This is a genomic window from Kineococcus halophytocola (assembly GCF_041276425.1).
Taxonomy (GTDB): domain Bacteria; phylum Actinomycetota; class Actinomycetes; order Actinomycetales; family Kineococcaceae; genus Kineococcus; species Kineococcus halophytocola.
In genome coordinates, this window is record NZ_JBGFTU010000004.1 from 1 (window position 1) to 57671 (window position 57671).

Here is a 57671-nt window from a genome sequence, read left to right on the forward strand (position 1 = left end):
CGTGGGGTAGGTGGGCTTGGGCGATGTCCCACTCGGCGTCGGTGAGGTCGGAGGGGTAGGGAGTCCTGGTGGGGACGCTCATGGTCCTACCGTGCACACATCACCCCCTTTGAGGACAACCTCTGAGCGCGGTGCCGGCCCGGGGCGCCGGGGGAGTCCAGCCGGCTGGGCCACCACACGCGGTGGCCCAGCAGCGCGAACAGCGCCGGGACGAGCACCGTGCGCACGAGCAGCGTGTCCAGCAGCACGCCGATGCCCACGACGACGCCGATCTGGGTCAGCACGATGAGCGGGAGCACGCCCAGGACGGCGAAGACGGCGGCCAGCAGGATGCCGGCGCTCGTGATGACCCCGCCGGTGACGGCCACGCCCACGCGGACGGCCTCGCGGGTGCCCAGGGCCGGGGTCTCCTCCCGGATCCTGGTGACGAGGAAGATGTTGTAGTCCACCCCGAGCGCGACGAGGAACAGCAGCGACAGCAGCGGCACCTGGGTGTCCAGGGCCGGGAAGCCGGCCAGCCGCGTGAACACCAGGTAGGCCGCCCCGAGCGCGGCGACGTAGGTGGCCAGCACCGTCGCCACCAGGAGCAGCGGCGCCACGATCGAGCGCAGCAGCACCACGAGGACGACCAGGACGACCAGGACGATGAGCGGGGCCACGACCGTCAGGTCGCGCACGGTCGCCGTCCGGACGTCGAGCGCCTCGGCCTCCGTCCCGCCGACGAGCGTGCCCGGGACGGCGGTGCCCACGGCCTCGCGCAGGGCCTCCACCGTGTCGCGGCTGGCGGCCGTGCCCGGGTCGGCGTCGAGGCGGGCGAGGAGTTCGGTCGTGCCGTCCGCCGCGCGGCCGACGGTGACCCCCTCGACGCCGCGCACGCCCTCGGCGGCGGCCTGCACGGCGGCGACGGCCGCGGAGTCGCCGCGGACGAGGACCTGCGCGGGCTCGGCGGCGGCGCCGGGGAAGTGCTCGGACAGGGTCTCCGAGCCGTCCACGGACTCGGCGCTGACGCGGAACTGCTCGGTCTGGGACAGCCCCAGGGAGGCCCCGCCCAGCCCGGCGGCCATGACCCCCAGCAGCACGACGGAGCCGACGACGACGCGGACCGGGCGGGCCAGGACGGCGCTCGCGATGCGCGACCAGAGGCCGGTGCGGGTGGTGTCGGTGGACCCGACCGTCGGCACGAACGGCCAGAACAGCCTCCGGCCGCAGACGACGAGGGCGCTGGGCAGGACGCCCAGGCCGAAGACGAAGGCGACGACGACCCCGATGGCCGCGTCCCGCCCGATCGTCCGGTCGCTGGGCAGGACGGCGGCCTGCAGCGTCAGCAGGGCCAGGACCACGGTGGTGGCGCTGGCGGCGATGGCCGGGCCCGCCCCGCGCAGGGCCGCGCGCATGGCGGCGCGCCGGTCCGGTGCGCGGCGCAGCTCCTCGCGGTAGCGGGCGATGAGCAGCAGGGCGTAGTCGGTCCCGGCGCCGAAGACCAGGACGCTGGTGATGCCGGTCGCCGAGGGGTCCACGGGGGTGTCGGTGAGGCGGCCGACGAGCTCCAGCAGCCGGGTCGTCACCTGGTCGGCGACGCCGACGACGGCCAGCGGGACGAGCCACAGGACGGGGGAGCGGTAGGTGAGCAGCAGCAGCAGCGCGACGACGCCGGCCGTGACGAGCAGCAGCCGGGTGTTGGCCCCGGAGAAGGAGTCGGCGATGTCGACGCTGAAGGCGGGGCCGCCGGTGACCTCGACCGTCAGCCCCGCGGGCAGGTCCCGACGGGCCCGCTCGCGCAGGTCGGCGACGGTCTGCGCGAGTTCCTCGCGGGGCACGTCGACGGCGACGGGCACGGTGACGAGGGCGGCCTCGCCGTCCTCGCTGGGGATCGGGCGGCCCAGGCGGGAGGCGGCGGCCAGGTCGGCGTCGGTGAGCCCGCCGTCGCGGGAGTGGACGACGAGCAGGGTTCCCCGGCCGTCGTCGGGCAGCCGGTCGGCGAGCTCGGCGGCCCGGACGGATTCGGCCGAGGCCGGGGGCCGGCCGGTCGCGGCCGAGGTCCCCTCGGGGGCCGACCCGGCCACCCCGTTGACGAGCCCGGCGAACGCGACGGCGGCCAGCAGCACGAGCCAGGCGGTGACGCGGCCGGTGAGGAAGCGCACGGGAACCTCTTTCACTTGATCTCTCAGTCACTGAGAAGTCTGGCGCGCGAGAGGTAGGATGGCAAACCGATGAGCATGTACCGACCCCGCGACACCCCCCGGGCCCGTCTGGAGCAGGACGTCGTCGACGAGCTGCGGGACCTGACCGCCACCTCCCAGCGCATCGCCGACGCCTTCGCCCACCGGCACGGCCTGCACCCCACCGACCTGCAGGCGCTCCTGCACGTCATGCGCCGCGAGATCGCCGACGACCCCCTGACCGCCGGGGAGCTGGCCGGTCTGCTCGACGTGACCACCGGCGCGGCCACCGGCGTCGTGGACCGGCTGGAGAGGAAGGGGCACCTGCGCCGGGACCGCAGCGAGACCGACCGCCGCAAGGTCCACCTGCGCTACGGCGAACCCGGCCAGGAGCTGGCGACGGCGTTCTTCGGGCCCCTGGGCCGGCGCAGCGACGCCGTCATGGGCGACTTCGACGACGCCGAGCTCGACGTCGTGCGCCGCTTCCTCGCCGGGATGCGCACGGCCTTCGAGGAGCACCACCGCGAGCTGTGAACCTCAGCGCGTGAGCTGCAGGGCGGCCGTCGCGCCCGTCACGCAGACCGTGGCGCCCACCAGTCCGAGCAGGGCGAACCGCGGCAGCGAGACCGCCACCCCGCGCGCCCGGCACCGGTCCAGCCACAGCAGCGTGGCCAGCGAGGCCCACGGGGTGACCAGGGGCCCGAGGTTGACCCCGACCAGCACGGCCAGCACCCGGTGCGCGCTGCCGGCCAGCGGCTCCACCGCCAGGTAGGCGGGCAGGTTGTCCGCGACGTTCGCCGTGAGCGCGGCCGTCCCGGCCAGCCGCAGGTGGTCGGTGAACCCCTCACCGGTCCCGGCCAGCGGGCGCAGCAGGCCCTCCAGACCGTGCGACTGGGCCGCCTCGACGACGAGGAACAGGCCGCTGACGAGGACCACCGTCCGCCAGGGCAGGAGCTGCACCGACAGCGCCCCCCGGCGACGGACGGCGAAGACCGCCACGAGCACGAGCGCCGCGACGGCCGCCGGGATCGCCGGCGCGATGCCGCTGACGAACGCCGGCGCCAGCAGCAGGCAGACCACGGCCGACGTCCCGAACAGCACCGGGTCGCGCCCCGGGGCGGGCGGGGGCGCGTCGTAGCGCCCGCGCAACCGCCGCCGGTAGGTCAGGCCCAGCACCAGCACCGCGCCCAGCAGGCCCGCCAGGAACGGCGCCCACGACAGCGACGTGAACCCGGCCGTCCCGCGCACCCCGAGGTCGCGCAGGGTGTCGAGGGCGATGAGGTTCGTCAGGTTCGAGACCGGCAGCAGCAGCGAGGCGGTGTTCGCCAGCCACACCGTCGTGACCGCGAACGGCAGCGGGTCCAGGCGCAGCTGCGCGGCCAGCGCCAGCACGACCGGGGTCAGCAGCACCGCCGTCGTGTCCAGCGACAGCACGACCGTGGCCAGCGTCCCCAGGACGACCACGAGCAGCCACAGCAGCCACGTCCGGCCCCGCCCCACCCGCGCCGCCAGCCGCGCCGCCGCGTCGAACATCCCGGCGGCGTCGGCCAGCTCGGCCACGACCGTCACCGCGAGCAGGAAGGCCAGCACCGGGCCCGCCCGCCCGGCGACCTCGGCGACGCCGTCCCGGCCCAGCAGGCCGGTGACCACGACGAGGACCCCCGCCGCCCCGCTGACCCACCACACCTCAGGCCGCCTCGACCTCGAGCGTCCACGACGCCCCGCGCCGCGCCGGTTCCAGCAGTCTCGCCTCGAAGCGCTCCGACACGGCGTCCAGCAGCGCGCCGGGGTCCTTCGGCGCCCGGCCCCCGCGGTCGAGCAGCGCGCGGGCGAGCAGGCCCCGCGTGCGCTTGGCGTGGTGGGAGACGACCTTCCCGCCGGCCACGACCCGCACGGTCACCGTGCGCCCGGCCGTGGCCGCGTCCGGCACCCACGCCGCCGCGTACGCCGCGGACCGGCAGTCCACGACGACCCCCGCCGGGTGCAGGATCCCGGTGAGGTGCCGGCGCCAGAACGCCGCCAGCGGCCCGACCCCCGGCAGCGAGGTGCCCATCGACAACCGGTACCCAGGCACGCGGTCACGCGGCTGCAGGACCCCCCACAACGCCGAGACGACCAGGACGCGCCGGGCGGCGCTCGCCGGCAGCGAGGGCAGGTCCAGCGCGTCGTGGAGGACGCCGGTGTAGACCTGCGCCGCCGTCGCGGCCGGGCGCGTGCGCAGCGTCGTGTTCGCGGCGACGACCCCGGCCAGGCTCGCCCCGGCCCCCAGCAGCTCCGTGGCGTCGGGACGTGCCGAGACCTCCACGAGCGCGTCGAGCACCTGCTCGCGCGCCGCCGCCAGCTCGGGGTGGGACAGCGCGTCGAGACGGACCGGGGCACCGCGGGCCGGCCCCGCCCACTTGGTCTCCGACGGGGGCAGCAGCACGAGCACGAGGGGGCAGCCTAGGGCCTGCGACAGGGCCTGCGCGGCGTCCCGCCGGTGCCCGATGCCCTAGGCTGGCGCCGGACGAGTCGGCCGGGCGGCCGCGTCGGCCGGGTTCGCCCGGTCGCCGAGGAAAGTCCGGACTCCACAGGGCAGGGTGGTGGCTAACAGCCACCCGGCGTGAGCCGCGGGACAGTGCCACAGAAAGGAAACCGCCTCCCCGAGGGATCGGGGCGGTAAGGGTGAAACGGTGGTGCAAGAGACCACCAGCGCGCTGGGTGACCAGCGCGGCTCGGCAAACCCCACCCGGAGCAAGACCAGACAGGCAGCGTTCGAGGGCGGCCCGCCCGAGCTGCCGGGTAGGTCGCTGGAGGCGTGCGGCGACGCACGTCCTAGAGGGATGGTCGCCACCGCCGGCAACGGCGGTACAGGATCCGGCTTACAGGCCGGCTCGTCCCCACCCCCGCACCCCCGGGGTGCTCACTCGTGGCAGAAGGTGTCCCGCACCGCCTCCACGGCGTCACGGCTCTGCTCGTCGGTGAGCTGGGGGCCGCCGTCGTCGGCGAACACGAGGCTCGCGTTGCTGGACAGCGCCGTGTCGTCGGCACCGCGGACGACGTAGGTGCACAGCTCGGTCGCCGCCAGCACCGTCCTGTCGCGGTTCTCGGCCAGGTCCGGGGCGATGGCGCCGAGCCGGCTGATGAGCTCGGACGTCTGGTCGGCGTCGGGGCTCGCGGTGACGACGGTGGGGGAGGGCTCGTCCGTGGCCGGCGCCCCCTGGGACGGTTCGGGCTGGGACTGCAGGGCCGTGGGCGCGTCAGCGGCCGCGGTGGCCGTGGGCGACTGGTCCGCCTGGGACTCGTCGTCGTCCTGGCCCGCGTTGTCCGAGCAGCCCGCGACGAGGACGAGGCAGGCGAGGGCGGTCCCGAGGGTGGCGGTGGTGCGACGCATGCACGTCCCCTTACCCGTTCTGCGCCGTCCGAACCGGAACCGTCACACGTCACCCGCGGGTGGGCGCACGTGGGCGTGCCAGAGCCGGGCCAGGCGCGGGTTGTCCGGGACGGGGTGCGCGGGGCACACGACGTCGTGCAGGACCCGGGCGCCGAGGGCGTCCTCCCCGTCTTCCCCGCCCTCCCCGTCCTGCGCGTCGTCCTGCGCGTCGGTGGCCGGGACGGCGCGCCCGTCGCGCACCCGCCAGCGGTCGGCGGCCGGGACGCTGCCGGCGAGCACGGGTTCCCTCGCCAGCCGCACGGGGTCGCCGTCGGCGCCGGGGTAGCGGTGCACGGGGTGCCCGCAGGAGGGGCAGTCCTCCTCGGCGTACGGCCGCTGCTCCGCGCGCCGCTGCAGGCGCCGCACGTGCTCCAGGACGGCGGAGGTCTGCTGGCCCAGCGTCGGGGGCAGGTCCCCGCCCTCGACGGGGACGGGCACGGGACGCACGGCCGGGCGCGGGGCGAACTTCTCCCGGCAGGCCGCGCACACGGCGACCTCGACCCCGAGGCGTTCGCTCACCACGACCTGCGCCTCGTCCCCGCTGGCTCCGCAGAAGGCGCAGACGTCCGGACCACCCACGGGGGTCAGTCTGCCGCGACCGGCCCGCCGGTCACCGCGGGGGCACGGGGAACCCCGGCGGCCTGCCCGGGGGAGCCCGCCCCGGCGGGCCCGGGCGGTCCCCCCGCAGGTCCCCGGGGCCCGGGCCGGGGAGGACGTCGTGGTCGTCTCCGGGGGCGGCAGCGGTCAGGCCCCGAACTCGGCGTACCCGCTCGCCTCGTCCTGCCCCACCGCCACGACCGGCTCGGCGGCGCGGGCCCGCGCCAGCTGCGTCGGCTCCGCCCGCCACGCCCACCGGCCGGCGCCGACGCCGTGGGCGTGCTCGACGGCGTCGACGAACGTCGCCGGGTCGCAGTCGTACGGGCCCGAGGCCCACAGCGGGTTCGCCTCCACGATCAGCCACCGCCGGTTCCCGCGGTCCCACGCCACGTCCAGCGCACACACCGGCGGGCAGTCCGCCCCCAGGGCCCGGACGGCTTGACGGGCGAACGCGGCCGCCTCCGGCGAGCGGTCCGAGCGCAGCGACCGGCTCCACGCCCGCCCCGCCACCCGGTAGGGGCTGCCGGTGAGCACCGCGCCCTCGCAGACGACGAACCGGTGCTCGTGGTCCAGGTCCAGCACCTGCCGGCAGCACTGCACCTGCAACCCCGGGTCGGCGCCCTCGGCCAGTGCGGCCCGGCGGAAGTCCGCCACGTCCCACACCCCGGCCGGTGTGCCGGGCAGCTTCAGCAGCGCCGGTTTGAGGAACACCGGCCCGGCCGGCACCTGCTCGTGGACCCGGTCCAGCGTGGTGGAGACCACCTGCCGCCCCAGCAGGCCGGGGTCGAGGCCGCTGAGCCAGTCCCAGGGCGGCGCGGCCAGCTCCGGCGCCAGCCCGGCCAGCTGCAGCCGGGCGGCGTAGGCGTCGGCCATCCAGAAGGTCAGGGACTCGAACTCGGCGGCCAGGGGCACCTGCCTGGTGTAGGACAGGAACAGGCGGCGGTCCCCGCGGCCGGGGGCCAGGCGCAGCGCGACGGTGGCGGCGCGCGCGATGACGCACAGGGCCCGGGACACCCCCGCCACGCTGCCGGAGCGCCGGGCCGGGCGTCCACCCGGTTCCCGGTCAGCCGGCGGGTCAGCCGGCGAGTCAGCCGACGAGGTCGGCCGCCAGCATCGCCGCGCCGATGATGCCGGCGTCGTTGCGCAGTTGCGCGGGGACGATCGGGGTCCGCAGGTCCAGGTGCGGGAGGAACTTCTCGTGCTTCTTGCTGACCCCGCCGCCGACGACGATGAGGTCGGGCCACAGCAGGTTCTCGACGTGGGAGTAGTAGCGCTGCAACCGCTTCGCCCACTGCGACCACGACAGGTCGTGCCGCTCGCGGGCCGAGTCGGCCGCCTTCTTCTCCGCGTCGTGCCCGTCGATCTCCAGGTGCCCGAACTCGGTGTTCGGCACGAGCCGGCCGTCGACGAACAGGGCGCTGCCGATCCCCGTGCCCAGGGTGGTGACGAGGACGACGCCGCGCACGCCCTTCCCGGCGCCGAAGACGACCTCGGCGTACCCGGCGGCGTCGGCGTCGTTGACGACGAGGACCTTGCGCCCCAGCGTCTCGCAGAACAGCGTCCCGGCGTCGGTCCCGATCCAGGACGTGTCGACGTTGGCCGCCGTCCGGGCGATGCCGTGCTGGATGACGGCCGGGAACGTGATGCCGACCGGGGTGTCCGCCGGGACGTCGAACCCGGCGATGACGTCGGCGACGACGGGGGCGACGGCGGCCGGGGTGGACGGCTGCGGGGTCTCCTGGCGGACGCGGTCGGCGGCGAAGGCGCCGCCGGCCAGGTCCACGGGGGCTCCCTTGATGCCGGAGCCGCCGATGTCGACCCCCAGCCCGGTCCGGAGCCCGGACCCCCGGACCACGGCGTCGCCGGGACGGGCCTGCGGGGCGCTGCTGGTCTGCTCGGTCTCGCTCACGAGCCCGGAGCCTAGGGCGAGCAGCGCCCGGCGGCCACGCGGCTCACCGGCCGTAGCCGCCCGCGGAGCCCCCGCTGTCCTTGGGCAGCACCACCCACAGCACGAGGTAGACGATGAACTGCGGCCCCGGCAGCAGGCACGAGAGGACGAACAGCAGGCGCACCACGGTGGCGGACACGCCGAAGCGGCGGGCGAGGCCGGCGCAGACGCCGGCGATGACCTTGCCGTGGGTGGGGCGGGACAGGACGGGGGTGCTCACGGGGGTCCTCCTCGGGGTCGGTGACGGCGGGTGCCGTACGAGGAGTCAACGCCCCGGGACCGTCCCGTGTCCCGCCCCCGCGGGGTGGTCTTCGCCGCCGCGGCCCCCCGGGACGACCTCGGGGCCGGGGCGGGGGTCAGGGGAGGGTCAGGATCTCCGCGCCGGTCTCGGTCACCACGATGGTGTGCTCGAACTGCGCGGTGCGCCGGCGGTCCTTGGTGAGGACCGTCCAGCCGTCCTCCCACATGTCCCACTCGTGGGTGCCCAGCGTCAGCATCGGCTCGATGGTGAAGACCATGCCGGGTTCCATGACCGTGGCGTGCTGGGGGGCCGCGTCGTAGTGCGGGACGACGAGGCCGGAGTGGAACGCCGGGCCGACGCCGTGACCGGTGAAGTCGCGCACGACGCCGTACCCGAAGCGCGCCGCGTACTTCTCGATGACCCGGCCGACGACGTTGATCGCCCGCCCCGGCATGACGGCCTTGATGCCCCGCAGCGTCGCCTCGCGGGTGCGCTCGACGAGCAGGCGCGACTCCTCGTCGACCTCCCCGCACAGGAACGTCGCGTTGTTGTCCCCGTGCATCCCGTCGAGGTAGGCGGTGACGTCGATGTTGACGATGTCGCCCTCGGCCAGCACGGTCGAGTCCGGGATGCCGTGGCAGATGACCTCGTTGAGGCTGCTGCACAGGGCCTTGGGGAACCCGCGGTAGCCCAGCGTGGAGGGGTAGGCGCCGTGGTCGCAGAGGAACTCGTGCCCGATGCGGTCCAGCTCGTCCGTCGTCGTGCCGGGCACGACGTGCTCGCCGACGAGGGCCAGGGCCTGCGCCGCCAGCCGCGAGGCGCGGCGGATCCGCTCCACGCCCTCGGGGTCGATGACGTGCGGGCCGGTGTACGGCGCGGGCGCGGGACGGTCGACGTACTCGGGGCGGGCGATGCTCGCCGGGACCGGCCGGCGCGGGGAGATCGTGCCGGGCTCCAGGGTGCCCAGCGGTGCGGTGGAGGTCCCGGTGCTCATGGGGGCCGAGTCTAGGTCCCGCCCGGACCGCACCGGCTCCGGTGCCGCACCGGCTCCGGTGCCGCCCCGGTGCCGGGGCGCGACGGGACGGGGGACGGGCCAGGATGCGTCCATGGCTGAGCAGTGGTTCTACGACACGAGCACCGGGCAGGTGCAGGAGCTGGAGCGCAAGGGGCAGCAGAAGGACCTGCTGGGCCCCTACGCCACGCGCGAGGAGGCCGAGCACGCCCTGGAGCGCGCGCGGGCCCGGACCGAGGAGAACGACCGGCGCGACCGGGAGGAGGCGGAGGAGGACTGGTGAGCGGGGGCGGGCGTCCGGGAGAACCCTGAGGGGCACGTCCGGGACCGCTCGGGCGTTCACCGGGGGACCGCGACGACCGGCGTACGGGGCGTGACCAGACTTCCACCGAGGGGTGGATGCCACCGGGGTCGGCGTCGACCAGGATCGGACGACCGCCCACGACCCCGCCGGGGTGGGCCGACCTAGGATCGGACCGGGCCCGGCGAGGCGCGGGTGGCACGCAGATCGAGGACGAGGGGAACCGCCTGATGTCGGAGTCGCTGGACCTGAGCAAGCCGCTGAACCCGCCCGCCGGGGCGAGCGGGCCCGCCACGACCTCGGACCTGCAGCTGACCCCGCCCGCGCCCGTGCCCGTCGTCGCCGAGGACTCCGCCGAGGGCATGATCCCGCTCGACGAGGCGACCCGGGCCGAGCTGGGCCGCAAGGCGCAGGCGTTCGTCGCCGACCTCGCCGCCCAGGACCCGCGCAGCCCCGCCTTCCACCAGAAGGTCGACGACATCACGCGCATGGGGGAGCAGGAGGTCCGCTCCTCGGCGCAGGTCTCCAACCGGATGCTGGAGCGGCCGCAGTCCAGCCTGGCCGGGGCCAAGGGGCAGAAGGCCTCGGGCCCGGGCGCCGACGCGCAGGTCAAGGTCGCCAACACCCTGCTGGAGCTGCGCCAGACCGTCACCGACCTCGACCCCGCGCGCGCCGACCTCAAGGGCGTGAAGAAGATCCTGGGGATCATCCCGTTCGGGAACAAGGTCCAGCGGTACTTCGAGCGCTACCAGGACGCCCAGTCCCAGCTCGACGCGATCATCAAGGCCCTGGCCAGCGGGCAGGACGAGCTGCGCAAGGACAACGCCTCCATCGAGTCCGAGAAGCAGAACCTGTGGACCACGATGGGCAAGCTCACCGAGTACGCGACGCTGGCCAAGGCGCTCGACGCCGCCACCGTCGCCAAGGTCGACGAGCTGCGCCCGTCCAACCCGCAGGCCGCCGACGCGCTCACCTCCGACGCGCTGTTCCCGATCCGCCAGCGCCACCAGGACCTGCTGACCCAGCTCGCGGTCAGCGTGCAGGGGTACCTCGCGCTGGACCTGGTGCGCAAGAACAACATCGAACTCATCAAGGGCGTCGACCGGGCGCAGACGACGACGGTCGCCGCCCTGCGGACGGCGGTCATCGTGGCGCAGGCCCTGGCCAACCAGAAGCTGGTGCTCGACCAGATCAACGCCCTGAACACGACGACGAACCAGATGATCCTGTCGACGTCGGAGATGCTCAAGCAGCAGACCGGCCAGATCCACGAGCAGGCCTCCACCGCGATGGTCGACGTCGGCACGCTGCAGAAGGCGTTCGACAACGTGTTCGCGACGATGGACGCCATCGACACCTTCAAGCAGCAGGCCGTCGTCAGCATGGCCAGCACCGTCGACGCCCTGGAGGGCCAGGTGCACCGGTCCCGGTCGTACCTGGAGCGGGCCCGCAACGGCGAGGAGGGTGCCGGCCCGGCCCTGGAAGGTCCCCGGTGAGTTCGGTGGCCCCGGCGCGCGGCGGCACGGACGGGCGCCCGTCCCGGGCCCTGCGCCGCGCCGTCGTCGAGGGACGCGTCGTGCGCCGCGGGCGGACGGGCGGGCGGCAGCGGGCCGTCGCCCCGCCCGAGGTCGTCTCGCGCCGGTTGCGCAGCCGGACGTGGCGGGCCGCGAACTCGTGGTGGCTGGCCATCCCGGCCGTCGGCCTGCAGTGGCTCGCGTTCCTCTACATGGGGCTGCGCGGCCGGCGCCCGCTGTGGGTCGTGTCCGCGCTCGGCTACTTCCTCGCGAACGGGGCGGCGTTCGCCCTCGTGTCGCAGGACGCGTTGCTGCTGAACGTGCTCGGCGTGCTGCTGCTCGCCGGCACCTGGGGTCTGGGGTTGGTGCACTCGGTCATGGCGAACTCGACGTGGTTGCGGATCAAGGCGGCCTTCACGGGGGAGGAGGTGCCCGCCGCCCCGGCCCCGGCGCCGGTCGAGCCGGCGGCCCCGGCCGACCCCGTCGTCGCGCTGCAGGACCGGTTGCAGGAGGTCGTGCGGACGGCCAACCGCAACGGCGGCCGGTTGCCCGACGGGGCGGTGCCCGCCGTGCGCGAGGTCGAGGACGTCCTGAAGCCGCTGCTCGCCCACGTGGCCAAGCGCGGCGCGGACGTTGAGGAGCTGCACAACCTCGAGGCCATCGTCACCGAGTACCTGCCCGGGGCGCTGGGGCACTACCTGGACCTGCCCGAGGAGTACGCCCTGACCAACCGCGGTCCGGGGGGCACGACACCGGCCGAGGAACTCGTGACGCAGCTGCGGCTGCTGGTCGACGGCGCGAAGGACCTGCAGCGCGCGGTCTACGACCAGGACGCGCGCAAGCTGGCCGTGCAGGGCCGGTTCCTGGACGCGAAGTTCCGTCGCAGCGACCTGGACCTGTAGGGGGAGGCAGCGGTGGGAGTCGAACTCGGCAAGGGCGACCGCGAGGCGCCGCGGGGCACGACCGGGCAGGCGCCCCAGCCCGCCCCGCAGGTGCGCACCGGCGCGACCCCGGCCCGCACGACGCCCCCACCGGCGCCGTACGAGAAGCGGGAGCCGTCCGTCCCCGAGCAGCAGGGGGAGAACTCCAGGGGCCTGAGCCCGCAGGCCATGGGTCTGTTCACCGCGGCCTGGACGGCGGGGTGGATCGTCGCCTTCACCCAGGACCTGACCGCGCTCGGGCTGATCATGCTCTTCATGCAGGGGGCCGTCTTCGCCTACGTGAAGACGAACGGCCTGCCGTGGGCCGGCGCGAACCGCGAGGCCCTGCGCGCCCGCCGCCTCGAACGGCACCGGCTGCGCGCCCAACGCCACCGTCCGCCGGCCGTCGAGACCCCCGCCGCGCCCGTGCTCCCCGACCCGGTGTCCACCGCCGAGCGCGCCCTGGCCGGCGCCGTCGTGCGGGCCGAGACCTCCGGTGGCCGGATGGACGCCGACGCCGTCGAGCTGGTGCGCGAGGTCGACCGCCTGCTGCGGCCGCTGCTCGCCCAGCTGCGCACGCGCGAGGCCGACCCGCAGGTCCGGCACGACCTGGAGACGCTGGCGGGTGAGCACCTGCCCCGCACCGTCGACGACTACCTCGTCCTGCCCGACGACTACGCCCACGAGCACCGGACCGCGGCGGGCACCACACCGGCCGACGAGCTGCGCAGCCAGCTGCTGCTCCTCGTCGAGGGCTGCCGGCAGCTGCGGGACGCCGTCCTGGCCCGCGACGTGGACCGCCAGCAGCAGCAGAGCCGGTTCCTGGAGGCGAAGTTCCGCCGCAGCGACCTGGACCTGTGAGCGCGTCGTGGGCGTCGAGCTGAGCGGGCCGGGCTCCTCGGGGGACCGCGCGCCGCGGTCCTCGCCCCCGGACCGGCCGGTGGTCGGGCAGATCGGGCCCGACGAGCTCGAACCCCGCCTCGGCGCCGACCTGCCGGTCCTGGGCTTCGTCCCCGACCCGGTCTTCCAGCTCGTGCGCTACGTCGGCCTGGGGGTCTGGATCGTCCTCTACACCGTGGCCTGGCCCGCGGGGTTCCTGGCCATGTGGGCCTGGATCGCCCTCAACGTCGCCTACGAGAACGAGGCCCGCCGTCGCCGGCGGCTGCGCCGGCACTACCGCCGTGCGCTGCGGGCGCGGCAGATCGTGCTGCGGTCCCCCGGGGTCGGGCCCGCCCCGCCACCGGCCGGATCCCCGCCGACCCCGCCGCAGGGGACGGCGGCCGGGGCGCTCGCGGCGACCGTCGCCCGCGCCGACGCCAGCGGCCGTCTCACGACCTCCGAGCGCGCCCTGGTCCACGAGGTCGCCGACCTGCTCGGCCCGCTGCTGCACCGGGTCGGCGAGCGCGGCGCCGACCCGCAGGTCCGGCACGACCTGCAGACCCTCGCCGGTGAGCACCTGCCGCGCACGGTCGGGGACTTCCTGTCGCTGCCCGAGGACGTCGCCCGCGAGCACCGCACCGGGGCCGGGACGACCCCGGCCGACGAGCTGCGCCACCAGCTGCACCTGCTGGTGGAGGGCTGCCGGCGGCTGCGCGAGGCGGTCCTGGCCGCCGACGTCGACCGGCAGCGCCAGCAGAGCCGCTTCCTGGAGGCGAAGTTCCGCGGCAGCGACCTGGACCTCCCGTGATCCGCACGGGGGCACCTGCGTGCGGTAGGAAGGGATCATGACGCTCGACGTCCAGCTCGTCGGCTCCACGACCCAGATGGCCGTGGTGACCCTGCGCCCCGGCCAGACCCTCTACTGCGAGGCCGGCAAGTTCCTCTTCTCCTCCGGCGACGTCGTCGTGGAGACGAAGCTGTCGGCCCCGACCGACCCGAACGGCAAGGACTCGGGCGGCGGCGGCTTCGGGGGCCTGCTGCGGGGTGCGGCCAACGCCGGCAAGCGGGTGCTGGCGGGGGAGTCCTTCGCCTTCCAGCACTTCCACACCCTCGGCGGGGACGGGCTGCTCGGCCTGGCCGGCGTCCTGCCCGGGGAGATGCGCCACCTGGAGCTGGACGGGGCGACGACGTGGTTCGCCGAGAAGGACGCCTTCGTGGCCGCCGAGGCCGGGGTCCACTTCGACATCGCCTTCTCCGGCCTCGGGCAGGGCCTCATGGGCGGGGAGGGCTTCATCCTGGAGAAGTTCACCGGCCGCGGGTCCCTGCTCATCGCCGGGGCCGGTGACTTCATCGACATCAACCCCGCCGACTACGGCGGCACCATCCGGGTCGACACCGGCTGCATCGTCGCCTGGGACGACCGGATCAGCTACGGCGTCGAGACGGTCGGCCGGCTCAACCGGCAGGGGATCATGAGCGCCGTCTTCGGCGGCGAGGGGCTGACCCTGGCCACGTTGCGCGGCAACGGGCGCGTGATCCTGCAGTCGGTGACCATCGAGGCCTTCGCCAAGGCCCTCGTGAAGAACAGCGCCAAGCCCGACCAGCAGGGCTTCGGCGCGCTCGGTGGCCTGTTCGGCGGATCGCGCGACTGAACGGGCACTTCCCGGGGCCGGACGTCGTTGGCCCACCGTCAGCACTACTCGCAGAAGGAGCGACACACCATGGGCGTCAGCCTCAGCAAGGGCGGAAACGTCTCCCTGTCCAAGGAAGCGCCGGGCATGACCAAGGCGGTCGTCGGGCTCGGCTGGGACGCGAACTCCTTCACGGGCTCGGAGTTCGACCTCGACGCGCAGGCCATCATGGTCGGCGCGAACGGCAAGGTGCCCAACGACGGCTACTTCGTCTTCTTCAACCAGCTGAAGTCCCCCGAGGGCTCGGTCGAGCACACCGGGGACAACCGCACCGGTGAGGGCGAGGGCGACGACGAGTCGATCAACGTCGACCTGGCGGCCGTCCCGGCCGAGATCGACAAGATCGTCTTCACCGTCGCGATCTACGACGCCGACACCCGCAAGCAGTCCTTCGGCCAGGTCCGCAACGCGTTCGTCCGCGTCGTCAACGCCGAGGGCGGCACCGAGGTCGCCCGCTACGACCTGTCCGAGGACGCCTCCACCGAGACCGCCATGGTCTTCGGGGAGCTCTACCGCAACGGCAGCGACTGGAAGTTCCGCGCCGTCGGCCAGGGCTACGCCAACGGCCTGCGCGGCATCGCCTCCGACTTCGGCGTCAGCGTCTGAGCCGCTCCTGACCCACCTGCGGCGGTGCCGCCCGGCCACGGGGCCGGGCGGTGCCGTCGGTGGGTCTGCTGCGCGCGACGGGGGCCTCGTGGGAAGCTCACGCGTCCGGCCCGCGCGGGCCCCGTCCGAACAGGAAGCTGACCGGTGATCCTCAAGACCTACGGGTGGTCCTTCGGTGTGACCGCCCTCGGCCTCGTCCTGGCCGTGCTCTACGACGGCTGGGCCGGCATCGGGCTCGTCGCGATCCTCGCGGTCCTGGAGATCAGCCTGTCCTTCGACAACGCCGTCGTGAACGCGACGGTGCTGCGCCGCATGAACGAGTTCTGGCAGAAGATCTTCCTGTCGGTCGGCATCATCATCGCCGTCTTCGGCATGCGCCTGGTCTTCCCGCTGCTGCTCGTGGGCATCACGGCCTCGCTGAGCCCGGTCGAGGCGGTCCGGCTGGCCCTGGAGAAGGGCGACCCGGAGGAGCCCGGCACCTACGGGTACCTGCTCAACGCCGCGCACCCGACGATCGCGGCCTTCGGCGGCATGTTCCTCATGATGCTGTTCCTCAACTTCGTCCTCGGGGAGAAGGAGCACCACTGGCTCGGGCCGGTCGAGCGCCTCCTGGAGAAGGTCGGCAGCGTCGAGGCGATGTCCACCATCGTCGGCGGGGCGATCCTGTTCGTCGTGGCCGAGACCTTCGCGGCCGACCACGCGCAGACGGTCCTGGCCTCCGGGGTCCTGGGGATGGTCGTCTACCTGCTCGTCAACGGCCTCGGTGAGCTGTTCAACGTCGACGACGAGGACGACGAGGACGCCTCCGCGGACGGGGACGGGGACGGCGACGGGGTGAAGGTGCCCGCGGTGGCCCGGCGCGGGCCGTCGGAGGCGGCCAAGGTCGGCGGCAAGGCGGCGTTCTTCCTCTTCCTCTACCTCGAGGTGCTGGACGCCTCCTTCTCCTTCGACGGTGTCATCGGCGCCTTCGCGATCACCAACGACGCGATCATCATCGCGATCGGCCTGGGCGTGGGGGCCATGTACATCCGGTCGATGACCGTGCACCTGGTCCGGGAGGGGACGCTGTCGCAGTACGTGTACCTGGAGAACGGGGCGCTGTGGGCCATCGGCGCGCTGGCCACGATCCTGCTCATCAGCATCGAGGTCGAGGTGCCCGAGGTCGTCACCGGCCTCATCGGGGTGGCCTTCATCGTGGCCGCCCTCATCTCCTCCATCGCCCACAACCGCGCCCACCCCGAGGACGCGCAGCTGGAGCGGACCCCGCAGCCGGCGGGCTGAGCGGCCCCACCCGGGGACGGGACGGGGGCGAGGGGGCACGGCAGGGAGTCGAGGAGAACGGGGACAGCGCGGTGGACGGGCGGCCGGCCGAGGCGGTGCACACCTTCCTCGGGCACCCCGTGCCGCGGCGCAGCACCCGCACCCTGGCCGACCACCTCGCCCCCCGGCGACGTCCCGCCCCGGCACCAGCACCAGCACCAGCACCAGCACCGGCCCCGGCGCCCCGGCCCGCCCCTACCCCCCGCGCCCAGCCCCGACCCGTCCCGCCGGCACCGGCGGCCGTCGTGGGGCGGGCGCGGGCCAGCGAACGGCGGATCGTCCTGGACGACGAGCGCCCGAGCCTGACGGTCCCGGCCGCCGAACGCGGCTCCGGCAGCCTGCGCTTCACGCTGCAGTGGGAGCAGCAGGTGACCTCGACCGGGCTGCGCCGTTCCTCCGACGTGCACCTGGGCTGCTTCTGGGAGACGCGCGACCGCCACCGCGGTGCGCTGCAGGCCCTGGGGGAACTGCTCGCCGCCCCCGGCTTCGGCGCCCGGCAGGTGCTGCGCCTGGGCGCGCGCCACGAGGAGACGGGCGAGGAGGTCCTCGCCGACGCCGCCCACCTGGACCTGCTGCGCCGGATGGTCTTCTACGTCTACACCACCGGCCCGGCGGCTCCCGACCTCGCGGCGCTGGCCCCCCGGCTGACGATCGCCCGCCGCGGCGCGGGGACGGTGCAGATGTGGGCCCAGGACCCGCCCGCCGGTGCCCGCACCTGCGCCCTGGCCTCCCTGCACGACGTCGCCGGGGACCTGGTCCTGCGGCGCGAGAACGAGTTCTTCGAGGGCACGGCCCGGGACGTCGCCCTCGCCTACGGCTTCGACGACCTCGACTGGAACGCCGAGGGGACCGTGCCCCGCCCGTCCTGACCACCGCACCCGACCACCGCCCCCGACCACCGCACCCGACCCACCGGAGGACCACCATGGCCGTCAGCCTCACCAAGGGCCAGAAGCTGTCGCTGACCAAGTCCGGCGGCGGGGAACTGACCCGCGTCTTCATGGGCCTGGGCTGGGACGCCGTGGCCAAGGGCCTGTTCCGCAAGAAGGCCGTCGACATCGACCTGGACGCCAGCGTCCTGCTCTTCGACGCCCGCGGCACGCTCCTGGACGAGGTGTGGTTCCAGCAGCTGCGCAGCAAGGACGGCTCGGTCGTCCACAGCGGCGACAACCTCACCGGCGAGGGCGAGGGGGACGACGAGGTCGTCCACCTCGACCTGCCCGCGGTGCCCGCCGCCGTGCAGACGCTCGTCGTCACCGTCTCCAGCTTCACGGGCCAGGACTTCACCCAGGTGCAGAACGCGGTGTGCCGCCTCGTCGACGCGGCCGGCCCCCAGGAGGTCGAGCTGGCGCGCTACGCCCTGTCCGAGGCCGGCCCCCACACCGCGCTCATCATGGCCAAGCTCACCCGGGAGGGGTCCGGCTGGGCCATGACCGCCATCGGGGCCCCCGCCAAGGGCCGGCACATCCGCGACCTGCGTGACGCGGTCGCCGCGCACCTCTGAGCCGGCGCGGTGCGGCACTTCGCCACCCTCGACGCCGGGCAGCGGGAACGGCTGTTCCTGCACCCCCCGCAGCCGGTGGACGTCACCGCCGGGCGGGACGAGCTGGCCGTGGCCCTCGGCGCGACGCTGTACAGCCCCGCGACCCGCGAGCGCCTCGCCGGTGACCTGCTGCAGCTCGCCCGTCGGGGCGTGCTGTCGGCCGTGGCGTGCCTGGAGGACTCCGTCCCGGACGACCGCGTCGCCCGGGCCGAGGAGATCCTCGTGCGCGAGCTCGCCGGGCTGGCCCGGGCCCCGGAGTGGGTCGACGGACAGCCCCTCATGCTGTTCCTGCGCGCCCGCACGCCCGGTCAGCTCCTCGACGTCGTCGACCGCGCCGGGGTCGGGCTGGACTGCCTGCTCGGGTTCGTCGTGCCGAAGTTCGGCGGTGCGGGGCAGCCGGCCCCGCAGGAGTGGCTGCAGGCCGTCGCGGCGGTCTCCGAGCGCGCCGGGCGCCGGTTGTGGGCGATGCCGGTGCTGGAGAGCCGTGACGTGGCCCACCTCGACACCCGGCACGAGGCCCTGTTCGCCATCCGCGACGTCCTGGACGCCCACCGCGACGTCGTCCTCGCCGTGCGCACCGGCGCCACCGACCTGTCCGCCGCCTACGGGCTGCGCCGCCCGCGCGGGTCGACCGTCTGGGACGTGCGCGTCGTCGCCGACGTCCTCGGCGACGTCATCAACGTCCTGGGCCGCGCCGACGGCAGCGGGTACCCCATCACCGCCCCCGTGTGGGAGCACTTCAGCTCCGGCGAGCGGGTCTTCCGCACCTCCCTGGCGGCCAGCCCCTTCGCCGAGGGCGCCGAGGAGCTGCGCGAGCAGCTCATCGCCGACGACCTCGACGGCCTCGTCCGCGAACTCGTCCTGGACCAGGTGAACGGCCTGCAGGGCAAGACCGTCATCCACCCCTCCCACGTCGCCGTCGTGCACGCCGTGTCGGTCGTCACCCACGAGGACTTCTGCGACGCCACCGACATCGTGGCCCAGTCCGGCGGCGGGGCGATGGCCTCGGCGTACCGGAACAAGATGAACGAGGCCGGTCCGCACCGGGCGTGGGCCGAGCGGGTCCTGCGACGCGCCCGGGCCTTCGGCGTCGCCCGCGAGGACGTCTCCTACGCCCACCTGCTGCAGGCCCAGGACGAGGCGTGGCGCCGGATCCGGACCGGCTCGTGACCGCGACCGCGCGGGACTGGGTGGGGCAGCGGCTCGGCGTCGGCGTCGAGGGGCCGCCCGGCGTCGACGGCCTCGACGTGCACGACCTGCTCGGGCTGGCGCTGCGCCGCAACCCCCGCCGCGCCCACCTGCTCGTCAGCACCGTCCTGGGCAAGCACGTGCCCACCGACCCGCGCCTCGTGCGCGCCGCCGGCCTGCGGCTGGGGGCCCGGGTCGCGGCCGCCCTCGGCGTGCCCGACACCCCCGGGGCCCCCACCGCGACGTGGCGGGCCGTCCTCGCCGGGGACGGCGCCGCCGCGAGCGCGGTGCTGGCCGCCGCCGGGCGGCCGGCGGCCCGGCCCGACGTCGTGGTCCTGGGGTACGCCGAGACGGCCACCGGCCTCGGGCACGCCGTGGCCCAGGCCCTCGGCGCGGCGGGGCTGCACTCCACCCGCCGCGAGGTGCCCGGCGCGGTCGACTGGGCCGGTTTCCAGGAGGAGCACTCCCACGCCACCGGGCACCGGCTGCTGCCGGCCGACCCCTGCGTGCGCGCGCGCCTGGCCGACCCCGCGGCCCCCGTCGTCCTCGTCGACGACGAGCTGTCCACCGGCCGGACCGTCGCGAACACCCTGCGCGCCGTGCACGCCCTGGCCCCCCACGGGCACTACGTCGTCGCCGGGCTCGTCGACCTGCGCTCGCAGGCCGACCGCGACCGGCTGACCGCCCTGGCCGGCGAGCTCGGCGCCCGCGTCGACGTCGTCGCACTGGCCCGCGGCGCGGTCGAGCTGCCCGAGGGCGTCCTGGAGCGCGGCGCGGACCTCGCCGCCCGGGTCGAGCCCGTCACCCCCCGCCCCCGGCCCGTCCCGGACGTGCCGGCCCTCGCCCTCGCCTGGCCCGCCGGGCTGGCCACCACCGCCCGCTTCGGCACCCCGCCCGGGCACGAGGCCGCCCTCGACGCGGCGCTCGCCCGGCCCGGCGCCCTCGACGCCCTGGTGGGGGCGCTGCCGGGCGGGGGAGACGTCCTCGTCCTGGGGACCGAGGAACTGCTGCACGCCCCCCTCGCGGTGGCGGCGGCGCTCGCGGACCGGTGGGCGGGGCGGGTGCGGTTCTCCTCCACGACCCGTTCGCCCGTCCTGGCGGTCGACGACCCCGGGTACGCGGTCCGCAGCTCCGTCGCGTTCTGCTCCCACGACCTGGCCCAGGACGGGCCGGGCGTGCGGTACGTGCACAACGTGGCCCGGCCCGGTGGCTGGGACGCGGTGCTGCTCGTCGTGGACGGCGCCTCCGACCCGGCCGCGCTGCACGCCCCCGACGGCGTGCTCGCCGCCCTGGCCCCGCACACCGGTCGCCTCCTGCTGCTCACCCTGCCCGCCGACACCTGGAGTGACCCCGCGTGAACCTGCCGACCCCGCTGTCCGGGCCCCGGTTCGGCAGCTACCGGCCGGACGAGGTGAGCTGGCTGCTCACCGACCTGTCCGGCGCCGACCTCGAAGCACCCGCCGAGGAGCGCGAGGAGGCGATCCAGAGCGGCGGCGCGCACTACGCCGAGTCCCTGCCCGTGGAGTACCAGCCGAGCGAGCAGTACCAGCGGCTGTTCCTGGACGCCCTGGCCCGCGGCGCTCGCCGGGTCGCGCTCGGGGTGGCGGTGGTGGCCGAGCTCCTGCGCGCCGAACGCGGCCCGGACCTCGTGCTCGCCTCGTTGGCGCGGGCCGGGACGCCCGTCGGGATCCTGCTGCGGCGCTGGGCGGCCCGGCAGGGGCTGCACTGGCCGCACGTGGCCGTGTCCATCGTGCGCGGCAAGGGCATCGACGAGGTGGCGCTGCGCTGGGTCGCCGCCCACCACGACCCCGCGGACGTCGTGTTCGTCGACGGCTGGACGGGCAAGGGCGCCATCGTCCGGGAACTGTCGACCGCCCTGGCCGCTCTCGACGCGGGGTTCAGCGACGACCTGGCCGTGCTGGCCGACCCGGGCCGCTGCGTGCGGACGTTCGGCACCCGCGAGGACTACCTCGTCCCCTCGGCGTGCCTGAACTCCACCGTCTCCGGGCTGGTCTCGCGCACCGTCCTCAACGAGCGCCTCATCGGGCCGGGGCAGTTCCACGGGGCGAAGTTCTACGCCGAGCTGGCGCCGGCCGACCTGTCCGGCCGGTTCCTCGACGAGGTCACCGCCTGCTTCGACGACGTGGCCGACGAGGTGCCCGCCACGGTCGAGGCCGTCCGCACCGGGGACCGGCAGGCGTCGTTCACCGGCTGGGCCGAGGTGGAGCGCGTCAGCGGGCACTACGGCATCGGGGACGTGAACCTCGTCAAACCCGGGGTGGGGGAGACGACCCGCGTCCTGCTGCGCCGCGTCCCGTGGCGGGTGCTCGTGCGCCCGGAGGCCGAGCTCGCCCACCCCGACGACCTCGCGCACGTGCGGCTGCTCGCCGACCAGCGCGGCGTCGTCGTGGAGGAGGTGCCCGGGTTGTCCTACTCGGCCATCGGGCTCATCCACCCGCGGTACACCCGCGGCGCGACCGGGGCCGACGGGCGGGCGGTGTGAGCGCGGGCCTGCTCGCGGCCAGCGACCTGGACCAGACGCTGGTGTTCTCCGCCCGCTCCGCCCAGGCCGACGTCACCGGCCTCGTGCCCGTCGAGGAGTACCGCGGCGGCACCATCTCCTGGGTGACGCCGGGCGCGTGGGCGGTGCTGGGCGACCTCGTCGCCTCGGGCCGGTTCGTCCCCGTCACGACGCGGACCGTCGAGCAGTACCGGCGGATCCGCTGGCCGGACCGGCCGCCGCGGTACGCGGTGTGCGCCAACGGGGGTGTCGTCCTCCTCGACGGTGCCCCCGACGCGTCCTGGGACGCCGCGGTCCGGGAGCGGCTGGCGGGCTGCGCACCGGTCGCCGACGTCGTCGCCGAACTCGGCCGGCTGGCCGCCGGTCTCGTCGCGGCCGTCCCGGGGTCGGAGGAACCCGCCGTGCGGGAGGTGCCCGGGTTGTTCGGGTACGTCGTCCTGCGCGAGGGGCAGCGACCGGAACTGGAGGGGCCCCGGCTCGGTGAGCTCACGGCGCTGCTCGACGGGTGGGGTTTCACGGTGTCCCTGCAGGGCCGCAAGCTCTACGCCGTGCCGCGGCCGCTGACGAAGTCGGCCGCCGTCGCCGAGGTCGTCTCCCGGTGCGACGCGGACGGTTTCGTCGCCGCCGGGGACTCCCTGCTCGACGTCGACCTGCTCGTCGCGGCGCGGGCGGCGCGCCGGCCGCGGCACGGGGAACTCCTGCGGACCGGGTGGGAGCACCCAGGGGTCGAGCTGACGGACGCGGTCGGGGCGGCGGCGGGGGAGGAGATCGCCCGCTGGCTGGCCGCGCAGACCGGCTGACGTCAGCGCCCCCGGCGGCGCAGTGCCACGGCAGCGCCTGCGAGCCCCAGCAGCCCGAGCGTCCACCGGACGACCGGCCCACCCGGTAGGTGCAGCAGGGACTCGGTCAGCGCCCCCGTGGGCACGACGAGGCGTGCGAGCAGCCCGACCGCCCCCGGCCGTCGCAGCAGGGTCCCCACGAACCCCAGCGGCGCGCAGCACACCAGGGCCACCGCCCACCAGAACGCGATCCGCGGGGCGTACGCCGACAGCGGCAGGTCGTGCAGGACGGCGGCGACGACGTAGAACGCCGACAACCCCACTGTCCCGCTGAGCCACCCGGCGAGGACCGCGCGGCGCGGGGTACCGGCGAAGGCGCCGGCGGCGACCGCCACGGCGGCCCAGGCCGTCCCGGAGTTCAGGACGGCGCCGAGGAACCGGGCCGGCGCGGCCGACGTGCTGTCCAGCAGCGCGTTCAGGGCCCCGAACGCGGCCGCTGCGCCGAGGACCAGGAGCAGGCGTCGGGTGGGACTCACGCGTCGACCGTAGGGAACGGCGAACCCGCGGACGGTCCCCCGCGCCGGATCACCCGGGGCTGCGCGCCAGACCTCCACGGGCGTCGAGGCGCCGCGGGACCGGGGCGGTCACGGGAACAGGGGTTCCACCGCCCGGCGCCCCGCGTCGAGGTCGAAACCCCTCGCCGCCAGCCAGTCGTCGGACCAGTACGTGTCGAGGTAGCGGTTCCCGTCGTCGCAGACGAGCGTCACGACCGACCCCGCGCAGCCCTCGTCGCGCATGCGGTGCACGAGCCGCAGCGCGACGCAGAGGTTCGTCCCCGTCGAGGCGCCGGCGCGGATCCCGGTGCGCTCGAACAGCACCCGCATCGCCGCCACCGACTCGTCGTCGGGCACGGTGACGACCTCGTCGATGACCGACGGGACGAAGGACGGTTCCACGCGGGGCCGGCCGATGCCCTCGATGCGCGACCCGCGCGCCGTCACGTCCCGGGAGCCGGTGCGCCACGCCGGCGCGAACGCCGACCCCTCGGGGTCGGCGACGGCCAGCTTCGTCGCGTGCTGCGCGTACCGGCAGTACCGGCCGATCGTCGCGCTCGTGCCGCCGGTCCCGGCGCCGACGACGATCCACTCCGGCTCGGGATGGGGTTCGAGGGCGAGCTGCTCGAAGATCGAACAGGCGATGTTGTTGTTCCCGCGCCAGTCGGTGACCGTGGAGGCCATCGCGAACTGGTCGAGGTAGAACCACCCCGGCTGCGCCCCCAGCTCCTCGGCCGCCGCGTAGACGTGACCGGGGTCCTCGACCAGGTGCAGCCGCCCGCCCTGACGGCGGATGAGGTCCAGCTTCGCGCTCGAGGTGGCGGCCGGCACGACGGCGACGAACTCCAGGCCGAGCAGGCGGGCGAAGTACGCCTCCGAGACCGCGGTCGACCCGCTGGAGGCCTCCACCAGCGTCGTGCCCGGGCCGATGTCGCCGTTGCTGAGCCCGAAGAGGAACAGCGAGCGGGCGAGGCGGTGCTTGAGCGAGCCGGTGGGGTGGGTCGACTCGTCCTTGAGGTACAACCGCACGCCCCAGTCGTCGGGGAGGTCGAAGACCCGCAGGTGGGTGTCGGCGCTGCGGTTGGCGTCGGCCTCGACGACGCGCACGGCGGCGTGCACCCAGTCGCGGTCGCCGGCCGGTGTGGGTGCGGATCCGGGGGTGGCGGGCGTCGGGCTCACCGGAGGACGGTACCGGCGAAACGGCCCTCGGGAAGATCGTCGCAGGCCACGATGGGTCCGTGTCCGATCCGTCCACGCCACCGCCCCGGCGTTCCGCCACCCTCCTCGCCACGGGTGCCCTCGTCGGGGCCGCTCTGCCCGTCGTCCTGCTCGTCGCCGACCTCGTGCCGATCTTCACCGAGACCTACGAGGACGTGGACCTCCCCGGGTTCACGACCCCGGGGCGGACGGAACGGCTGGCCCAGGCGGTGACGACGACTGCGTGGTCCCCGGCCCTGTTGACCTCCGTGCTCGGACTCGCGGTCCTGGCCGCACTCGTCGTGGCGGGACGGCGGGTCCCGCTCGCGTTGCGCCTGCTGGGCGCGGTCGCCGGGCTCGCGGTCGTGGCCTTGGCGGTGGTCGCCGCCGTCGGCACCGCCGCCGGGGCAGGTTCGGGGTTCGGGACCGGGTTGGGGCTGGACCCCTCCTCCGCGGTCCAGGACGCCCCGACCGTCGGCCCGCTCCTGGCCGTCACGGTCTTCGCCGTCCTGACCGTCGTCGCACTGCTCGGGCGGACGCGGGCCTCGTGAGGATCCTGCCGTGGACCCTGCTCGTCGCGACGGCCGCGCCCGTCGTGGCCGCCCTCGTCGCCGCAGCCCGTGTGCTGCGCGGCGATCTCGACGTCCTGAACACCTACACCGGCCCGGGCTACGAGGACGTCGACGCCGCTCCCGCCCTGCTGGACCGGCTCGCGTGGCTGACGTACTCCGTCGGCCACGAGTGGGCGCTCGCCGCGGCAGGCCTCGGGTGCGTCTCGCTCGCCGCGTGCCGGTGGGCTCCCCGCCCGTGGCAGGTGGCCGGTCCCGCGCGCGGGGTCGCCGCAGCCCTGGCCGGCGCCACGGGTCTCGTGGGTCTGGCTGCGGCCGTGGTCGTCCTCGTGGTCACCCACGCGCCGCTCACGCCCCTGCAGACCCAGCTGTCGGCCCCCCGAGAACCGGAGCCAGGCACGGTGGTCGCCACCGTCGTCAGTCTCGGCACCCCGTTCAGCGACGCGGCCGTTCCCGCCGTCCTCGGGGGCACGGCCCTCGTGGCCGCCTGGTTCCTGACCCGACGGGAAGCGACGCCCCACGCGGTCACGGGTCCCTGACGCGGCCACCAGGTTCGTCCCCCCGGGAACCCGCACGGCGGCCGCGTGGGGACTGTCCCGCCGCGGGGCCTGACGACTTCCGCCGGCGACGGACCACCTCAGGCGTTCGCCACAACCCACACCGTCGTGTCCCGCGGGACGCGACCACCGGTCAGGTCCCCGCTGGCGAGGACGAGCTGCCCCGCAGGCAGGTCGACCGGTTCCCCGCCGACGTTCATCAGGCAGGTCCAGCCGCCGGGGCGGGTGAACGCGACGACGTGCGGAGGTGTCTCGATCCACGTCAGTTCCTCGGCGCCCTGCAACCGGCGGCGTTCGGCGAGTGCCTTCCGGTAGAACTCCAGCGTGGACCCCGCCACCCCGTCCTGCTGGTCGGCGGCGACGTCGGCGAACCAGGACGGTTGCGGCAGGTGCGCCCCACCGGGGCCGAACCCGTACGAGGGTCCGGCCGCGGTCCAGGGCAGCGGGACGCGGCAGCCGTCGCGGCCCTTCTGCTCCCCGCCGGAGCGCAGCCACGTGGGGTCCTGCAGGTCGGCCGCGGGGAGGTCGGCGACCTCGGCCAGCCCGAGTTCCTCACCCTGGTAGAGGTAGGTGCTGCCGGGCAGGGCGAGGATGAACGCCGTCGCCGCGCGCGCCCGGCGCAGCCCGCCGGCGGTGTCGGGTTCGGGGTCCTTGCCGGCCGACAGGAGCCAGGCGTTCTGGTCGGCGCCGGCGGGCAGCGCGTAGCGGCTGGCGTGCCGGACGACGTCGTGGTTGGACAGGACCCACGTCGAGGAGCTGCCCGCCTCGCGGGCGAAGGCGAGGTTCTCGGTGACGACGGTGCGGAACGCGTCAGCGTCGAAGTCCGCCAGCAGGAGGTCGAAGTTGAACGCCTGGCCCAGCCCCTCGGGGGAGGCGTAGCGGGCGCGGCGGTGCGCCGGGACCCACGCCTCGGCCACCGCGGTGCGCGGCGGGTCGTACTCGTCGAACAGCGTGCGCCACTCGACGTACACGTCGTGCACCTCGTCGCGGTCGAAGAAGCGGTGCGCCCCGTCGACGAGGTCGGCGAGCTCGGCCTGGCTGGGCAGGGGTTCGGTGAGGTCCTTGGCCAGGGAGTTCGCGACGTCGATGCGGAACCCGTCGACGCCGCGGTCGGCCCAGAACCGCAGGGTCTGCAGGTGGTCCTCGCGCACGTCGGGGTGGTTCCAGTTCCAGTCCGGCTGCTCGGGGGCGAACAGGTGCAGGTACCACTCGCCGTCGCCGACGGGTTCCCACACCGACCCGCCGAACATCGCGGTCCAGTCGCTCGGCGGCAGTTCACCGTCGGCACCGCGGCCGCGGCGGAACACGTACCGCTCGCGCTCGGGCGACCCCGGCCCGGCGGCCAGGGCCCGCTGGAACCAGACGTGCCGGTTCGAGGAGTGGTTGGGGACGATGTCGACGACGAGCTTGATGCCCGCGGCGTGCAGGGCCTCGACCATGACGTCGAACTGCTCCAGCGTCCCGATCCTCGGGTCGACGTCGCGGTGGTCGTCGACGTCGTAGCCGCCGTCGGCCAGGGCCGAGGGGTAGAAGGGGCTGAGCCAGACGGCGTCGACGCCGAGGGCCGCCAGGTGCGGGACGCGGGAGGTGAGGCCGGGCAGGTCCCCGATCCCGTCGCCGCCCGAGTCGGCGAAGCTGCGCGGGTAGACCTGGTAGACGACGGCCTGGCGCCACCAGTCCTGGGGCTGGGTCAACGGGAGCTCCGGTGGTCGTGGGGGTGGAGGGCTAGATTCAGGCCCTGAATCAAGTGTGCCGAGCGGACGTGGGAGGGTCAAGGGGTGACGAGCGGTTCTCCGGTGGGTCCGTCGGTGACGCGGCGGCTGCGGGACGACAACGCCCTCGCCGTCCTGCACCACGTCTGGGACCTGCCCGAGGTCGCGGACGGCGTGACGGGGACCGACCTCATGGCCGCGACCGGCCTGTCGCGGGCGACCGTGCACGACGTCTGCGGTGAGCTCATCGACCGCGGCTGGCTGCACGAGCTGGCCAACGGCCGCGCCGCGGACGGCTACGTCAAGGGCCGGCCGGCACGCCGCTACGCCTTCGACGCCCTCGCCGGGACGGTCGTCGGCGTCGACGCCGGGCAGCACCGGATCGCCGCGCGCGTCGCGGACCTGCGGGGCCGCGCGCTGGCCGACGTCGCCGTCACGGTCGACCACGACCCGGGCCGCGTGCCGGTGGCCGACCGGGTCGCCGACGTCGTGCGGACGGTCGAGGAGGCCTGGGAGCGGGCCGGCGCGCCACGGGTGCTGGCGGCGGCGGTGGGGGTCCCCGCGCCGGTCGGCCCCTCGGGCACCACCGAGTTCAGCGGGAACCCCTACTGGGAGTTCGTCAACCCCGATCTGGCCGGTGAGCTCGCCCGCGCCAGGGGGTGGCGCGTCCTGGCCGACAACGACGCCAACCTCGCGGCGCTGGCCGAGAGCCGGCGCGGCGGTGGGGGCGGTGCCCGGCACCAGGTGACGCTGCTGGCCGGGGAGCGCATCGGCGCCGGGGTCGTGGAGGACGGCCGGTTGCTGCGCGGAGCCCGCGGCGGGGTGGGGGAGATGCGCTACCTCGACCTGGTCGAGGGGGTCGGGTCCTCCGACGGGTTCGGCAAGGTGCTGCGCGATCTGGCCCGTGCCGCCGGCGGGTCCGGGGCGGCCGAGGACGTCGTCGCGGCCGCCGGCGCCGGGGAGGAGTCGGCGGTGGCGTCGCTGGACACCGCCGCCGAACGGCTCACCCGGGTCGTCGTGACGCTCGTCAGCCTGTTCGACCCCGACCGGGTCGTCCTGGCCGGGGGCGTCGCGGACGCCGCCGGTCTCGTCGAGCGCGTCGAAGCGGGGCTGCCGCGGTTCCTGGGCCCGCCGCGCCCGCCCGTCGTGGCCTCGACCCTGGGCCGCGACGTCGTCGTGCTCGGCGCGCTGCGCCGCGCGCTGGACGAGGTGCGGGCCGACGCCCTGGCCCTCTCACCCGGGCGCGGCTGACGTCCTCAGAACGAGTGCTCCTCGCCCGGGAACGAGCCGTCGCGGACGTCGGCGGCGTACGTCCTCGCCGCCTCGGCCAGCGTCGTGCGGACGTCGGCGAACTTCCTGACGAACCGGCCGGTGCGCTCGGACAGGCCCGCGAAGTCCTGCCACACGAGGACCTGCGCGTCGCACCCCGCTCCCGCCCCGATGCCCACGGTGGGGATCGCCAGCGTCGACGTCACCTGCCGGGCCACGTCGGCCGGGACCATCTCCAGCACCACGGCGAAGGCCCCGGCCTCCGCGACGGCCTTGGCGTCCGCCAGCACCTGGGCGGCGGCGTCGCCGCGGCCCTGGACGCGGTACCCGCCCAGGGCGTGCTCGGCCTGCGGGGTGAACCCGACGTGGGCCATGACGGGGATGCCGGCCTCCACCACGGCCCGCACGCGGGAGGCGCGCGCGAGGCCGCCCTCGAGCTTCACGGCGTGCGCCCCGCCCTCCTTCATGAGCCGGACCGCCGAGTGCACCGCCTGCTCGTCGGAGGCCTCGTAGGAACCGAACACCAGGTCGGCCACGACGAGGGCGTGCGGCGCGCCCGCGACGACCGCGCGGACCAGCGGCACCATCAGGTCCAGCGTGACCGGCAGCGTCGAGGGCATGCCGTACACCGTGTTCGCCGCGGAGTCCCCGACCAGCAGCGCCGGGATGCCCGCCTCGTCGAACACCGCCGCCGTCATCGCGTCGTAGCTGGTGAGCATCGCCCACCGCTCGCCCGCGTCCTTCCACTGCTGCAGGTGGTGCACCCGGGTGCGCCGGCGGTGCGCGGGCCCGGGCGTGGGCTGCTCGGTCGCGTACGCCACCTCAGCCCTCCGTCGCGGGCGCGTCGGTCTTGACGTCGACGGGCGGGGTGAGGGACCCCGACGCCTGCGGTTCGCGCCAGCGGTTCGTGATGGGCAGGCGCCGGTCCCGGCCGAACGCCTTGAAGGAGATCTTCGGCCCCGGCGCGAACTGCCGGCGCTTCCACTCCGCGCGGTCCACCAGGGTCACGACGGAGTCGACGAGAGCCCCGTCGAAACCCGCCGCCAGCATGTCGGCGCGGCCCCGGTCGCCCTCGACGTAGTCCTCCAGGATCGCGTCGAGCACCTCGTACGGCGGCAGGGAGTCCTGGTCGGTCTGGTCCGGGCGCAGCTCGGCCGACGGGGGTTTACTGATGGTGTTCTCCGGGATCGGCGGCTGCTCCCCGCGCCGCGCGGCCTCGGCGTTGCGCCAGCGGGACAGGTCCCACACCAGCGTCTTCGGCACGTCCTTCAGCGGCGCGTACCCGCCGACGGAGTCGCCGTACAGCGTCGAGTACCCCACCGCCAGCTCGCTCTTGTTGCTCGTGGCCAGGGTGAGGTGGCCCTCCTGGTTGGCCAGGCCCATGAGCGTCGTCCCGCGCACGCGGGCCTGCAGGTTCTCCTCGGCCACGCCGTGCAGCGGGACGGTCGCCAGGAACGCGTCGACCATCGGGGCGATGGCGTACTGCCGGTACTCGAAACCGCAGCGGGTCGCCAGGTCCTGCGCGTCGTCGCGGGAGTGCTGGCTGGAGTAGCCCGAGGGCAGGGAGATGCCGACGACGTTCTCGGCGCCGATTGCGTCGCAGGCCAGGCTCGCGACGAGCGCGGAGTCGATGCCGCCGGAGACGGCGATGACGACCGAACGGAACCCGTTCTTGCGCACGTAGTCCCGCAGGCCCAGCACGATCGCGGCGTGGACGTCGGCGACGTCGGGCAGGGGTTCGTGGACCTCGCTGACGCGCGGCGTGAACGCCGGGACCGGTTCCTCGCTGACGGTGACGCGCTGCACACCCTCCTCCCAGCCCGGGGTCTGCGCGGCGGGCAGGTCGAGGTCGGTGACGACGAGGGCCTCGCGGAACTGCGGCCCGCGCGAGAGGACCGTGCCGTCGGCGGCCACGACGAGGGAGTCGCCGTCGAAGACCAGCTCGTCCTGCCCGCCCACGGCGTTGACGTAGGCGATGGGGCAGCCGGCCTCCGCGGCGCGGCGGGCCACGAGGTCGAGGCGGACGTCGTCCTTGTTGCGCTCGTAGGGGGAGCCGTTGATGACGGCGAGCAACCCGGCCCCGGCCTCGTCGGCGGTCTGCACGGGCCCGCCGTCCTGCCACAGGTCCTCGCAGATCGCGACGGCCACGTCGATGCCGCGCACCCGCGCCACCAGCAGGTCGTCACCGGGGGTGAAGATGCGGTGCTCGTCGAAGACGCCGTAGTTCGGCAGGTGGTGCTTGGCGTAGCGCCCCAGGACCCGGCCGCCGTGCAGGACCGCCGCGCAGTTCTGCGGCCGCCCCCGCTCCTCGTGCTGGTCGACGTACCCCACGACGACCGTGACGTCACCGTGGCCGTCGTCGGCGATCTCCGCGGCCAGCCGCCCCACCGCCTGCTGCGAGGCCGTCACGAACGAGCGGCGCAGGGCCAGGTCCTCCACCGGGTACCCCGTCACCGCGGTCTCGGGGAACAGCACCAGGTGCGCCCCGTCCGCCGCGGCCCTCGCCGTCCACTCCCGGATCGCCGCGACGTTCCCGTCGAGGTCGCCGACGGTCGTGTCGATCTGGGCCATGGCCACGCGCAGCTGGGGCATGGGGCCAGCGTAGTGAGCCGTGGCGGGGGTGGCCGGGGCGGTGCTGGCGGGCGTCGTGGCGGGGACACCCATCGGTGTCACCACGGGTCTCGGGCGTGGAGTGAGGTGTCGGTGTCCTGTCGACGTCGCTGGGGCGACTGCGTCGGAACACCCACCAGATGTCCCATCGTGTTCCCCAGGGCGAGGTGCTCTGGTCGAACCGGTACCCACAGCCCACGCGCGCACCGTGTCCTCCACAGCTGCGACCGCTGCTGCAGCGCCGACGCCGAGCGCCGACGAGGCTCCGTCCGTGCCGACGATCCCCGACCACCTGCTCGCCACCGCCCGTGAGCAGCAGAACCTGCTGACCCGGGCGCAGCTGTACGGCGCCGGGGTGACCAGCGCCCAGATCCGCTGGGCCCTCGGCCGGCACTGGCGGGGTGTGCACCCGGACGTCTTCCTCCTGGCGACGGGCCGGATCGACCCGGCGCAGCGTCTCGTGGCCGCAGCTCTCTTCGCCGGCGCGGGAGCCCAGATCGGGTCGAGCACCGCGGCTCGCTACTTCGGCCTGACGTCCGTCCCGGACGACGGGGTGGCGCGCCTCTTCGTGCCGTGGGGCGCGAAGTCCCGCGAACGTCCCGGAGTCTCGGTGCGCCGGACGCGTCGTCCCGACCCGCGGCCGTGGTCGAGGGGACCCCTGGCGTTCACCTCCCCCGCGCGCACCGTGGTGGACGCGGCGCGGCAGCTGCGCGGGGACGCCGTGCGCGCGGTGGTCTTCGAGGCGGTGCAGCGCCGGATGGTGACGGTGGAGCAGCTGGCGGCGGAGGTCGAGGCAGGGGCGATCCGGGGGAGCGCGGCGGTGCGGGCGGCGGTCCTGGAGGTCTCGGGTGGGGCGTGGTCGCTGCCCGAGAGCGAGTTCGCCGACTGCCTCGCCGGGAGCCGGGTCCTGCCCGAGGTGCTGCTCAACCCGGTGCTGACGACCCTGGACGGGTCGGTCCTGCCCAGTCCCGACGGGTACCTGGAGGAGGTCGGGCTCGCGCTGCAGGTGCATTCGCGCCGGCACCACCTCTTCGAGGACGACTGGGAGTCCACCCTCCGCACGGACACGGCGCTCGGTGCCGTGGGCGTCCCGCTCATGGCCTTCTCCCCGCGCACGCTGCGGACCGAGTCGGCCCGCGTCCTGGCTGCCGTCGAGCGCGCCTACCTGGGCCTGCGCGGCCGGCCGCGACCGCCCGTCGTCGCTCGGGCGCGGCGGCTGGTGTGAGCGCCCACGGAGTCGTGGAGTGAGGTGTGGGTGCCCCCTCGTGGTCGTCCCGGTGACGTCGACGGGACACCGGTGCCTCACCCCACGACCGACGGCTGTGGTGACACCGATGGGTGTCCCGCCCGCGCGCAGGGCGGGGACGGGGGTGCGGCGGGGCGGGGGTGGTGATGCGCGATGATGACCGGGATGGCCGCCGGGCCCGGCGGACGGATCGAGCGGAAGGGTGGCCATGGACCGCCAGCAGGAGTTCGTGCTGCGGACGCTGGAGGAGCGGGACATCCGCTTCGTCCGGCTCTGGTTCACCGACGTCATCGGGACGTTGAAGTCGGTGGCGATCGCCCCCGCCGAGCTCGAGGGGGCCTTCGGGGAGGGCATCGGCTTCGACGGGTCGGCCATCGAGGGCCTGTCCCGCGTGTCGGAGTCGGACATGCTGCTCCAGCCCGAGCCGTCGACGTTCCAGGTGCTGCCGTGGCGCACCACCGACGAGCACCAGGGCACCGCGCGCATCTTCTGCGACATCCTCACCCCCGACGGGCAGCCGGCGCGCTCGGACCCGCGGTTCGTCCTCAAGCGTGCGCTCGACAAGGCCGCGCAGGCGGGCTACACGTTCTACACGCACCCCGAGATCGAGTTCTACCTCTTCAAGGGCCCGCTGGAACGGGGGGCGACGCCCGAACCGGTCGACTACGTCGGCTACTTCGACAACCACCCCGGCAGCACGACGACGGACTTCCGCCGCACGGCCATCTCCACGCTGGAGAGCATGGGCATCTCGGTGGAGTTCAGCCACCACGAGGGCGGGCCGGGGCAGAACGAGATCGACCTGCGCTACGCCGACGCCCTGACGACCGCGGACAACATCATGACGTTCCGCACGGTCCTCAAGGAGGTCGCGCGCGACCAGGGCGTCTACGCCAGCTTCATGCCCAAACCCCTGGCCGGGGAACCGGGGTCGGGCATGCACACCCATCTGTCGCTGTTCGACGGGGACGCCAACGCGTTCTACGAGGCGGGCGCGGAGTACCAGCTGTCCCGCACCGGACGGCAGTTCATCGCCGGGATCCTGCGGCACGCCGCGGAGATCACCGCGGTGACCAACCAGTTCGTGAACTCCTACAAGCGGCTGTGGGCCGGTGGCGAGGCGCCCAGCTACATCTGCTGGGGCCACAACAACCGTTCCGCGCTCGTGCGGGTGCCGATGTACAAGCCGTCCAAGGGGCAGTCGGTGCGCATCGAGTACCGCGCGCTGGACTCCGCGGCCAACCCCTACCTCGCGTTCGCCCTGCTGCTGTCGGCGGGGATGAAGGGCATCGAGGAGGGCTACGACCTGCCCGACGGCGCCGAGGACGACGTCTGGTCGCTCACCGACGCCGAACGCCGCTCGATGGGCATCGAACCGCTGCCGCAGAGCCTGGAGCACGCCACGGCCGTCATGGAGAGGTCCGAACTGGTCGCCGAGACCCTCGGCGAGGGGGTGTTCGACTACTTCCTGCGCAACAAGCGCCAGGAGTGGGCCGACTACCGCGCCCAGGTGACGCCGTTCGAGCTCCAGCGGTACCTGCCGCTGCTGTGACGGGCACGGGTCCGGGCGGGCACGCGGGCAGGGAGGTCGTGAGGTGGTCGTGAGCGATCGGGGACGTCGGTCCAGCGCCCTGGCGCACCTGGTCCGGGTCGGGTTCGCCGACCCGGAGCGGTCGCTGAAGCTGCTGCGCGACCCTGCCCTGCACGGGGTGGTCCGGGCCGAGGGGGACGGGGCGTTCTCCGACGGCACGGCCGGGCTCGTGGGCGCCCTGGGCCGCACGGCCGACCCCGACCAGGCGCTGCTGGGTCTGGTCCGCTGGGCCGAGTCCCTCACCACGGGCCTGGACCGGGACTCCGCGCCGGAGGAGGTGGAGGGGGTCGCCGCCGCGCTGAACCTGCTGCGCGGCGGGGACGCCCCCGAGGTCGTCGGCACCCTGGCCCGGCTGCTCGGCGTCCTGGCCGGGTCGATGGCCCTGGCCGACCACCTCGTCCGCCACCCGCGGCACTGGACCGTGCTGGCCTCGGCCGTCCCGCCGGACCCCGACGAGCTGCGCGCCGAACTGCTCACCGCGGTCGGCGCCGACCCGCAGGACCCCGAACCGGTCGCCACCGGGGGCCGGTCCGGGCGCACCCCGGTCGACGCGCTGCGGGTCGCCTACCGCCGCCGCCTGACCGGGCTCGCCGGCCGGGACCTCGCCGCCCCCGACCCCCTCGCGGTGCTGGACCTGACCGCCGCCGAACTGGCCGACCTGGCCGCGGCCGCGCTCGAGGCGGCGCTGGCGGTCGCGCGGTCGGAACTGCCCGACCACGACCCGGCGACCGGGCCGGGGTCCTGGCGCGCGTGCCGCCTGGCCGTCATCGGCATGGGCAAGACGGGCGGACGGGAACTGAACTACCTGTCCGACGTCGACGTCGTCTACGTCGTCGAACCCGCCGAGGGGGCCGCCGAGGACGACGCGCTCGCCGTCGGCGCCAAGCTCGCCGGTGCGCTGCAACGCATCTGCTCGGCCCCCACGGGTGAGGGCGCGTTGTGGGAGGTCGACGCGGCGCTGCGCCCGGAGGGCAAGGCCGGCCCGCTCGTGCGGACCCTGGCCAGCCACCTGGAGTACTACCGCCGCTGGGCCAAGACGTGGGAGTTCCAGGCGCTGCTGAAGGCCCGGCCCGTCGCGGGCGACCCCCGGCTCGGCTGGGACTACCTCACCTCCATCGCGCCCATGGTGTGGGAGGCCAGCGCCCGGGAGGGTTTCGTCGGTGAGGTGCAGGCCATGCGCCGGCGGGTGGAGTCGCTCATCCCGTCCAAGGAGGCCGACCGCCAGCTCAAGCTCGGCGTCGGCGGTCTGCGCGACGTCGAGTTCAGCATCCAGCTCCTGCAGATGGTCCACGGCCGCAGCGACGAACGGCTGCGGCGCAGCGCGAACACCCTGGAGGCGCTGGACTCCCTCGCGGCCTACGGGTACGTCGGCCGCAGCGACGCCGGCGAGCTCGACCGCGACTACCGGTTGCTGCGCTCCCTGGAGCACCGCATCCAGGTCCACCGGATGCGCCGCACCCACGTGCTGCCGACCTCGGAGAACGACCTGCGCCGCCTCGGCCGGTCCCTGGGCCTGCGCCAGGACCCGGTCAGCGCGCTGGACGAGGTGTGGCGCGGCACCCGGCGCGACGTGCGCCGCCTGCACGAGAAGCTGTTCTACCGCCCGCTGCTGACGGCCGTCGCCAAGCTGCCCGCCGCCGACGCGCGCATCGACGCGCAGCTGTCGGCCGAGGCCGCCCGGGAACGGCTCGCCGCCCTCGGCTACCGCGACCCCGCGGGTGCGCTGCGCCACCTGGAGGCCCTGACGGGCGGGGTCAGCCGCCGCGCCAGCATCCAGCGCACGCTGCTGCCGGTCATGCTCGGCTGGTTCGCCGACGGGGCCGACCCCGATGCGGGGCTGCTCGCCTTCCGCCAGGTCTCCGAGGCGCTGGCCGGCACCCAGTGGTACCTGACGATGCTGCGCGACGCCGGCGCCGCCGCGGAGCGGCTGGCCTCGGTCCTGTCCGCGGCGCGGATGCCGACCGAACTGCTCATGCGCTCACCGGAGGCCGTGTCCGTCTTCGCCGACGACGAGCGGCTGGCGCCGGAGGACGTCGACGAGGTCCTTGCCGACGCCGCCGCGGCCGCCGCCCGCCGCGAGGACCTGGCCGCGGCCGTGCTGGCCGTGCGCGGGGTGCGCCGCCGCGAGCAGTTCCGGACCGTCGTGGCCGACCTCGTCGGCGTGCGGGACCTGGCCGGGGTGGGCCGCGCGCTCGCCGACGCCGACCAGGCCGTCCTCGACGTCACGCTGCGCCGTGTCGTGGCCGACGCCGAGCGCCGGGCCGGGGCGCCCCTGCCCACGCGGGTGCTCGTCGTGGGCATGGGCCGCCTGGGGGCGGGGGAGACCGGGTACGGCAGCGACGCCGACGTCCTGTTCGTCCACGACCCGCTGCCCGGGGCCGACGAGACGCACGCCCAGAAGGCCGCCACCGAGGTCGTCTCCGAGCTGCGCCGACAGCTCGGCGCGGCGGGGCCGGAACCGGCGCTGGAGGTCGACGCGGACCTGCGCCCGGAGGGCCGCAACGGCCCGCTGGTGCGCTCGCTGGCCAGCTACCGCGCGTACTACGAGCGGTGGTCGCTGTCGTGGGAGGCCCAGGCCCTCCTGCGGGCCCGTCCCGTCGCCGGCGACGCCGACCTCGGTGAGCGGTTCCTCGCCCTGATCGACCCGTTGCGCTGGCCCGCCGGTGGTCTGGCCGAGGCCGACCTGCGCGAGGTGCGGCGCATCAAGGCCCGCGTGGAGGCCGAACGGCTGCCGCGCGGGGCCGACCCGGCCCGTCACCTCAAGCTGGGGCGCGGGGCGATCTCGGACGTGGAGTGGACGGCGCAACTCCTGCAGCTCCAGCACGCCGCCGAGCACGAGGGGCTGCGCTCGCTGTCCACCCCGGGGGTCCTGCGCGCCGCCGCCGCCGCGGGGCTGCTGGCCGAGGAGGACGCCCAGACGCTGCTCACCGCCTGGGACCTGGCCTCCCGGGCCCGCAACGCCGTCGCACTGTGGCGGGGCAAGTCCGGGGACTCCCTGCCCACCCAGGCCCGCGACCTGGACGGGGTGGCGCGCATGTTCGGCTTCGAACCCGGCAGCTCGCGGGAGTTCGAGGAGTTGTACCTGCGCACCACCCGCCGCTGCCGGGCCGTCGTCGAACGCGTCTTCTACGGCCGCACCGAGGAGTAGACGCGCGGGTCAGGCCCGCAGCAGGGGGACGACGTCGGCGGTGAACTGCGTGAGGAACCGCGACTGGTCGTGGCCCGGGGCGTGGAAGACGAGGTGGGTGAACCCCGCGTCGACGTACTCCTGCACGGCCTTCGCGACCTGTTCGGGGTCGGAGGCGACGATCCACCGCTTCGCGACCTGCTCGATGGGCAGCTCGTCGGCCAGGCGGGCCATCTCCACGGGGTCGTGGACCTGGGACTTCTGCTCGGCCGACAACGACAGCGGCGCCCAGAACCGGGTGTTCTCCAGCGCGGCCGCCGGGTCCTCGTCGAAGGAGAGCTTGATCTCGATGGTCTTGTCGATCTGCTGCTCGGTGCGCCCCGACGCCTCCAGGCCCTCGCGCAGGGCGGGCAGCAGCGTCTGGGAGTACAGGTCCATGCCCTTGCCGGAGGTGCAGATGTACCCGTCCCCGGCCCGGCCGGCGTACTTCGTCACCCCCGGGCCGCCGGCGGCGACGTAGATCGGCACGGGCTGCTCGGGACGGTCGTAGACCGTCGCGTCGTGCAGGCGGTAGTACTCGCCCTCGAACGTCACCCGCTCCTCGGCCCACAGCGTCTTGATGAGGCGCACGGCCTCGCGCAGCCGCGCGAACCGTTCGCGGGTCTCGGGGAAGTCCACACCCACGGCCGTCTCGTTCAACGCCTCACCGGTGCCCACCCCCAGGATGGCCCGGCCCGGGGCCAGGACGCCGAGGGTGGCGAAGGCCTGGGCGATGACGGCGGGGTTGTAGCGCAGGGTGGGGGTCAGGACCGAGGTGCCGAGCTGGACGCGAGAGGTCTTGGCCGCCACCCACGGCAGCCAGGTCAGGGCCGAGGGGGCGTGCCCGTCGACGTGCCGCCAGGGCTGGAAGTGGTCGGAGATCCACACCGAGTCCAGGCCCTGCTCCTCGGCCTGGACGGCGACGTCGGCCAGCTCCCCGGGCGCGAACTGCTCCGCGGACGCCTTGTAGCCCAGCTTCAACGGCTGACCGTGCGTGTCGACGCTCACGACTCCACCTTCCTCGACGGACCCACCACGGGCTGTGGCGCCCAACCTACGTCGCCGTCCCACGGACGGCCGTCCGGGTGGTCCGGACCTCCCTGGGCACTCCGCACCCGGTCCCGGATGTCCGGAACGGGCCCCGCGCGCGGTGGGGGGCCACTAGCGTCCTCCGCGCCCGCCCAGCCGACCCACCGAGGAACCCGTGATCCGTTACCTGCCCGTCGTCGTCGAGCTGGCCCTGCTCGTCTTCTGCCTCGTCGACTGCGTCCAGACCCCGGCAGACCGCGTCCGGAACCTGCCCAAGCTCGTGTGGGTGCTGCTCGTCGTCGTGCTGCCCGTCGTCGGCGGCATCGCCTGGCTCGTGGCGGGGCGGCCGCAGCGCGTGACGCACCGGCCGGAGGTCTGGTACTCGGCCACGCCCGGGTTCCCCGAGCACGAGCGGCCCGCCGGCTGGGCCGGGGCCGAACGCGGCCGGGTCGACCGGCGGGTGGCCGAGGAGCAAGCCCGCGTCGACGCGGAGTTCGACGCCGCCGTGCGCCGGGCCCGTGCGCGCAACGAGACGCCGGGGGAGGCGCCGCGGACCTGAGGTCTTCCCCGCCGGCGGTTCGTGGGGTAGAAGGACGGGACACGTGATCACCGTCCATCGCGTCACCGTCCCCGAGGAGCCCCGTGCGATCCCTGGACCCCGCCGTCGAGGTCGTCGAGTTCACCCCGACGCCCGAGCAGTACGCGTGGACCTTCGGCGGCACGGCGCCCCTCGCGCGCGTCCGCCCCGGCACGGCGCTGAAGCTGTGGAGCGACGACGCGTTCTGCGGCCGCCTGCGGTCGGTGACCGACCTGCCGGGCACCGCCCTGCGGATGCCGTTCGTCAACCCGCAGACGGGTCCGTTCTTCGTCGAGGGGGCCGAACCCGGTGACACGCTCGTCCTGCACGTCGTCGACCTCGAACCGGCCCGGGACTGGGGCGCCTCGGCGCTCATCCCGTTCTTCGGCGGCCTGACCTCCACCGACCGCACCGCGACGCTGCAACCCCCGCTGCCCGAACGCACCTGGATCTACCACCTCGACTCCGCCCGCGGCACCGTCGGTCTCGACCTGCCGCTGGAGTCCGGACACGTCCACCTCGACCTGCCGCTGGAACCCATGCTCGGGACGGTGGGCGTCGCACCGGCGGCCGGTGAGGTCCGCTCGGCCCTCGTCCCGGACGTGTTCGGCGGCAACATGGACACCCCGGAGCTGCGCGCCGGGACGACGGTGTACCTGCGCGTCAACGTCGAGGGTGCGCTGTTCTCCCTCGGGGACGGGCACTTCCGCCAGGGCGAGGGGGAGTCCTGCGGCACCGCCGTGGAGGGGGCGATGAACTCCCTGGTGCTCGTGGACCTGCTGAAGACCCCGGGACCGGCCTGGCCGCGGCTGGAGAGCGACACGCACTGGACGGTCGTCGGGTCGGCCCGGCCGCTGGAGGACGCCTGGCGCGCCGGGCAGGTCGACGCCGTGAGCTGGATCGGCGAGCTCACCGGCCTGGACACCCTCGACGCCTACCAGGTGCTGTCCCAGGTCAGCCAGGTGCCGCTGGCCAACGCCGTCGACGTGAACTACAGCGTCGCCACGAAGGTCCCGAAGCGGCTCGTGCCCGCGGGCCGGCCCGCCTACGACGGGATCCACGACCGGCTCCGCGCCCTGGTGCGCTGAGCCCGGCCGCGAACCGAGGAGAGGAGTTCCCGATGGACCTGCAGCTCGACGGTGCCCGCGTCCTCGTGACCGGGGGGACCCGCGGCATCGGCCGCGCGATCGTCGCGGAGTTCCTCGCCGAGGGCGCCGACGTCGCCACCTGCGCGCGCACGGCCGCCGACGTCGACGCCCTCGTGGCGTCCGCGACGGGGCCCGGGACCCTGCGGGGCAGCGTCGTCGACGTCGCCCGGCGCGAGGACGTGACGGCCTGGGTCGAGGAGGTGGCCGCCGAGCTCGGCGGGATCGACGTCGTCGTCGCGAACGTCAGCGCCATCGCCGCCGCCGACGACCTGGAGTCCTGGCGCCTGTCGATCGACGTCGACCTCATGGGCACCGTCGCCCTCGTCGACGCCGCCCTGCCGCACCTGCGCCGCGCCGGGGCGGGGTCGATCGTGACGATCGGCAGCGTCTCGGGCCGCGAGGTCGACGCGTTCGCCGGGCCCTACGGCACCGTCAAGGCCGCCCTCGTCGCCTACACGCAGGGCCTGGCGCACCAGCTCGCGGCCCAGGGGATCCGCGCGAACACCGTCTCGCCGGGGAACACGTACTTCGAGGGCGGGGTGTGGCAGCTCACCGAGCGCAACGACCCGGAGTTCTTCGCCCAGGCCCTCGCGCTGAACCCGACGGGCCGGATGGCCACCCCCGAGGAGGTCGCCCGGCCGGTGGTGTTCCTGGCCAGCCCCGCGGCCGGCTTCGTCACCGGGACGAACCTCGTGGTCGACGGCGCGCTGACCCGCGGGATCCAGCTCTAGGAGTTCACGAACACCACGTCGCTGATCGCCGTGCGGTCGAACCCGCGGCCGGCCCCCGGCCGGGTCGTGCGGTCGATCGTCAGGCCCACCTCGCTGACCTCGACGGGGGCGACGGTCGTGGTCTGCATCCCGCGGTCCCCGTCGCGCAGGTCCTGCCGCACCCGCACCGGGCCCTCCGCCGTCCGGAACGTCCACGTCACGGCTGTGATGCGCCGGCCCTGCTCGTAGCGGTCCGTGCCGTCGACCGGGTCGACCTTCGCGAACCCGTTGACCAGACCCACCCCGGTGAGCCGGACGGGGCCCTCGAAGGTGAAGACGAGGGTGTCCCCGCTCGCGTCGCCCTCGGCCCGCCACGCCGTGGCGGGGTCCCCGTCGAGCACGTGGGAGACCGCGTAGGTCGTCGTGCGCCCGCCCGCGTCGGTGTTATCCGGTGCCGTGCTCGGCGCGCTGGCCCGGACCGGCACGACGGAACCCGTGGGGAAGGCCGGGGTCGGATCCGGAGCCGTGGGCGTCGGGGCCGCGCTCGCCGTCCCCGGGGTGACGGCGGGGGTGGCGGCGGGAGTGGTGGTGGGGGAGGCGGACACCGCCAGAGCGGGGGCCGGCGTCTGCGCGGCGGCGTCGTCGTCCGGCCGCGTGAGGTACCAGGAGGAGAACCCCACCGCGACCACCGCGAGGGCCGCGACCCCGGCGAGCACGGGACCACCGGCCCGGCGCCGGCGCCCTTGTGCGGCCGGGGGACCGACGACCTCCAGGCGGTCGGCGGACCCGCGCGGCGTCCCGCACGTCCAGCAGAACCGGTCCCCCGCGCGCATCGCGGCGCGGCAGCTGGAGCAGGTGGTGGTCGTCGGCACGTGGCCCCCGTCCTCGGGTCGTGTCGCAGCGCGCGGCGACGTCGCGCCGCCGGCAGGTGCACAAGGTACCCGGCCGCCGGTCCCGGGAGACGACGGAACCCCCGTCCCAGCGGGGACGGGGGTTCCGGGCGACGTGCCGAGCGGTCGGCTCAGATGTCGTAGTAGAGCTCGAACTCGTGCGGGTGCGGACGCAGCCGGATCGGGTCGATCTCGTTGGTGCGCTTGTAGTCGATCCACGTCTCGATGAGGTCGGACGTGAACACGCCGCCCTCGAGGAGGTAGTCGTGGTCGGCTTCGAGCGCGTCGAGCACCGAGCCCAGGTCGTAGGGGACCGTCTTGATGTTCGCGTGCTCCTCGGGCGGGAGCTCGTAGAGGTCCTTGTCGACCGGGTCGGCCGGCTCGATGCGGTTCTTGATGCCGTCCAGGCCGGCCATGAGCTGGGCCGCGAACGCCAGGTACGGGTTCGCCGACGGGTCCGGCACGCGGAACTCGATGCGCTTGGCCTTCGGGGAGCTCCCGGTGATCGGGATGCGGATGCAGGCCGAGCGGTTGCGGGCCGAGTAGACGAGGTTCACGGGGGCCTCGAACCCGGGGACCAGGCGGTGGAAGGAGTTCACCGTCGGGTTCGTGAACGCCAGCAGCGACGGCGCGTGGTGCAGCAGGCCGCCGATGTACCAGCGGGCGAGGTCGGACAGGCCGCCGTAGCCCTTCTCGTCGTAGAAGAGCGGCTCGCCGTCCTTCCACAGCGACTGGTGGCAGTGCATGCCCGAGCCGTTGTCGCCGAACAGCGGCTTGGGCATGAAGGTCACGGTGTGACCGTTGCGCAGCGCCACGTTCTTGATGATGTACTTGAAGAGCAGCAGCTGGTCGCCGGCGTTCTTCAGGGTGTCGAACTTGTAGTTGATCTCGGCCTGGCCGGCGGTGCCCACCTCGTGGTGCGCGCGCTCGACGGACAGCCCGGCCTTCTCCAGCTCCACGACCATCTCGTCGCGCAGGTCGGAGAAGTGGTCGATCGGGGCCACCGGGAAGTACCCGCCCTTGTAGCGGGTCTTGTACCCGAGGTTCCCGCCCTCCTCCTTGCGGCCGGTGTTCCACGCCGCCTCGATGGAGTCGATGTGGTAGTACGACTCGCGCTGGTTCGTCTCGAACCGCACGTCGTCGAAGATGTAGAACTCGGCCTCGGGGCCGAAGAACACGGTGTCGGCGATGCCGGTCGTCTTCAGGTACGCCTCGGCCTTGGCCGCGATGTTGCGCGGGTCGCGGCTGTACGCCTCGTTCGTGAACGGGTCCACGATCGAGTGGTTGATGACGAGGGTCTTCTCCTTGCGGAACGGGTCGATGAAGGCCGACGTCGGGTCCGCGATGAGCTTCATGTCCGACTCGTGGATGGCCTGGAAGCCGCGGATCGAGGACCCGTCGAACATCTGGCCCTCGGACAGGGCGTCGACGTCCACCGTGCTCGCGGGGACGGTGAAGTGCTGCATGACACCGGGCAGGTCGCAGAACCGGATGTCGACGAACTTCACGTCTTCGCGCGCGATGAAGTCGATGACCTCTTGGGCGTTGCTGAACATCCAACCTCCAGGAACGGAACCGGCCCGGGTGTCGAGCCGCCGCGGACGCGCCGACCGTAGAGGCGCGATGTTTCGCACGTGTTACGGCGGCGTTTCCTCAACCTTACCGAGGTGCGCAGGACCGCGACAGGGCCCCTCGCCGGGGACGCGCCGCAGCTGCGAGGAGCGTCGTGGGGCGCCCCGTAGGCTGGGGCGGTGCCCGACCGGACGACGCGCAGGAGCCCCGACCCCGACCCGGTGGACCCACCCGTCCCGCCCCCGGGGGTGCGCCTCGGGCTGCCCGCCACGGGCACCGGCTCGGTCGCCGGCTGGGGCCGGCGCGTCCTGGGCCTGGTCGTGGACTGGATCGTCGCCACCGTCGTCGCCCGGGCCTTCCTCACCGGCCTGGGGCGCGACCTGGGGCCGCTGCTGGTCTTCTTCGTCATGCACCTGCTGCTCGTGTCCACGATCGGGATGAGCATCGGGCACGCCGTCGCCGGGATCGTCGTGCGCCGCCTCGACGGCCGCCCCGTGGGCCTGGCCCTGGGGGCGTTGCGCGCGCTGCTGCTCACCCTGGTCATCCCCGCCGTCGTGTTCGACAGCGACCGGCGGGGCCTGCACGACAAGGTCGCCGCCGTGGTGGTCGTGCGGCGCTGAGCCGCCCGGCGGGCACGGACGCGACGAGGGCCCGGCCCGCCGTGGTGGCGGGGCCGGGCCCTCGTGGTCCTGCGTGGTCCTGCGGGGTCCTGCGGGGTCCTGCGGGGTCCTGCGGGGTCCTGCGGGGTCCTGCGTCGTCTCGCGGCCGGGTTCAGCGACCGCGCATGGCGCGCCGGTCGGGCCGGGCGCGCATCGGGTCGATGCCCTGCGGGACCGGCGGGCGGATGCCGCCGAGGGCCTTGAGGCGCTTCTGCACCGCGGCGACCTCCTGCTTGGTCAGCTGGGGCTTCAGGCGCTGCACGCGCGAGGCCAGCTTGCGCAGCGGGACCTCACCCTCCGAACCGCCGTCCCCGACGGTGAACAGGTGCACGGGGACGTTCGGGGCCACGCGGGCGACCTTGCGGCGCTCGGACTCCAGCAGCTTGCGCACCCGCGGCGGCGGGCCGTCACCGACCAGGACGATGCCCCCGCGCCCCAGCGCCCGGAAGACCATGTCCTGGGTGCGGGCCTCGGCGGCCACCGGTTCCTGCTCGATCGTCCAGCCGCGGCGGATCGAGGACAGGGCCGCGCCCGCGGCACCCTTCTGCCCCTCCAGGTTCACGTACGCGGCGCGCTCGGCGCGACGGCCCAGCACGAACGTGCCGGCCAGGACGCCCAGCAGCAGACCCAGGATCGTGAAGTAGATCGGGTGCCCCACGAGCAGGCCGACGAGGAGGCCCAGCACGATCGGGCCGGCGAAGGCCAGCAGCAGCCACCACCGGGTCGGCGGGTCGACCCGGACGGTCATGTCGTAGACCTGCTTCAGCTGACGGGTCCGCGCCCACCGCTTCTTCTTCGGCTTGGGTGCGGGGCTCGCGCCGCCGTCGCTGGATCCTCGTCGTGCCATGGCGGCAAGGATACGTGCCCCCGCCGGGCCCCGGGTCAGCCGCGGGCGAGCAGGCTGGAGGCCTCCTGGGCGGCCGGGGTGTCGCGGTCCAGGTGCGCCAGGTGCTCGGGGATCGGGACCCCGCGCCGGCGCATCGCCCCGGCCCACAGCCGGCCCGCGCGGTAGGAGGACCGCACGAGCGGACCGGCCATCACCCCGCTGAACCCCATCTCCTCGGCGGCCCGGGAGAACTCCACGAACGTCTCCGGCTTGACCCAGCGCTCCACGGGGTGGTGCCGCGGCGTGGGCCGCAGGTACTGGGTGATCGTGATGATGTCGCAGCCGGCGTCGTGCAGGTCCTGCAGCGCCGACAGCACCTCCTCGTCGGTCTCGCCCATCCCGAGGATGAGGTTCGACTTGGTCACCAGACCCGCCTCGCGGCCGGCGGTGATGACGTCCAGGGAGCGCTGGTAGCGGAACGCCGGCCGGATGCTCTTGAAGATCCGCGGGACCGTCTCGACGTTGTGCGCGAAGACCTCCGGCGCCGCGTCGAAGACCTGCTGCAGCAGCTCGGGGCGGCCGTTGAAGTCCGGGACGAGGATCTCCACGCCCGTGTGCGCCTCGCCGTCGGAGTTCAGCGCGTGGGTCTGCCGGATCGTCTCGGCGTACAGCCACGCCCCGCCGTCGGCGAGGTCGTCGCGGGCGACGCCGGTGATCGTGGCGTAGCGCAGGCCCATCGTGCGGATGCTCTCGGCGACGCGGCGGGGCTCGTCGGTGTCCAGCGGGGACGGCTTGCCCGTGTCGATCTGGCAGAAGTCGCAGCGCCGGGTGCACTCGGAACCGCCGATGAGGAACGTGGCCTCGCGGTCCTCCCAGCACTCGTAGATGTTGGGGCAGCCCGCCTCCTCGCACACCGTGTGCAGGCCGCCGGACTTCACCAGGCCCTTGAGGTCCTTGTACTCCGGACCGGTGCGGGCCGTGGTGCGGATCCACGACGGCTTGCGCTCGATCGGCGTCTCGGCGTTGCGCGCCTCGATGCGCAGCATCCGACGTCCTTCCGGGGCGATCGTCACCGGACCAGCGTACGTCGCGGCCGGCGGGCTGCCGGACGGGGCGCCGGAGAAGGCGCTGGACGGGGCGCCGCGGGCGGGCTCAGGGCGCCGCCGTCCAGCCGCGCTCGTCCACCCCGCCGGGCACGTCGGCGCCCGGGTCGTAGGGGGTGCGGGTCAGCCGGAAGCTCGCCAGGTCCAGGTGCGAGACCGACCCGTCGGCCGCGAGCACCGGCCGCAGCAGCTCACCGCCGTAGTACTCGTCCAGGCCCCGCCAGGCACCCGGCACGCCCTCGGCGCGGACGAAGCGCGACCCGCGGCCCCGCCCGGCCAGCCCGGCCAGCTCCAGACCGTCCTGCGCGCCGACCCGCACCGCGCGCAGGGACAGCGGCGCCGGACCCCAGTACCAGGGCCCCACCAGGGCCAGGACGTCGGCGGGCACGTCCCGGGGCACCCACGCCTGCGGGGTGTGCGGTTCGGCCTCGGCCAGGGTCTGCAGCAGCCGGTGGGCCAGGTCGCCGAACCCGGTCGTGGAGTTCGTCAGGGCCACCACGCCGTCCCCGGTCTCCACGTCCACCCGCAGCATCGCGACGAACCCGGGCATGGACCCCGAGTGCCCCGCGTAGCGGCGCCCGGCCACGTTCCACAGCTGCAGGCCCAGCCCGTAGCCGGCCGCCCAGCCCGCCCCCCGCGCGTCGTCGACGCTCTGCGGGCGCCACATCTCCTCGACCGTGCTGCGGCGCAGCACCTGCGAGCGCCCGGCCACGACGCCGGCCCAGCGCGCCAGGTCCAGCACGGTCGACCAGATCTGCCCCGCGGGGGCCATCGCCCCCGCGTCGTGCTCGGGCTCGGGCAGCACGACGTCGGCCCAGGGGTGCACGGCCAGACCCCGGGCGGCGGGGGAGACGGGACGCATCGTCGTGCGGTCCATGCCCAGCGGCTCGAGGAACTGGGTGCGCACGACGTCGCGCCACGTCCCCTGCCGGACCCGGCCCACCAGCTCGCCCAGCACGCCGAACCCGACGTTGGAGTAGTGGAAGCGCGTGCCGGGGCGGTGCCGCACGGCGCTCTCGCCGAGCAGCGGCACGAGGCTGTCCCAGTCCCCGCCGCTCGTGCGCTCCCACCACGGCCCGTCCGTCTCGGCCTGCACCCCGCCGGCCTGGCCCAGCAGCTGACCGACCGTGACGCGCCCCACCCCGCCGGCCAGCTCGGGCAGGTGGGCGCGCACCGGGTCCTCCAGGCCGACGAGCTCGTCCTCCACCGCGCGCAGCACCGCGGCCGCCACGAACGTCTTGGTGATGGACCCGGTGCGGTACTGCGTGTCCGGACCCGGCCGGCCCGCCCCGCCGGCGCCGCCGTCCAGCCCGGTCGTGCCCGCCCCACCGCTCCAGACCAGCGCCCCGTCGCGCACGAGCCCGGCCACGACCGAGGGCAGCCGGGAGGCCACCTGCTCGGCGGCCAGCAGGTGGTCCAGGCGGCGGTGGGTGCCCGGCAGCAGGGACTGCGGGTTCCCGGACCAGGAGGAGGCGCCGGGGGAGCTGGGGGAGGAGGCCGGGGTCATCCCCCGACCCTGCCAGAGGCCCGGCCGGGGCGGGGGGACAGGATGTCCGCGTGGACCTGCGCATCTTCACCGAGCCCCAGCAGGGGGCCAGCTACGAGACCCTCCGCCGCGTCGCCGTCACCGCCGAGGAGACCGGCTTCTCGGCCTTCTTCCGCTCCGACCACTACCTGACGATGGGCGGCGACGGGCTGCCCGGGCCGACCGACGCGTGGACGACGCTGGCCGGGCTGGCCCGCGACACCAGCACCATCCGCCTGGGCACGCTCGTGTCCTCGGCGACCTTCCGCCCCCCCGGCGTGCTGGCGATCCAGGTCGCCCAGGTCGACGAGATGTCCGGCGGCCGGGTCGAACTGGGCCTGGGCTCGGGCTGGTACGAGGAGGAGCACTCCGCCTACGGCATCCCCTTCCCCCCGGTGGTCGAGCGCTTCGACCGCTTCGAGGAGCAGCTCGCCGTCGTCACCGGCCTGTGGGGCACGCCCGTGGGCCAGACGTTCGACTTCGACGGTCGGCACTACACGCTGACCGGTTCCCCGGCCCTGCCCAAACCCGTCCAGTCGCCCGTCCCGGTCATCGTCGGCGGTGCGGCCAGGAAGCGCGGTGCGGCGCTCGCGGCCCGCCACGCGACCGAGTTCAACGTGCCGTTCTCCTCGACCGCCGACGTCGAGGCGGCGTTCGGGCGGGTCCGCGCTGCCTGCGCGAGCACCGACCGCGACCCGGACGAGCTGACGTACTCGGCCGCGCTCATCGTGTGCTGCGGCCGCGACGAGGCCGAGGTCGAGCGCCGCGCGGCCGCGATCGGGCGGGAGAGCGCCGAGCTGCGGCAGAACGGGCTGGCGGGCACCGTGTCGGAGGTCGTCGAGGCCATCGGGCGGTACCGCGACGTGGGCGTCGAACGCCTCTACCTGCAGGTCATGGACCTCTCGGACCTGGACCACCTGGAACTGGTCGCCGCCGAGGTCGCCCCCCAGCTCTGAGGCCGCGCGGCGGTCACGGACGGTTCCGGCGGGTGGCACTGTCACCCGTGGGGAGAGTTGAACGGGCCCCGATCCCCGGTGCAGGCTCCTGCCAGCCGACACCGCCGGGGTGTCGCCCGCTCCGGGAGCAACCGTGACCGACCGCACGCCGGGGACGACCCCGCTCGTCAGCGTGGGAGTGCCCGTCCACAACGGCCAGGCCTACCTCGAGCAGACGCTCACCGCGCTGCTGGACCAGACCTTCGGCGACTTCGAACTGATCGTCTGCGACAACGCCTCCACCGACCGGACCCCGCGGATCGTCGAGGAGTTCGCCGCGGCCGACCCCCGCGTCCGCCTGGTGCGCAACCCCACGAACATCGGGCTGGCCCGCAACTTCAACCGCGTGTTCCAGCTGTCCCAGGGCCGCTACTTCCGCTGGGCCATGGCCGACGACCTCGTCGACCCCACCAACCTCGCCGACTGCGTCGCGGCCCTGGAGGCCGACCCGGGGGCCGTGCTCGCCGTCCCGTCCTGGGACCTCATCGACGCCCTCGGCGGCCCCGCCCGGGGTGGGACGGAACCGGCGTCCTTCACGTGGGACAGCGTGACCGGCCGCCGCATGCAGCAGTTCATCGACATGATCAACGGCCCCTGCTCGATCGCGGTGCTCGCCTACCTGTCGGGTCTGGTGCGCAGCGAGGCGCTGTGGGCCACCGACCAGCTCGGCAGCTACCCCTCCTCCGACCAGGTCCTGCTCGGGCAGCTGCTCCTGCTGGGCCGCTTCGTGGAGGTGCCGGGACGGTCGCTGCACGTGCGGCTGCACGAGGCCTCCGCCGGGTACGGCATCGGCGCGGGCGACTACGCCGCCGTGCACCGGACGTTCTTCCCCGGCACTGCGCCGCGGAACCTGTTGCGCTGGAGGGCGACCCGCTACCGCAAGATGTGGGACGTGCTGGAACGGGCGTCGACCTCGCGCGCGGAACTGCGGTCCCTGCGCGTGCGCTACGCCCGGTCCTCGGCCCTGGAACTGCTGCCCTGACCGGTCCCGGTCACCCGGGCAGCCCGGCCCCCGGCAGCAGGTCGGTGACGGCCCGCGCGGCGGCGAGGACGTCCACGCGCCGGCCCGCGCGGGCGCTGAGCGACGTCGCGCCCGCGTCGGGCAACCCGCACGGCACGATGTGGGAGAAACCCTGCAGGTCGGTGTCGCAGTTCAGCGCGAACCCGTGCATGGTCACCCCCCGGGCGACCCGGACCCCGATGGCGGCCAGCTTGTTCTCCGCGCGCCAGCCCGCCGCGAGCGGGACGTCGGCCGTCCACACGCCCGTGCGGTCCTCGACCCGGTACCCCGGCACCCCGAACCGGGCCGCGACGGCGATGAGCAGGTCCTCCAGCCGGCGGACGTAGCCGACGACGTCGAGGGGACCGCGCAACCGCAGGACCGGGTACCCCACGAGCTGACCCGGCCCGTGCCAGGTGATCCGCCCGCCGCGGTCGACATCCACGACGGGGGTGCCGTCGTCGGGGCGTTCCCAGGAGTTCGTGCGCCGGCCGGCGGTGTAGACGGGTTCGTGCTCCAGGAGCAGGACCGTGTCCGGGGCCCGGCCGGCGACCACCGCGGCGTGCAGCCGGCGCTGGGCCTCCCACGCCTCGGCGTAGGGCACCCGGCGCTCGCCCAGCCCGTACCGCTCGATGCGCAGCTCCCGGCCCGCGGGGGCGTCGGCGGGGGCGTCGGTGGGGGCGACCGGGGGGTGCGGGTGCGCGGGAGCCTGCCTCACCCCGGCAGCCTACGCCGGGGCCGGGCCCGCTCAGCGGGACAGCAGGCGCGGCTCGAGCCGCGTCTCCCCGACCCCGCCGCCCTCGCGCCGCACCACGTAGGCGCCCTTGCCGGCCACCTCGGTGACGGCCTCGACGAGGTCGGTGCCCGCGTAGACCAGACCGACCCCGTCGTCGCTGCAGTGCGTCTCGGGCAGCACGCCGGAACCGACGAGGTCGTGCACCAGCGGCCGGCGGCGCTCCTCGGAGTCGTAGTGCACGCCGTTGCCGTACGGCAGCAGGCCCACCCCGTCCGTCACCGGACGCAGGTCCGGGCCGAAGGAGTCGGTGGTGCCACCGGTGAACCAGCAGATCGATCCCGCGCTGACCCCGCCGAGCACGACGCCCGCCTCCCAGGCCGCCCGGAACGCCCCGTCCAGGCCGTGCACCCGCCACACGGCCAGCAGGTTCGCGACCGACCCGCCGCCGACCCAGACGACGTCGGACTCCAGCAGGGTGCGGGCCGGGTCCTCCACGCTCGGCATCGGGAACAGGTCCAGGACCGTCGTGCGCAGGCCGGCGCGCTCGCCGGCGGCGTGGACCTCCGCGGCCCACCCCCGCTGGTCGCCGCCGGCCGTCCCCAGGTACGTCAGCCGCGGCGCGCGCCCGGCCGGGACCCGGGCCAGCTGCACGGCCAGGTGCGCCGTGCCCGCCCAGTCCACCCCGCCGAGCCGGCGGCGCGTCCATCCGCCGGACGTGGCGACGATCGTGGGCCGCTCAGCGGGCACGCAGGGCCCCGGTGCGCCCGAAGGTCTTCTGCAGCACCGCGTCGGCCGCGCGCCGCCCCGAGACCAGCGCACCCTGCAGGGAGGCGTTCTCCCGGTGGTCACCGGCCACGAACACGCCGTCACCCACGTCGACGGGCCGGGAACCCTCGAACGGCGGGGCCACCACGGGCAGGGCGTGCGGGATGGAGTGCGCCGCGACGCGCGTCCACTCGGCGGTGTGCGCGCCGTACACGCGGGCCAGCTGCTCGCGCACGCGCCGCTCCACCTCGGCACCGGTGTCCGCCCCGAGCACCTGGGCGCTGACGAGCGCGCGGTGCTCCGAGCCCGGCTGCAGGTAGCTGGGCGCCACCGCCGAGACGACCGCGGAGTTCACGACCGGGCCGGTGCGGTCGCCGTCGAGGTGCAGCAGCTTCGCGCGCGCATCCGGGGCTGGCGAGGAGGGGGCACCGAACCAGAACGTGGACAGGGCGTGGCTGTCCGGCACGTCCAGCGCGGGCACGAGGTGCCCGGCGGTGTGGGCGTCGGTGGCCACGACGATCGCGTCGCAGGTGATGCCCCCACCGGCGGTCTCCACCGCGAGCGAGCGGGGGGCCAACCCGATGTGCCGCACCGTGACCCCCGTCGCCAGCGACCCGGCCGGCAGGCCCGCGGCGAGCTGGTCGGGCACGGCCTGCATGCCACCGGCCGGCACCCCGGGCGTCCCACGCAGGAAGGTGCGCACGAGCAAGTCCACGAAGCGGCGCGACGTCGTCCCGTCCACCTCCCCCAGGACCCCGGCGAGGAAGGGTTCGAGCACCGACCAGCGCAGCTCCCCGTGCACGTCGGCGGCGTCCAGACCGTCCGACCAGCCCGAGTCCGGCTCCTTGAGGTCACCGGCCGAGGTCACCGTGAGCAGCCAGCGCGCGAGCGCCGCCTTCTCCCGGGCCGAGCCCAGCGGGAAGCGCAGCGCCTGCAGGACGGCGGTGGGGTGCCGGCGCGGGTCGCGCAGGGCCGCGACCCGGCCGCCGCGGTGCACGGCCACCCCGGCGTCGAACGTGCGCAGGTCCAGGGCGTCGACGTCGAGGACCTTCTCCACCTCGGGGTAGGCCGGGTTCAGCAGCTGGAAGCCGCGGTCGACGCGGAAGCTCCCGACGGTCTCGGACCGGACGCGGCCGCCGACGGCGTCGGCGGCTTCGACGACCAGGACGTCGACGCCGGCCGCGTGCAGGTGGCGCGCGCAGACGAGGCCGGCCAGGCCCGCGCCCACGACGACCACCTCCGCGGACGTGCGCAGCGCGGTGGGCGGGTGGGCGGTGTCGAGGGAGGTGCCAGCGGTCACGCCCCTGAGCGTATCGACCCTGTGGACAACGAGCGCGGCAGTCCCGCCGCGTGCGCCACCCTGTCCCGGTGACCGTCTCCGAACCCCTCACCGGGCCCACCGGACCCCTGGGGCAGCCCGCCCCCGGCCCGGGACGGCAGTGGCGCCGCGAGGCGCTGGCCGCGCTCGGGGACGACCCGCGCCGCCGCCCGCCCGTCGTCGACGGCTACGTCGTCGGCCGCCTCCTGGGCGCGGGCGGGTCCGGTGTGGTGTGGGCCGGGACGGGCACCGACGGGGTCGAGCGGGCCCTGAAGGTGCTGGCGGCCTCCCCGGACCCGGGCACGGGACCGGCCGGGACGGACCTGCTCACCGAGCTGTCCCTGCTGCGGCGGGTGCGGCACCCGCGGGTCGTCGCCGTGCACGACATCTCCACCGACGCCCAGGGCCGGCCGGTGCTCGTGCTGGACCTCGCCGCGGGCGGCTCGCTGGCGGGGGTCCTGGCCCAGCGGCGCCGGCTGTCGGCCGGGGAGGTCAGCGGGCTGGTGCAGGTGCTCGGCCCCGCCCTGGAGGACCTGCACGCCGCCGGTGTCGTCCACGGCGACGTCGCGCCGGGCAACGTCCTGCTCGACGCGCGCGGGGAGCCGCTGCTGGCCGACCTCGGGGTGTCCCGCGCGCTGGGCCGGCGGCACGGCAGCGTGCTGGGCACCCCCGGCTTCGCCGACCCCGCCGCGCTGGCGGGCGAGGGCGTCGGCGCGGCCTGCGACGTCTACGGCCTCGCGGCGCTCGCCTGGCGGGCCCTGACGGGGGAGGTGCCCACGGCCACCGGTGTCCTCGGGGCGCGGCAGGCCCACCGGCGGGCCCTGGCCGCGGTGCCGGCCGGCGGGTCGGCGGCCGTCCTCACCGCGCTGCGCGACGGGTTGCACCGCAAGCCGTCGCGTCGCCCCACCCCCGGGGAACTGGCCGGCGCCGTGGCCGCGGCGGCCCGCCCGCGGCCCGTGCGCGGTCTGGCCCTGCCGGCCGGTGCGCCCCGGCCCGTGACGCCCGGAGCGGCCACCCCGCCTCCCGGCGCCACCCACCGCCTCACCGGGGCCGCGCACCGTCCCGAGGACACCGGTCCGGTCCTGCCGTCGCCACCGGCCTCGCGCGCACCGGTCCCGCGGGCACCGGCCCCGCGCGCACCGGCCACGCCCGGGCGCGGGCGTCGGGCCGCTGCGGGACGCCGGGCCGCTGCGGGGCGGGGGGCCTCGCGGCGGCTGCTCCTGGCCGCCGGCGCGCTGCCCGTGGCCGCCGGGGTGGTCCTGCTGCTCGTCCTGCACGGTCGGGGGACCGCGCCGGCTCCCGCGGCGCCGCTCCCCGCCGCGGCGGCCCCGTCCGCGGCCGTGACCCCGCAGCCCCCGCAGCCTCCGGAGCCCTCGCAGGCCCCGGAGCCCGTCCCGCCGGCGCAGGACCCGCCGGTGGCCGGGGTGCTGCCGGGGGAGGACGTCCTGCGGGGCGAGGACGCCACCGCCGTCGTGACGGCGCTGGCCGACCGGCGGGCCGCGGTGCTGACCTCCGGGTCGGTCCAGGCCCTCGACGGTCTCGACGTGGCCGGGTCGGCGGCGTGGGCGGCGGACGAGGCGGTGCTGGCGGACCTGACCGCGAGCGGCACCACGTTCGAGGCGCTGGCCTTCGACGTCCGCGCGGTCCGGGAGCTGGAGCGCACGGGGTCGCGGTGGGTGCTGGAGGCCGACGTGACGACCGCCGAGCACGTCGTCGTCTCGGCCGCCGGGGCGCGCACGGACGTGCCCGCCGGCCAGCCGCGCACGTCGCGGCTGACCCTCGAGCGCGTCGCGGGCCAGTGGCGGGTCAGCGCGGTCGGCTGATCCGCCCGCGGGCCGGGGTGGGCGCGGCGGGTCAGGCCCGGGCGAGCCAGCCGGTGACCGAGGGCACGTCGGGGTGCCGGAAGGTGAACCCGTGCTCCAGCAGGACCGCGGGCACGACGCGCTGGCTGGCCAGGACCTGCCCGGCGAACTCGCCGAGCACCAGCTCCAGCGCGAACGCCGGGGCGGGCAGCAGCGAGGGCCGGTGCATCGCCGCACCCAGCGCCGTCGTCAGCGCGGTGTTCGTCGCCGGTTCCGGGCACACCAGGTTGGCCGGGCCCGAGACCGGCTGGGTGAGGAGGAACTCCAGCGCCGCCAGCTCGTCGGGCATCGTGATGGGGCTCCACCACTGCCGGCCGCTGCCCAGCGGCCCGCCCAGACCGAGCTTGAACAGCGTGAGGAGCTGCCCGAAGGCACCGCCGACGGGGTTGGCCAGCAGGCCGGTGCGGGCCAGCGCGACGCGGATCCCGGCGGCCGAGGCCGGTTCGGTCGCGCCCTCCCACCGGGCCACGACGTCGGCGAGGAAGTCGTCGCCGCGGGGGGAGTCCTCGGTGAGCACGTCCGCGCCGCCGTCGCCGTAGGCGCCGATGGCCGAGGCGTTGACGAGCACCTGCGGGGCCTCCTCGAGCCGCAGCAGCGCACCGACGAGCGTGGAGGTGGAGTCGAGGCGGGAGGAGAGGATCGTCCGCTTGTACTCCCGGGTCCAGCGGTGGTCCCCGACCCCGGCCCCCGACAGGTTCACCGCCCCGTCCACCTGGCCCAGGGCGCGGGGGTCGAGCTGCCCGCGCGCCGGGTCCCAGCTCACCTCGTGCGCCTCGCGCACCGGGCGGCGCACGAGGGTCACGACCTCGTGACCTGCCCCCCGCAGGTGGGCCACCAGGTGACGACCGATGAGGCCGCTGGCCCCGCTGACGACGACGCGCACGCGCACACTCCTGGCTGTGGTGGTGGGACGGGGGTGGTGGGACGGCGGCAGCCCCGCCCCTGCGGGAGGGACGGGGCTGCCGGAGCGGGTCGGGGGTGCGGGTCAGAGCCCGAGGTCACCCTCGAACGCGCCGGCCTCGATGCGCTTCTTGATGGTCTGCAGGAAGCGCGCCGCGTCGGCCCCGTCGACGATCTGGTGGTCGTAGGACAGGGCGAGGTACATCATCGAGCGCACCGCGATCGTGTCCTGGCCGTCGGCGTCGGTGAGGACGACGGGCCGCTTGACGATCGCGCCGGTGCCGAGGATGGCGACCTGCGGGGCGTTGAGGATCGGGGTGTCGAACAGGGCCCCGATGCTGCCGGTGTTGGTGATGGTGAAGGTGCCGCCCGACAGGTCATCGGGGGTGATCTTGCTGGCCCGGGTGCGGGCGGCCAGGTCGGCGATCTTGCGCGCCAGCCCACCGAGGTTCAGGTCACCCGCGTCCTTGATGACGGGGGTGATCAGGCCCTTGGGGGTGTCCACGGCCATCGAGATGTTCTCGCTGCCGTGGTAGACGATGTTCTCGCCGTCGATGCTGGCGTTCAGCGAGGGGTGCTGCTTGAGCGCCTCGACGGACGCCTTGACGAAGAACGGCAGGAACGTGAGCTTGGCGCCCTCGGTCGCCGCGAAGGAGTCCTTCGCCCGCGCGCGCAGCCGCGCGATGCGGGTCACGTCGACCTCGATGACCGTCGTCAGCTGCGCGGAGTTCTGCAGCGACTCCTTCATGCGCTGGGCGATCACCTTGCGCAGGCGCGACATCTTCTCGGTCGTCCCGCGCTTGGGGGAGACCTCGACCGCGGGAGCCGCCTGGGCGCCGGACCCGGTGGACGCCGCCGGCGCCTGCTCGGGGGTCTGGGCCTGCTGCTGCTGGGCCTTGGCGGCCTCGGCCGCCTCGTCCGCGGCCTGCTGCACGTCCTGCTTGCGGATGCGGCCGCCGACACCGGTCCCGGTGAGGGAGGACAGGTCCACCCCGAGGTCCTTGGCGAGCTTGCGCACCAGCGGCGTGACGTAGGTGCTGCCGCCCGTGGACTGCGCGGTCGACCCCGCGGTGGAGGACTGCTGCGCGGAGGGCTGCGGCGCGGACGGGGACTGCTGCGCGGAGTGGGACGGTGCCTCGGCGGGCTCACCGGAGGACCCGGCCGAGGGCTGGGTCGAGGACTCGGCCTGCTGCTCGGCGGAGGCGCGTTCCTCGACCTCGTCGGCCAGCGACTCCTCCTGGGCCGGAGCCTCCTGCGCCGACGTGTCCTGCGCCGAGTCGTCCTGGGCGGGGGCGTCCTGAGCAGGGCTCTCCTGCGGGGTGGACTCCTGCTGGGCCGAGGCGTCACCGATGCGGGCCAGGTCGGCCCCGACCTCGGCGGTCTCGTCCTCGTCCACGAGGATCTCCAGCAGCGTGCCGGCGACCGGGGAGGGGATCTCGGTGTCGACCTTGTCGGTCGAGACCTCCAAGAGCGGTTCGTCGACCTCGACGCTGTCGCCGACGGCCTTGAGCCAGCGCGTGACCGTGCCCTCGGTGACCGACTCGCCCAGGGCCGGCATCTGCACGGCCTGGCCCGCGCCGGACCCGCCCGAGCTGGGGGCGGCGGCGGCCGGCGGCTGCTCGGGGTCGGGCTCCTGCGCCGACTCCGGCGCGGACTGCGCGTCCTGCGTCGACGGCGGGGTGGGCGAGTCCTCCTGGGGAGCGCTGGGGGCCGCGTCCCCGGACCCGCTGTCCTGCCCGCTGCCCTGCTCGGACTCCTCCCCGACGCGGGCGAGGTCGGCGCCGACCTCGGCGGTCTCGTCCTCGGGGACGAGGATCTCCAGGAGCACCCCGGCCACGGGGGAGGGGATCTCGGTGTCGACCTTGTCGGTGGACACCTCCAGCAGCGGCTCGTCCACGGCGACGGTGTCGCCGACCTGCTTCAGCCACCGCGTGACGGTGCCCTCGGTCACGCTCTCGCCGAGAGCGGGCATCTGCACCGAGTTCGACATCTGTTCGGTTCTCCTCACGGACGGTCTCCGGCGCCGGGGAGACGCCGCGGGTTCAAGGGGTCGGTCGGCTACGCGTGCGAGTGCAGGGGCTTGCCGGCCAGCGCGAGGAAGGCCTCGCCGACGGCTTCGTTCTGGGTGGGGTGGGTGTGGACCAGACCGGCCACGTCCTGCGGGTAGGCCTCCCAGTTCACGATGAGCTGGGCCTCGCCGACCTGCTCGCTCATGCGCGAGCCGACCATGTGGACGCCGACGACCGGGCCGTCCTTCTCGCGCACCAGCTTCACGAAGCCGGTGGTGCCGAGGATCTGGCTCTTGCCGTTGCCGCCGAGGTTGTACTCCAGCACGTCGACGTCGCCGTACTTCTCGCGCGCCTTGGCCTCGGTGAGGCCCACGGAGGCCACCTCCGGCTCGCAGTACGTGACCTTGGGGATGCCCAGCTCGTCGATGGGCTGGGGGTCCAGGCCGGCGATGTCCTCGGCGACGAAGATGCCCTGGGCGAAGCCGCGGTGGGCCAGCTGCAGACCGGGGACGATGTCGCCGACGGCGTAGACGCCCTCGACGTTGGTCCGCAGCCGCTCGTCGGTGAGGACGAACCCGCGGTCCATCGTGATGCCCTGCTCCTCGTAGCCGAGGCCGGCGGTGTTCGGGCCGCGGCCGACGGCGACGAGCATGAGGTCGGCCTCGAAGGTCTTGCCGTCCTCGAGCTTCACGACGACGCCGCTGTCGGACTGCTCGACGCCCGCGAAGCGCACGCCGAGGGAGAACGTGATGCCGCGCTTGCGGAAGGCGCGCTCGAGCGCCTTGCTCGCGGCCTCGTCCTCCAGCGGGACCAGGTGGGGCAGGGCCTCGACGATGGTGACCTCGGCGCCGAAGGAGCGCCACACGCTGGCGAACTCCACGCCGATGACGCCGCCGCCGAGGACGACGACGCGCTCGGGGACGGTGTCGAGGGTGAGCGCCTGCT

The 57671-nt window shown here is 74.9% G+C and carries 52 protein-coding genes, 1 other RNA gene and 1 pseudogene (1 of these 54 running past the window's edge); 28 read left to right on the top strand and 26 right to left on the bottom strand.

The window, feature by feature from the left end; genetic code table 11:
- Positions 1–86: 86 nt before the first annotated feature.
- Positions 87–2141: an MMPL family transporter gene (locus AB2L27_RS04100; RefSeq protein WP_370440203.1), complete on the bottom strand. Its 2055-nt coding sequence runs from the start codon at positions 2139–2141 to the stop codon at positions 87–89.
- Positions 2142–2210: 69 nt separating this feature from the next.
- On the opposite strand from AB2L27_RS04100, the gene AB2L27_RS04105 reads away from it, so the two are divergent.
- Positions 2211–2693: a MarR family winged helix-turn-helix transcriptional regulator gene (locus AB2L27_RS04105; RefSeq protein WP_370440204.1), complete on the top strand. Its 483-nt coding sequence runs from the start codon at positions 2211–2213 to the stop codon at positions 2691–2693.
- Between the two features lie 3 nt (positions 2694–2696).
- On the opposite strand, the gene AB2L27_RS04110 is transcribed toward AB2L27_RS04105, so the two are convergent.
- Both AB2L27_RS04110 and AB2L27_RS04115 read right to left on the bottom strand, forming a co-directional pair.
- Positions 2697–3845 carry an SLC13 family permease gene (locus AB2L27_RS04110; protein WP_370440205.1) on the bottom strand — a complete coding sequence of 383 codons (1149 nt, stop codon included), beginning with the start codon at positions 3843–3845 and terminating at the stop codon, positions 2697–2699.
- A 1-nt stretch (position 3846) separates the two neighbouring features.
- Positions 3847–4590 carry a YaaA family protein gene (locus AB2L27_RS04115; RefSeq protein ID WP_370440206.1) on the bottom strand — a complete coding sequence of 248 codons (744 nt, stop codon included), beginning with the start codon at positions 4588–4590 and terminating at the stop codon, positions 3847–3849.
- A 76-nt stretch (positions 4591–4666) separates the two neighbouring features.
- Between AB2L27_RS04115 and rnpB the strand changes: the two genes are divergently transcribed.
- An RNA gene (rnpB, locus tag AB2L27_RS04120) (RNase P RNA component class A) lies at positions 4667–5039 on the top strand.
- Between the two features lie 22 nt (positions 5040–5061).
- On the opposite strand, the gene AB2L27_RS04125 is transcribed toward rnpB, so the two are convergent.
- From AB2L27_RS04125 to map, 6 genes are all read right to left on the bottom strand, one after another.
- Positions 5062–5532 carry a hypothetical protein gene (locus AB2L27_RS04125; RefSeq protein WP_370440207.1) on the bottom strand — a complete coding sequence of 157 codons (471 nt, stop codon included), beginning with the start codon at positions 5530–5532 and terminating at the stop codon, positions 5062–5064.
- A 42-nt stretch (positions 5533–5574) separates the two neighbouring features.
- Positions 5575–6150, bottom strand: coding sequence for a DUF6083 domain-containing protein (locus AB2L27_RS04130; protein WP_370440208.1), 576 nt, complete (start codon positions 6148–6150; stop codon positions 5575–5577).
- A 165-nt stretch (positions 6151–6315) separates the two neighbouring features.
- Positions 6316–7182, bottom strand: coding sequence for an ATP-grasp domain-containing protein (locus tag AB2L27_RS04135; RefSeq protein ID WP_370440209.1), 867 nt, complete (start codon positions 7180–7182; stop codon positions 6316–6318).
- Between the two features lie 73 nt (positions 7183–7255).
- Positions 7256–8023 (bottom strand): polyphosphate--glucose phosphotransferase, encoded by a 768-nt coding sequence (gene ppgK, locus AB2L27_RS04140; RefSeq protein ID WP_370440402.1) that lies wholly within the window; start codon positions 8021–8023, stop codon positions 7256–7258.
- A 97-nt stretch (positions 8024–8120) separates the two neighbouring features.
- On the bottom strand, positions 8121–8336 hold the full coding sequence (locus tag AB2L27_RS04145) for a PspC domain-containing protein (RefSeq protein ID WP_370440210.1): 216 nt from the start codon (positions 8334–8336) through the stop codon (positions 8121–8123).
- Between the two features lie 136 nt (positions 8337–8472).
- Positions 8473–9351: a type I methionyl aminopeptidase gene (gene map, locus AB2L27_RS04150; RefSeq protein ID WP_370440211.1), complete on the bottom strand. Its 879-nt coding sequence runs from the start codon at positions 9349–9351 to the stop codon at positions 8473–8475.
- Positions 9352–9463: 112 nt separating this feature from the next.
- Between map and AB2L27_RS04155 the strand changes: the two genes are divergently transcribed.
- The 13 genes and pseudogenes from AB2L27_RS04155 to AB2L27_RS04215 all read left to right on the top strand — a co-directional run bounded on the left by AB2L27_RS04155 (position 9464) and on the right by AB2L27_RS04215 (position 22652).
- Positions 9464–9652, top strand: a complete 189-nt coding sequence (locus tag AB2L27_RS04155) for an SPOR domain-containing protein (protein ID WP_370440212.1) — start codon at positions 9464–9466, stop codon at positions 9650–9652.
- A 248-nt stretch (positions 9653–9900) separates the two neighbouring features.
- Positions 9901–11166, top strand: coding sequence for a toxic anion resistance protein (locus tag AB2L27_RS04160; RefSeq protein WP_370440213.1), 1266 nt, complete (start codon positions 9901–9903; stop codon positions 11164–11166).
- On the top strand, positions 11163–12086 hold the full coding sequence (locus AB2L27_RS04165) for a hypothetical protein (RefSeq protein WP_370440214.1): 924 nt from the start codon (positions 11163–11165) through the stop codon (positions 12084–12086). The genes AB2L27_RS04160 and AB2L27_RS04165 overlap by 4 nt, the downstream gene beginning before the upstream one ends.
- Before the next feature lie 12 nt (positions 12087–12098).
- Positions 12099–12965 (top strand): hypothetical protein, encoded by an 867-nt coding sequence (locus tag AB2L27_RS04170; protein ID WP_370440215.1) that lies wholly within the window; start codon positions 12099–12101, stop codon positions 12963–12965.
- Positions 12966–12972: 7 nt separating this feature from the next.
- Complete coding sequence (locus AB2L27_RS04175; protein WP_370440216.1) at positions 12973–13791, top strand: hypothetical protein; 819 nt, start codon at positions 12973–12975, stop codon at positions 13789–13791.
- 37 nt (positions 13792–13828) lie between these two features.
- A complete protein-coding gene (locus AB2L27_RS04180) occupies positions 13829–14635 on the top strand; it encodes an AIM24 family protein (RefSeq protein ID WP_370440217.1) in 807 nt (268 codons plus the stop codon).
- A gap of 69 nt (positions 14636–14704) precedes the next feature.
- A complete protein-coding gene (locus tag AB2L27_RS04185) occupies positions 14705–15280 on the top strand; it encodes a TerD family protein (protein ID WP_370440218.1) in 576 nt (191 codons plus the stop codon).
- Between the two features lie 144 nt (positions 15281–15424).
- A complete protein-coding gene (locus tag AB2L27_RS04190) occupies positions 15425–16561 on the top strand; it encodes a DUF475 domain-containing protein (protein WP_370440219.1) in 1137 nt (378 codons plus the stop codon).
- Between the two features lie 71 nt (positions 16562–16632).
- A complete protein-coding gene (locus tag AB2L27_RS04195; RefSeq protein ID WP_370440220.1) occupies positions 16633–17469 on the top strand; it encodes a hypothetical protein in 837 nt (278 codons plus the stop codon).
- A 56-nt stretch (positions 17470–17525) separates the two neighbouring features.
- Positions 17526–18104, top strand: coding sequence for a TerD family protein (locus tag AB2L27_RS04200; RefSeq protein WP_370440221.1), 579 nt, complete (start codon positions 17526–17528; stop codon positions 18102–18104).
- Between the two features lie 9 nt (positions 18105–18113).
- Positions 18114–19313, top strand: coding sequence for an HpcH/HpaI aldolase/citrate lyase family protein (locus AB2L27_RS04205; RefSeq protein WP_370440222.1), 1200 nt, complete (start codon positions 18114–18116; stop codon positions 19311–19313).
- Positions 19286–21834 (top strand): annotated as a pseudogene (locus tag AB2L27_RS04210) (phosphoribosyltransferase). Before AB2L27_RS04205 ends, AB2L27_RS04210 begins: the two are co-directional and overlap by 28 nt.
- Entirely contained in the window at positions 21831–22652 is an 822-nt protein-coding gene (locus AB2L27_RS04215) for an HAD family hydrolase (protein WP_370440223.1), read from the top strand. Before AB2L27_RS04210 ends, AB2L27_RS04215 begins: the two are co-directional and overlap by 4 nt.
- A 2-nt stretch (positions 22653–22654) precedes the next feature.
- On the opposite strand, the gene AB2L27_RS04220 is transcribed toward AB2L27_RS04215, so the two are convergent.
- Positions 22655–23167 (bottom strand): hypothetical protein, encoded by a 513-nt coding sequence (locus tag AB2L27_RS04220; RefSeq protein ID WP_370440224.1) that lies wholly within the window; start codon positions 23165–23167, stop codon positions 22655–22657.
- A 108-nt stretch (positions 23168–23275) separates the two neighbouring features.
- Positions 23276–24364: a PLP-dependent cysteine synthase family protein gene (locus AB2L27_RS04225; RefSeq protein WP_370440225.1), complete on the bottom strand. Its 1089-nt coding sequence runs from the start codon at positions 24362–24364 to the stop codon at positions 23276–23278.
- Between the two features lie 59 nt (positions 24365–24423).
- Between AB2L27_RS04225 and AB2L27_RS04230 the strand changes: the two genes are divergently transcribed.
- Entirely contained in the window at positions 24424–24933 is a 510-nt protein-coding gene (locus AB2L27_RS04230) for a hypothetical protein (RefSeq protein ID WP_370440226.1), read from the top strand.
- Positions 24930–25490: a hypothetical protein gene (locus tag AB2L27_RS04235; RefSeq protein WP_370440227.1), complete on the top strand. Its 561-nt coding sequence runs from the start codon at positions 24930–24932 to the stop codon at positions 25488–25490. The genes AB2L27_RS04230 and AB2L27_RS04235 overlap by 4 nt, the downstream gene beginning before the upstream one ends.
- Positions 25491–25588: 98 nt before the next feature.
- On the opposite strand, the gene AB2L27_RS04240 is transcribed toward AB2L27_RS04235, so the two are convergent.
- Positions 25589–27202 (bottom strand): glycoside hydrolase family 13 protein, encoded by a 1614-nt coding sequence (locus tag AB2L27_RS04240; protein ID WP_370440228.1) that lies wholly within the window; start codon positions 27200–27202, stop codon positions 25589–25591.
- An 84-nt stretch (positions 27203–27286) separates the two neighbouring features.
- On the opposite strand from AB2L27_RS04240, the gene AB2L27_RS04245 reads away from it, so the two are divergent.
- Complete coding sequence (locus AB2L27_RS04245) at positions 27287–28471, top strand: ROK family protein (protein WP_370440229.1); 1185 nt, start codon at positions 27287–27289, stop codon at positions 28469–28471.
- 5 nt (positions 28472–28476) lie between these two features.
- On the opposite strand, the gene panB is transcribed toward AB2L27_RS04245, so the two are convergent.
- On the bottom strand, positions 28477–29310 hold the full coding sequence (panB, locus tag AB2L27_RS04250; protein ID WP_370440230.1) for a 3-methyl-2-oxobutanoate hydroxymethyltransferase: 834 nt from the start codon (positions 29308–29310) through the stop codon (positions 28477–28479).
- Between the two features lies 1 nt (position 29311).
- Positions 29312–31081 (bottom strand): NAD+ synthase, encoded by a 1770-nt coding sequence (locus AB2L27_RS04255; RefSeq protein WP_370440231.1) that lies wholly within the window; start codon positions 31079–31081, stop codon positions 29312–29314.
- A gap of 289 nt (positions 31082–31370) precedes the next feature.
- Here AB2L27_RS04255 and AB2L27_RS04260 point away from each other — a divergent pair, with 289 nt between their 5' ends.
- The 3 genes from AB2L27_RS04260 to AB2L27_RS04270 all read left to right on the top strand — a co-directional run bounded on the left by AB2L27_RS04260 (position 31371) and on the right by AB2L27_RS04270 (position 37084).
- Entirely contained in the window at positions 31371–32324 is a 954-nt protein-coding gene (locus AB2L27_RS04260) for a hypothetical protein (protein WP_370440232.1), read from the top strand.
- A 229-nt stretch (positions 32325–32553) separates the two neighbouring features.
- Entirely contained in the window at positions 32554–33897 is a 1344-nt protein-coding gene (locus AB2L27_RS04265) for a glutamine synthetase family protein (protein WP_370440233.1), read from the top strand.
- Positions 33898–33946: 49 nt separating this feature from the next.
- Positions 33947–37084, top strand: a complete 3138-nt coding sequence (locus AB2L27_RS04270; protein WP_370440234.1) for a bifunctional [glutamine synthetase] adenylyltransferase/[glutamine synthetase]-adenylyl-L-tyrosine phosphorylase — start codon at positions 33947–33949, stop codon at positions 37082–37084.
- 9 nt (positions 37085–37093) lie between these two features.
- On the opposite strand, the gene fgd is transcribed toward AB2L27_RS04270, so the two are convergent.
- Positions 37094–38110: a glucose-6-phosphate dehydrogenase (coenzyme-F420) gene (gene fgd, locus AB2L27_RS04275; RefSeq protein ID WP_370440235.1), complete on the bottom strand. Its 1017-nt coding sequence runs from the start codon at positions 38108–38110 to the stop codon at positions 37094–37096.
- Between the two features lie 196 nt (positions 38111–38306).
- Here fgd and AB2L27_RS04280 point away from each other — a divergent pair, with 196 nt between their 5' ends.
- The 3 genes from AB2L27_RS04280 to AB2L27_RS04290 all read left to right on the top strand — a co-directional run bounded on the left by AB2L27_RS04280 (position 38307) and on the right by AB2L27_RS04290 (position 40587).
- Positions 38307–38690: a PLDc N-terminal domain-containing protein gene (locus AB2L27_RS04280; protein ID WP_370440236.1), complete on the top strand. Its 384-nt coding sequence runs from the start codon at positions 38307–38309 to the stop codon at positions 38688–38690.
- 83 nt (positions 38691–38773) lie between these two features.
- A complete protein-coding gene (locus AB2L27_RS04285; RefSeq protein WP_370440237.1) occupies positions 38774–39796 on the top strand; it encodes an acetamidase/formamidase family protein in 1023 nt (340 codons plus the stop codon).
- 32 nt (positions 39797–39828) lie between these two features.
- Positions 39829–40587 (top strand): SDR family NAD(P)-dependent oxidoreductase, encoded by a 759-nt coding sequence (locus tag AB2L27_RS04290; RefSeq protein WP_370440238.1) that lies wholly within the window; start codon positions 39829–39831, stop codon positions 40585–40587.
- On the opposite strand, the gene AB2L27_RS04295 is transcribed toward AB2L27_RS04290, so the two are convergent.
- A complete protein-coding gene (locus AB2L27_RS04295) occupies positions 40584–41438 on the bottom strand; it encodes an NADase-type glycan-binding domain-containing protein (protein WP_370440239.1) in 855 nt (284 codons plus the stop codon). The genes AB2L27_RS04290 and AB2L27_RS04295 overlap by 4 nt on opposite strands.
- A 149-nt stretch (positions 41439–41587) precedes the next feature.
- A complete protein-coding gene (gene glnA / locus AB2L27_RS04300; protein ID WP_370440240.1) occupies positions 41588–43012 on the bottom strand; it encodes a type I glutamate--ammonia ligase in 1425 nt (474 codons plus the stop codon).
- A gap of 195 nt (positions 43013–43207) precedes the next feature.
- Here glnA and AB2L27_RS04305 point away from each other — a divergent pair, with 195 nt between their 5' ends.
- Positions 43208–43648, top strand: coding sequence for an RDD family protein (locus tag AB2L27_RS04305; protein WP_370440241.1), 441 nt, complete (start codon positions 43208–43210; stop codon positions 43646–43648).
- A 151-nt stretch (positions 43649–43799) separates the two neighbouring features.
- Here AB2L27_RS04305 and AB2L27_RS04310 read toward each other — a convergent pair whose 3' ends face one another.
- From AB2L27_RS04310 to AB2L27_RS04320, 3 genes are all read right to left on the bottom strand, one after another.
- On the bottom strand, positions 43800–44534 hold the full coding sequence (locus AB2L27_RS04310; protein WP_370440242.1) for a DUF4191 domain-containing protein: 735 nt from the start codon (positions 44532–44534) through the stop codon (positions 43800–43802).
- Positions 44535–44569: 35 nt separating this feature from the next.
- Positions 44570–45586 carry a lipoyl synthase gene (lipA, locus tag AB2L27_RS04315; protein WP_370440243.1) on the bottom strand — a complete coding sequence of 339 codons (1017 nt, stop codon included), beginning with the start codon at positions 45584–45586 and terminating at the stop codon, positions 44570–44572.
- Between the two features lie 79 nt (positions 45587–45665).
- Positions 45666–47123 (bottom strand): serine hydrolase domain-containing protein, encoded by a 1458-nt coding sequence (locus AB2L27_RS04320; RefSeq protein ID WP_370440244.1) that lies wholly within the window; start codon positions 47121–47123, stop codon positions 45666–45668.
- Positions 47124–47173: 50 nt separating this feature from the next.
- On the opposite strand from AB2L27_RS04320, the gene AB2L27_RS04325 reads away from it, so the two are divergent.
- Positions 47174–48097, top strand: coding sequence for an LLM class F420-dependent oxidoreductase (locus AB2L27_RS04325; protein ID WP_370440245.1), 924 nt, complete (start codon positions 47174–47176; stop codon positions 48095–48097).
- 133 nt (positions 48098–48230) lie between these two features.
- Positions 48231–49118, top strand: a complete 888-nt coding sequence (locus tag AB2L27_RS04330) for a glycosyltransferase family 2 protein (RefSeq protein WP_370440246.1) — start codon at positions 48231–48233, stop codon at positions 49116–49118.
- A 10-nt stretch (positions 49119–49128) separates the two neighbouring features.
- Here the strand turns inward: AB2L27_RS04330 and lipB are convergent, their stop codons facing one another.
- The 3 genes from lipB to AB2L27_RS04345 form a co-directional block, all read right to left on the bottom strand.
- Positions 49129–49776 carry a lipoyl(octanoyl) transferase LipB gene (gene lipB / locus AB2L27_RS04335; RefSeq protein WP_370440403.1) on the bottom strand — a complete coding sequence of 216 codons (648 nt, stop codon included), beginning with the start codon at positions 49774–49776 and terminating at the stop codon, positions 49129–49131.
- 108 nt (positions 49777–49884) lie between these two features.
- Complete coding sequence (locus AB2L27_RS04340) at positions 49885–50619, bottom strand: Type 1 glutamine amidotransferase-like domain-containing protein (RefSeq protein ID WP_370440247.1); 735 nt, start codon at positions 50617–50619, stop codon at positions 49885–49887.
- Positions 50609–51937: an NAD(P)/FAD-dependent oxidoreductase gene (locus AB2L27_RS04345; protein ID WP_370440248.1), complete on the bottom strand. Its 1329-nt coding sequence runs from the start codon at positions 51935–51937 to the stop codon at positions 50609–50611. The genes AB2L27_RS04340 and AB2L27_RS04345 overlap by 11 nt, the downstream gene beginning before the upstream one ends.
- A gap of 68 nt (positions 51938–52005) precedes the next feature.
- Between AB2L27_RS04345 and AB2L27_RS04350 the strand changes: the two genes are divergently transcribed.
- Positions 52006–53778, top strand: a complete 1773-nt coding sequence (locus tag AB2L27_RS04350; RefSeq protein WP_370440249.1) for a protein kinase domain-containing protein — start codon at positions 52006–52008, stop codon at positions 53776–53778.
- Positions 53779–53809: 31 nt separating this feature from the next.
- Here AB2L27_RS04350 and AB2L27_RS04355 read toward each other — a convergent pair whose 3' ends face one another.
- The 3 genes from AB2L27_RS04355 to lpdA all read right to left on the bottom strand — a co-directional run.
- Positions 53810–54700: a TIGR01777 family oxidoreductase gene (locus AB2L27_RS04355; protein ID WP_370440250.1), complete on the bottom strand. Its 891-nt coding sequence runs from the start codon at positions 54698–54700 to the stop codon at positions 53810–53812.
- Between the two features lie 102 nt (positions 54701–54802).
- Positions 54803–56707, bottom strand: coding sequence for a 2-oxoglutarate dehydrogenase, E2 component, dihydrolipoamide succinyltransferase (gene sucB / locus AB2L27_RS04360; protein ID WP_370440404.1), 1905 nt, complete (start codon positions 56705–56707; stop codon positions 54803–54805).
- A gap of 68 nt (positions 56708–56775) precedes the next feature.
- On the bottom strand, positions 56776–57671 hold the 3' portion of the coding sequence (lpdA, locus tag AB2L27_RS04365; RefSeq protein ID WP_370440251.1) for a dihydrolipoyl dehydrogenase. The gene runs 484 nt beyond the window's last position; only the last 896 of its 1380 coding nucleotides appear in the window; the start codon falls outside the window, past its right edge; the stop codon is at positions 56776–56778.

Coding starts and splice junctions, on each gene's coding strand:
- AB2L27_RS04125 (WP_370440207.1), bottom strand. CDS start 5,532: ATGCGTCGCACCACCGCCACCCTCGGGACCGCCCTCGCCTGCCTCGTC.
- AB2L27_RS04320 (WP_370440244.1), bottom strand. CDS start 47,123: ATGACCCCGGCCTCCTCCCCCAGCTCCCCCGGCGCCTCCTCCTGGTCC.
- AB2L27_RS04105 (WP_370440204.1), top strand. CDS start 2,211: ATGAGCATGTACCGACCCCGCGACACCCCCCGGGCCCGTCTGGAGCAG.
- AB2L27_RS04310 (WP_370440242.1), bottom strand. CDS start 44,534: ATGGCACGACGAGGATCCAGCGACGGCGGCGCGAGCCCCGCACCCAAG.
- sucB (WP_370440404.1), bottom strand. CDS start 56,707: ATGTCGAACTCGGTGCAGATGCCCGCTCTCGGCGAGAGCGTGACCGAG.
- AB2L27_RS04155 (WP_370440212.1), top strand. CDS start 9,464: ATGGCTGAGCAGTGGTTCTACGACACGAGCACCGGGCAGGTGCAGGAG.
- AB2L27_RS04180 (WP_370440217.1), top strand. CDS start 13,829: ATGACGCTCGACGTCCAGCTCGTCGGCTCCACGACCCAGATGGCCGTG.
- AB2L27_RS04255 (WP_370440231.1), bottom strand. CDS start 31,081: ATGCCCCAGCTGCGCGTGGCCATGGCCCAGATCGACACGACCGTCGGC.
- AB2L27_RS04160 (WP_370440213.1), top strand. CDS start 9,901: ATGTCGGAGTCGCTGGACCTGAGCAAGCCGCTGAACCCGCCCGCCGGG.
- AB2L27_RS04185 (WP_370440218.1), top strand. CDS start 14,705: ATGGGCGTCAGCCTCAGCAAGGGCGGAAACGTCTCCCTGTCCAAGGAA.
- AB2L27_RS04265 (WP_370440233.1), top strand. CDS start 32,554: ATGGACCGCCAGCAGGAGTTCGTGCTGCGGACGCTGGAGGAGCGGGAC.
- glnA (WP_370440240.1), bottom strand. CDS start 43,012: ATGTTCAGCAACGCCCAAGAGGTCATCGACTTCATCGCGCGCGAAGAC.
- AB2L27_RS04200 (WP_370440221.1), top strand. CDS start 17,526: ATGGCCGTCAGCCTCACCAAGGGCCAGAAGCTGTCGCTGACCAAGTCC.
- AB2L27_RS04290 (WP_370440238.1), top strand. CDS start 39,829: ATGGACCTGCAGCTCGACGGTGCCCGCGTCCTCGTGACCGGGGGGACC.
- map (WP_370440211.1), bottom strand. CDS start 9,351: ATGAGCACCGGGACCTCCACCGCACCGCTGGGCACCCTGGAGCCCGGC.